At 70.4% G+C, this 57569-nt stretch carries 48 protein-coding genes (1 of these 48 running past the window's edge); 31 read left to right on the top strand and 17 right to left on the bottom strand.

From position 1 onward, the window contains the following. Positions 1 to 155: 155 nt before the first annotated feature. Genes ACGFSA_RS18205 through ACGFSA_RS18195 form a run of 3 tightly spaced genes read right to left on the bottom strand, consistent with a single transcriptional unit; the run spans position 156 to position 3656 of the window. Positions 156 to 767: a TetR/AcrR family transcriptional regulator gene (locus tag ACGFSA_RS18205; protein WP_366135024.1), complete on the bottom strand. Its 612-nt coding sequence runs from the start codon at positions 765 to 767 to the stop codon at positions 156 to 158. 29 nt (positions 768 to 796) lie between these two features. Next, entirely contained in the window at positions 797 to 2884 is a 2088-nt protein-coding gene (locus ACGFSA_RS18200; RefSeq protein WP_393305309.1) for a YhgE/Pip family protein, read from the bottom strand. After that, positions 2856 to 3656: an ATP-binding cassette domain-containing protein gene (locus tag ACGFSA_RS18195; protein WP_393305307.1), complete on the bottom strand. Its 801-nt coding sequence runs from the start codon at positions 3654 to 3656 to the stop codon at positions 2856 to 2858. The genes ACGFSA_RS18200 and ACGFSA_RS18195 overlap by 29 nt, the downstream gene beginning before the upstream one ends. A 164-nt stretch (positions 3657 to 3820) precedes the next feature. Between ACGFSA_RS18195 and ACGFSA_RS18190 the strand changes: the two genes are divergently transcribed. From ACGFSA_RS18190 to ACGFSA_RS18180, 3 genes are all read left to right on the top strand, one after another. Continuing rightward, positions 3821 to 4375: an SAV_6107 family HEPN domain-containing protein gene (locus ACGFSA_RS18190; protein ID WP_393305305.1), complete on the top strand. Its 555-nt coding sequence runs from the start codon at positions 3821 to 3823 to the stop codon at positions 4373 to 4375. Positions 4376 to 4477: 102 nt separating this feature from the next. After that, positions 4478 to 5236, top strand: a complete 759-nt coding sequence (locus tag ACGFSA_RS18185; protein WP_393305302.1) for a class I SAM-dependent methyltransferase — start codon at positions 4478 to 4480, stop codon at positions 5234 to 5236. A 271-nt stretch (positions 5237 to 5507) separates the two neighbouring features. Next, complete coding sequence (locus tag ACGFSA_RS18180; protein ID WP_393305300.1) at positions 5508 to 5903, top strand: DUF3040 domain-containing protein; 396 nt, start codon at positions 5508 to 5510, stop codon at positions 5901 to 5903. Positions 5904 to 6516: 613 nt separating this feature from the next. Here the strand turns inward: ACGFSA_RS18180 and ACGFSA_RS18175 are convergent. From ACGFSA_RS18175 to ACGFSA_RS18160, 4 genes are all read right to left on the bottom strand, one after another. Continuing rightward, positions 6517 to 8928 (bottom strand): DUF3488 and DUF4129 domain-containing transglutaminase family protein, encoded by a 2412-nt coding sequence (locus ACGFSA_RS18175; protein ID WP_393305298.1) that lies wholly within the window; start codon positions 8926 to 8928, stop codon positions 6517 to 6519. 10 nt (positions 8929 to 8938) lie between these two features. Next, on the bottom strand, positions 8939 to 10321 hold the full coding sequence (locus tag ACGFSA_RS18170; protein WP_393305296.1) for a DUF58 domain-containing protein: 1383 nt from the start codon (positions 10319 to 10321) through the stop codon (positions 8939 to 8941). Beyond that, entirely contained in the window at positions 10321 to 11373 is a 1053-nt protein-coding gene (locus ACGFSA_RS18165) for an AAA family ATPase (RefSeq protein ID WP_393305294.1), read from the bottom strand. The genes ACGFSA_RS18170 and ACGFSA_RS18165 overlap by 1 nt, the downstream gene beginning before the upstream one ends. A 240-nt stretch (positions 11374 to 11613) precedes the next feature. After that, positions 11614 to 12177 (bottom strand): beta-class carbonic anhydrase, encoded by a 564-nt coding sequence (locus ACGFSA_RS18160; RefSeq protein WP_393305292.1) that lies wholly within the window; start codon positions 12175 to 12177, stop codon positions 11614 to 11616. A 381-nt stretch (positions 12178 to 12558) separates the two neighbouring features. Between ACGFSA_RS18160 and rsmH the strand changes: the two genes are divergently transcribed. From rsmH to ACGFSA_RS18080, 16 genes are all read left to right on the top strand, one after another. Next, positions 12559 to 13524 (top strand): 16S rRNA (cytosine(1402)-N(4))-methyltransferase RsmH, encoded by a 966-nt coding sequence (gene rsmH, locus ACGFSA_RS18155; RefSeq protein WP_358858034.1) that lies wholly within the window; start codon positions 12559 to 12561, stop codon positions 13522 to 13524. Positions 13525 to 13573: 49 nt separating this feature from the next. Then, complete coding sequence (locus ACGFSA_RS18150; RefSeq protein ID WP_393305289.1) at positions 13574 to 14173, top strand: septum formation initiator; 600 nt, start codon at positions 13574 to 13576, stop codon at positions 14171 to 14173. Between the two features lie 4 nt (positions 14174 to 14177). Next, the gene (locus ACGFSA_RS18145; RefSeq protein WP_393305287.1) at positions 14178 to 16178 is read left to right on the top strand and encodes a peptidoglycan D,D-transpeptidase FtsI family protein; all 2001 of its coding nucleotides are present in this window, start codon (positions 14178 to 14180) and stop codon (positions 16176 to 16178) included. Between the two features lie 18 nt (positions 16179 to 16196). Next, complete coding sequence (locus ACGFSA_RS18140) at positions 16197 to 17912, top strand: UDP-N-acetylmuramoyl-L-alanyl-D-glutamate--2,6-diaminopimelate ligase (protein WP_393305285.1); 1716 nt, start codon at positions 16197 to 16199, stop codon at positions 17910 to 17912. Between the two features lie 4 nt (positions 17913 to 17916). Further along, on the top strand, positions 17917 to 19323 hold the full coding sequence (gene murF, locus ACGFSA_RS18135) for a UDP-N-acetylmuramoyl-tripeptide--D-alanyl-D-alanine ligase (protein WP_393305283.1): 1407 nt from the start codon (positions 17917 to 17919) through the stop codon (positions 19321 to 19323). Continuing rightward, entirely contained in the window at positions 19320 to 20390 is a 1071-nt protein-coding gene (mraY, locus tag ACGFSA_RS18130; protein WP_037697086.1) for a phospho-N-acetylmuramoyl-pentapeptide-transferase, read from the top strand. The genes murF and mraY overlap by 4 nt, the downstream gene beginning before the upstream one ends. Beyond that, positions 20387 to 21805: a UDP-N-acetylmuramoyl-L-alanine--D-glutamate ligase gene (murD, locus tag ACGFSA_RS18125; protein WP_393305280.1), complete on the top strand. Its 1419-nt coding sequence runs from the start codon at positions 20387 to 20389 to the stop codon at positions 21803 to 21805. The genes mraY and murD overlap by 4 nt, the downstream gene beginning before the upstream one ends. A gap of 113 nt (positions 21806 to 21918) precedes the next feature. Then, positions 21919 to 23364: a putative lipid II flippase FtsW gene (gene ftsW / locus ACGFSA_RS18120; protein ID WP_393305278.1), complete on the top strand. Its 1446-nt coding sequence runs from the start codon at positions 21919 to 21921 to the stop codon at positions 23362 to 23364. Between the two features lie 6 nt (positions 23365 to 23370). Next, positions 23371 to 24465 carry an undecaprenyldiphospho-muramoylpentapeptide beta-N-acetylglucosaminyltransferase gene (gene murG, locus ACGFSA_RS18115; protein WP_393305276.1) on the top strand — a complete coding sequence of 365 codons (1095 nt, stop codon included), beginning with the start codon at positions 23371 to 23373 and terminating at the stop codon, positions 24463 to 24465. A 50-nt stretch (positions 24466 to 24515) separates the two neighbouring features. Beyond that, the gene (locus ACGFSA_RS18110; protein WP_393305274.1) at positions 24516 to 25304 is read left to right on the top strand and encodes a cell division protein FtsQ/DivIB; all 789 of its coding nucleotides are present in this window, start codon (positions 24516 to 24518) and stop codon (positions 25302 to 25304) included. A gap of 275 nt (positions 25305 to 25579) precedes the next feature. Further along, positions 25580 to 26794 (top strand): cell division protein FtsZ, encoded by a 1215-nt coding sequence (ftsZ, locus tag ACGFSA_RS18105; RefSeq protein ID WP_393305272.1) that lies wholly within the window; start codon positions 25580 to 25582, stop codon positions 26792 to 26794. Further along, positions 26791 to 27540 (top strand): peptidoglycan editing factor PgeF, encoded by a 750-nt coding sequence (gene pgeF / locus ACGFSA_RS18100; protein WP_393305270.1) that lies wholly within the window; start codon positions 26791 to 26793, stop codon positions 27538 to 27540. Before ftsZ ends, pgeF begins: the two co-directional genes overlap by 4 nt. Positions 27541 to 27546: 6 nt before the next feature. Next, a complete protein-coding gene (locus ACGFSA_RS18095; protein WP_393305268.1) occupies positions 27547 to 28266 on the top strand; it encodes a YggS family pyridoxal phosphate-dependent enzyme in 720 nt (239 codons plus the stop codon). A 125-nt stretch (positions 28267 to 28391) separates the two neighbouring features. Next, positions 28392 to 29009 (top strand): cell division protein SepF, encoded by a 618-nt coding sequence (locus ACGFSA_RS18090; protein WP_393305266.1) that lies wholly within the window; start codon positions 28392 to 28394, stop codon positions 29007 to 29009. A gap of 70 nt (positions 29010 to 29079) precedes the next feature. Continuing rightward, positions 29080 to 29364, top strand: a complete 285-nt coding sequence (locus tag ACGFSA_RS18085; RefSeq protein ID WP_037697102.1) for a YggT family protein — start codon at positions 29080 to 29082, stop codon at positions 29362 to 29364. Positions 29365 to 29413: 49 nt separating this feature from the next. After that, on the top strand, positions 29414 to 30556 hold the full coding sequence (locus ACGFSA_RS18080) for a DivIVA domain-containing protein (protein WP_393305263.1): 1143 nt from the start codon (positions 29414 to 29416) through the stop codon (positions 30554 to 30556). 258 nt (positions 30557 to 30814) lie between these two features. Here ACGFSA_RS18080 and ileS read toward each other — a convergent pair whose 3' ends face one another. After that, positions 30815 to 33973 (bottom strand): isoleucine--tRNA ligase, encoded by a 3159-nt coding sequence (gene ileS / locus ACGFSA_RS18075; RefSeq protein ID WP_393305261.1) that lies wholly within the window; start codon positions 33971 to 33973, stop codon positions 30815 to 30817. Positions 33974 to 34511: 538 nt separating this feature from the next. Here ileS and ACGFSA_RS18070 point away from each other — a divergent pair. The 6 genes from ACGFSA_RS18070 to ACGFSA_RS18045 all read left to right on the top strand — a co-directional run bounded on the left by ACGFSA_RS18070 (position 34512) and on the right by ACGFSA_RS18045 (position 40247). Next, on the top strand, positions 34512 to 35372 hold the full coding sequence (locus ACGFSA_RS18070; protein WP_393305259.1) for a TraR/DksA family transcriptional regulator: 861 nt from the start codon (positions 34512 to 34514) through the stop codon (positions 35370 to 35372). Positions 35373 to 35430: 58 nt separating this feature from the next. Further along, on the top strand, positions 35431 to 36045 hold the full coding sequence (gene lspA / locus ACGFSA_RS18065; protein WP_393305257.1) for a signal peptidase II: 615 nt from the start codon (positions 35431 to 35433) through the stop codon (positions 36043 to 36045). 23 nt (positions 36046 to 36068) lie between these two features. Then, entirely contained in the window at positions 36069 to 37010 is a 942-nt protein-coding gene (locus tag ACGFSA_RS18060) for an RluA family pseudouridine synthase (RefSeq protein ID WP_376335811.1), read from the top strand. Next, the gene (locus ACGFSA_RS18055) at positions 37007 to 37486 is read left to right on the top strand and encodes a GNAT family N-acetyltransferase (RefSeq protein WP_393305255.1); all 480 of its coding nucleotides are present in this window, start codon (positions 37007 to 37009) and stop codon (positions 37484 to 37486) included. The genes ACGFSA_RS18060 and ACGFSA_RS18055 overlap by 4 nt, the downstream gene beginning before the upstream one ends. 350 nt (positions 37487 to 37836) lie before the next feature. Next, positions 37837 to 39423, top strand: a complete 1587-nt coding sequence (locus ACGFSA_RS18050; protein ID WP_393305253.1) for a Na+/H+ antiporter — start codon at positions 37837 to 37839, stop codon at positions 39421 to 39423. A gap of 245 nt (positions 39424 to 39668) precedes the next feature. Beyond that, the gene (locus ACGFSA_RS18045; protein WP_393305324.1) at positions 39669 to 40247 is read left to right on the top strand and encodes a dienelactone hydrolase family protein; all 579 of its coding nucleotides are present in this window, start codon (positions 39669 to 39671) and stop codon (positions 40245 to 40247) included. A 58-nt stretch (positions 40248 to 40305) separates the two neighbouring features. On the opposite strand, the gene ACGFSA_RS18040 is transcribed toward ACGFSA_RS18045, so the two are convergent. The 4 genes from ACGFSA_RS18040 to ACGFSA_RS18025 all read right to left on the bottom strand — a co-directional run bounded on the left by ACGFSA_RS18040 (position 40306) and on the right by ACGFSA_RS18025 (position 44799). Further along, positions 40306 to 41289: a zinc metalloprotease gene (locus tag ACGFSA_RS18040; protein ID WP_393305251.1), complete on the bottom strand. Its 984-nt coding sequence runs from the start codon at positions 41287 to 41289 to the stop codon at positions 40306 to 40308. Between the two features lie 520 nt (positions 41290 to 41809). After that, a complete protein-coding gene (locus ACGFSA_RS18035) occupies positions 41810 to 42631 on the bottom strand; it encodes a DsbA family protein (protein WP_393305249.1) in 822 nt (273 codons plus the stop codon). A 44-nt stretch (positions 42632 to 42675) separates the two neighbouring features. After that, the gene (locus ACGFSA_RS18030; protein ID WP_393305247.1) at positions 42676 to 43407 is read right to left on the bottom strand and encodes a hypothetical protein; all 732 of its coding nucleotides are present in this window, start codon (positions 43405 to 43407) and stop codon (positions 42676 to 42678) included. A 66-nt stretch (positions 43408 to 43473) separates the two neighbouring features. Next, positions 43474 to 44799, bottom strand: a complete 1326-nt coding sequence (locus ACGFSA_RS18025) for a DUF2252 domain-containing protein (RefSeq protein ID WP_393305245.1) — start codon at positions 44797 to 44799, stop codon at positions 43474 to 43476. Between the two features lie 170 nt (positions 44800 to 44969). Between ACGFSA_RS18025 and dnaE the strand changes: the two genes are divergently transcribed. Next, positions 44970 to 48506, top strand: a complete 3537-nt coding sequence (gene dnaE / locus ACGFSA_RS18020; protein WP_393305243.1) for a DNA polymerase III subunit alpha — start codon at positions 44970 to 44972, stop codon at positions 48504 to 48506. Between the two features lie 89 nt (positions 48507 to 48595). Here dnaE and ACGFSA_RS18015 read toward each other — a convergent pair whose 3' ends face one another. Then, positions 48596 to 48775, bottom strand: coding sequence for a hypothetical protein (locus ACGFSA_RS18015; RefSeq protein WP_393305241.1), 180 nt, complete (start codon positions 48773 to 48775; stop codon positions 48596 to 48598). Between the two features lie 223 nt (positions 48776 to 48998). Between ACGFSA_RS18015 and ACGFSA_RS18010 the strand changes: the two genes are divergently transcribed. From ACGFSA_RS18010 to ACGFSA_RS17995, 4 genes are all read left to right on the top strand, one after another. After that, positions 48999 to 50264, top strand: a complete 1266-nt coding sequence (locus tag ACGFSA_RS18010; protein ID WP_393305239.1) for an NYN domain-containing protein — start codon at positions 48999 to 49001, stop codon at positions 50262 to 50264. 93 nt (positions 50265 to 50357) lie between these two features. After that, positions 50358 to 51332, top strand: a complete 975-nt coding sequence (locus ACGFSA_RS18005) for an ABC transporter ATP-binding protein (protein ID WP_393305322.1) — start codon at positions 50358 to 50360, stop codon at positions 51330 to 51332. A 184-nt stretch (positions 51333 to 51516) separates the two neighbouring features. Then, positions 51517 to 52245 (top strand): ABC transporter permease, encoded by a 729-nt coding sequence (locus ACGFSA_RS18000; RefSeq protein WP_393305320.1) that lies wholly within the window; start codon positions 51517 to 51519, stop codon positions 52243 to 52245. Positions 52246 to 52279: 34 nt separating this feature from the next. Beyond that, entirely contained in the window at positions 52280 to 53005 is a 726-nt protein-coding gene (locus ACGFSA_RS17995; protein ID WP_393305237.1) for an ABC transporter permease, read from the top strand. 22 nt (positions 53006 to 53027) lie between these two features. Here the strand turns inward: ACGFSA_RS17995 and ybaK are convergent, their stop codons facing one another. The 4 genes from ybaK to ACGFSA_RS17975 form a co-directional block, all read right to left on the bottom strand. Beyond that, on the bottom strand, positions 53028 to 53537 hold the full coding sequence (ybaK, locus tag ACGFSA_RS17990; RefSeq protein ID WP_393305235.1) for a Cys-tRNA(Pro) deacylase: 510 nt from the start codon (positions 53535 to 53537) through the stop codon (positions 53028 to 53030). Positions 53538 to 53554: 17 nt separating this feature from the next. Then, complete coding sequence (locus ACGFSA_RS17985) at positions 53555 to 54304, bottom strand: LON peptidase substrate-binding domain-containing protein (RefSeq protein WP_393305233.1); 750 nt, start codon at positions 54302 to 54304, stop codon at positions 53555 to 53557. Between the two features lie 5 nt (positions 54305 to 54309). Beyond that, a complete protein-coding gene (locus tag ACGFSA_RS17980) occupies positions 54310 to 55347 on the bottom strand; it encodes a hypothetical protein (RefSeq protein ID WP_393305231.1) in 1038 nt (345 codons plus the stop codon). 232 nt (positions 55348 to 55579) lie between these two features. Then, positions 55580 to 57181, bottom strand: coding sequence for an oxidoreductase (locus tag ACGFSA_RS17975; protein WP_393305229.1), 1602 nt, complete (start codon positions 57179 to 57181; stop codon positions 55580 to 55582). 169 nt (positions 57182 to 57350) lie between these two features. Here ACGFSA_RS17975 and hisD point away from each other — a divergent pair, with 169 nt between their 5' ends. Continuing rightward, positions 57351 to 57569, top strand: the beginning of a protein-coding gene (hisD, locus tag ACGFSA_RS17970; protein WP_393305228.1) for a histidinol dehydrogenase. It continues 1158 nt past the right edge of the window; only the first 219 of its 1377 coding nucleotides appear in the window; its start codon is at positions 57351 to 57353; the stop codon falls past the right edge of the window.

Raw genomic sequence — 57569 nt, 5'->3', positions numbered from 1 at the left:
GGGGGGGGCGGCGGGGGGGGGCATGGGGGGGGGGGTGTGGGGGGGGTATGGTGTTTGCGTAATCCCCGAACCGGGGGGGGGGGCGTGGGGGGGGGGATCGAGCCTCGCCCGACCGACGTTTCCGCGTGTGCGGACATCACCCCGGGGAAGGTGTGTCAGTGCCCGCTGACCCGGCCGTGCAGCAGCAGCGACAGTGCCGAGTGCACATCGTCCATGGGCCGCTCCGGCTGGAACGCCTTCCAGTCCAGGGCCGCCACCAGGACCATGCCGACCAGCGCGGCCGCCGTCAGGGGGATGTCGATCTCCTGGCTGAGCTCACCGTTGCCGACACCCTCGCGCAGCACGTCCTCGACCACGGCGACCGCCTCCTGACGTACCACCAGGAGGGTTGCCTGCCAGGCACGGTTGGTGCGCCACAACTCGGCGACGTACAGCTGGGTGAAGGCCGGATAGCGGTCGATGAAGGTCAGACCGGCCCTGATCATCGCGTCCAGGGCATCGACCCGGGTACCGCCGCGCTCCGCCGTCTCCTCGGCCGCTGACCGCAGCGAAGCGGTCAGCAGCCCGACGCCGTGCCGCAGCAGCTCCTCGAAGAGCTCGGTCTTGCTCTTGAAGTTGTAGTAGACCGTGCCCTTGGCGACCCCGGCGCGCTCGGCGATCTCGTCGACCGTGGTCGCCGAGAAGCCCTTCTCGGCGATGAGAGTGACGGCCGCCTCGTAGAGCTTCTGCCGGGTGGCCTGGCGGCGCGTGCTGCTACTGCTTTCCATGCGCTCGATTCTCACAGGTCCGGGCGCGCTCACAGGCTCAGCTCCGGATGCAGCCGGTCCAGCGTCCACACCTGCTTGCGCCGGGCGGACACCGCGGTCAGGGCCAGCGCCCCCGCAGTGAACGCCAGCAGCACTACGCAGTCCTGCCAGACCGGGCCCAGCCCGCCGCCCGTGATCAGCCGGCGCAGGCTCTCGACGATGTAACTCATCGGCAGGAACGGGTGGATCGCACCGAAGAAGCCGGGGCTGGTCTGGACGGGGTACGTGCCCCCGGCCGAGGTCAGCTGCAGCATCAGCACCGCGAGCACGAGGATCCGTCCCGCCGCACCGAACCGGGCGTTCAGCCACTGCACGATCGCACCGAAGCAGCAGGTCACGAGGGCGAGGAAGCCGATCGTCCCGGCGGCATGGGCCATCTGCAGCCCCAGCCCCCAGTGCAGTACGGACATCAGGGCGGCCACCTGCAGCAGACCGATCGCGGCCACCGGCAGCCACCCGGCGAAGGCAATACGCCAGGCGGAGGCCCCCGCGGCGAGCGCCCGCCGGTTGAGCGGCTGGATCAGCATGTACGCCACCATCGCGCCGACCCAGAGGGAGAGCGGAATGAAGTAGGGCGCGAATCCGGTGCCGTAGGTGGCGGCCTGGTGCATCGACTGGGAGGCGAGCTTGACCGGATCGGCCATGACGTCGGTGCGCCGGTCGCGGTCCTGCTTGTCGTAGTCCGGGATCTTGCCGACGCCGTCGTTCAGCCCCTGGGCGAGCGTGGCGGAACCGTCGCTCAGCCGGATCAGCCCGCCGTCCAGGTCGGTTGCGCCCGTCTTCAGCCTGCCGACGGCGGTGTTCAGATCGGCGGATCCCGTCTTGGCCGTGGCGAGACCCGTGTGCAGTTCGTCCGCGCCGCCGGCGACCTTGTGGGCGCCGGTGTTGAGCGCGTTGATCTTCGCGACGGCGGACTTCAGGTCCTCGTCCAGGTGCGGGGAGCGCTCGGCGAGGGCGTCGGCCTGCTTCTGCAGAGTGGTGAGCTGCCCACGCAGCTTCGTCACGTCCCCGTTCTGGTCCTTCACCAGGACGTTCACATCGTCGGCGACCTTCGCGACATCGGCGGCCGCGGTCGTGGCGCGCTTCAGCGGGGGACAGACGGTGGGGTCGGAGGGCAGCTGTTCCGTGCAGCTGGTGCGGTAGACGTCGGCCAGATCGTCGGAGGCATTGTGGGCGGTGGTCGCCGCGGTGGGCGCCGCCTTCACCAGCACGTCGAGGTTGTCCCGTACGGTCTGCGAGGATTCGGCGACCAGCCGGGCGGTGTCACCGATCGACTTGCCGTTGTCCTTCAGGAACGGACGGACGTCGGCGGCCACGCCGTTGACCTTGTCGGCGAGGAGCTGGGTGCCGTCGGCGACCTGCTGGGAGCCGGTTTTGAGGTCTCCCGCGCCCTTGTTCAGCTTGACGATCCCGCTCTCCAGGTGCCCGCTGCCCGCCTTGGCGTCCTTCAGCCCGTCCGCGAGGTCCTTCGAGCCCTTCTTGGCCTTGCTGATCCCGCCCTTCAGATCGTCGGCACCCTTGGCCGCCTCGGCCGTCGCGTCGTGGAGGTCGGAGAAGGAGATGAAGATCCGGTCCAGGAAGCCACGCGAGGCGTTGGTCGAGGCGGCGGTGCGGACCTCGGAGAACACCGTCCGGGAGATCTGCCCGACGATGTAGTTGTTGGCGTCGTTCGTCCGGACCTGGAGAGCACCGGTCTCGGGGGAGTCGCCCGAACTGGACGCGATCCGCTTGCTGAAATCCGACGGCATGGTCAGCGAGAGGTAGTACGTACCGTCCTCGACGCCCCGGCCGGCCTCGGCGGAGCTCACCTCGTGCCACTCGAAGACCTTGGAGTCGAGCAGCTTGGCGGTGATCTCGTCCCCCGCCTCGACGCGCTTGCCGGCCGCGGTGGCGCCCTTGTCGTTGTTGACCAGCGCGACGGGGATCTTGTCGAGGCGGCTGTACGGGTCCCAGAAGGACCACAGGTACAGGGCGCCGTAGAGCAGGGGCAGCAGCACGAGCGCGACGAGTGCGGCGCGGGGCAGCTTCCCCCTGCCGAAACGCTTCAGCTCAAGCGCGGCAAGTCTCGGCGATCGCATCGGCCGTCCCCTCCTCGGTCGTCGTCGCCTCAGGGGCGTCGGTGGTCTCTGCGGTGTCGGTGGTGTCCGTGGCCCCGGCGCTGTCCATACGCACGGTGATCGCGCCCTCGGGGGCCTGGCTGCAGACGGCGATCACGGTCGTCCCGCCGGCGGCGACGGAGCGCAGCATCTCCCAGGCCTCGGCGCGTTCGGCGTCGGAGAGCTTGAGATCGGTGTCGTCCACGGCGAGCAGCCGCGGGTGGCCGATCAGCGCGAGGGCGACGGACAGCCGCAGCGCCTCCAGCCGTTCGAGATCGCGTACGGAGGTCCGCTCGGCCTTGGGCAGGGTCGTGGGGTCCAGTCCGGCGGCGTCCAGCGCGGCGTCGATCCGGGCCCGGGCCGTGGCGGCGCGCTCGGCACGCGGGCGGAGCAGGGCACGCAGCGAGCCGTCGAAGCGGCGCTGCAGGAGGGCCCGCTCGCGCAGGTGCTCGGAGACGGTGAGGGCCGGGTCGAGCTCGCTGACCCCGGGGACCGGGCCGAGGGCGCTGATTCTGCGTACGGCGGCCATCTGACGCGGCAGGCCCAGGCCGCCGATCTCCGCACGGCCCTCGGAGGGACGCATCCGGCCGGTGAGGGCGAGCAGCAGACAGGTGCGGCCGGAGCCGGACGGGCCCTCGATCGCGACCAGTGCGCCGGGCCCGGCGTCGATCCGCACGCTCCGGAAGGCCCAGCCGCGCGGTCCTTTGAGCCCGAAGTCCTCGGCGGTGACAGCTGCCCCGTGCGGGCTGTCCACAGACTCTCCTTTTTTAGACTGACCAGTCAGTGCAAAAAAATAGCCCGAACTCGCGATCGAAGCAAAAGCGCAGGTCAGGGGTCGATCGGGCCGATTGTCAGTGGTGCCCCCCACGATGGATACATACGGCCACGGAGCCGTCACACGACGACAGGAGGTTCGTCATGGCCAACTCGTCCGCAGCAGCCGCCTCTCGGCGCCGCGCAGGCGGCCCTGCCCCCTCACCGACCGGCCCCGCCCCGTCCTCCCCATCGAGTGGTCCGGCGAACGACGTCCACCCCGTGCTGCGCCGCGCCACGGCGCCGCCCGCAGCCCTCGACCTGCTCGCCCAGGCCCGCATCGGCCTCGACGAGGCCGCCGTGCTCACCGTGCCGAACGAGCGCTATGCCACCGCCCACCTCGCGGCCCTGCGCACCGCCGCCGCCGTGCTTGCCGCACGGGGACGGCCCGAGACAACCAGGCGGCGGCGGGAAAGGATCCGCAGCGCCTGGGATGTCCTCCCGGAGATCGCCCCGGAGCTCACCGAATGGAGCGCCCTGTTCGCCTCCGGGGCCCGCCGCCGGGCCCGCGCGGAAGCGGGCATACCGGGGGCGGCCAGCAGCCGTGACGCCGACGATCTGCTGCGCGACGCGGCCATGTTCCTGCGCCTCGTCGAGCGGCTGCTGGTGCTCCAGCCGACACTCCCACAGGCCCGGAAGGAGCGGCCCGACGCGGGATGACGGCGGTGGTGGCCCGAGGCAATAGGGTGGACAGCACCTGCATCACCTGCACTGTTCACGCTCCGCCGTCAGCGGCGGCACCGTGCCGAGGAGTCATCTGCCGTGTCGGACCAGCTGCGCCCCCGCGCCTCCCTCCGTACCGCCGTGGTCTGGGAGGTCCTGAAGGATGCCCTCGACCGCCAGGTCAAGGCGACCGGCCGGGACGCCCTGGACGTCCTGGACACCGGCGGCGGCACCGGCAACTTCGCCGTGCCGGTCGCCCGGCTCGGCCACAAGGTCACCGTCGTCGACCCCAGCCCCAACGCGCTCTTCGCGCTGGAGCGCCGCGCCGCCGAGGCCGGGGTCGCCGACCGTGTCCGCGGCGTCCAGGGCGACATCCTCGGTCTGTTCGAGGTGGTCGAGCGCGGCGGGTACGACGCGGTGCTCTGCCACGGAGTCCTGGAGTACGTCGACGACCCCGCCGAGGGCGTACGGAACGCGGTCGACGCGCTCCGCCCGTCCGGTGAACTCAGCCTGCTCGCCGCCGGACTCGGCGGCGCCGTCCTGGCCCGGGCGCTCGCCGGGCACTTCACCGAGGCTCGGCGGGCGCTCACCGACCCCGCGGGCCGCTGGGGCAACGGCGACCCGGTGCCCCGGCGGTACACCGCGGAGCAGCTCACCGAGCTGGTCTCCGCAGCGGGCGTCGAGGTCGGCGCGGTCCACGGTGTACGGGTCTTCGCCGACCTCGTACCGGGCGCCCTGGTGGACACCGAGCCCGGGGCGATGGATGCACTGCTCAAGCTGGAGAGCGCCGTCGCGGAACTGCCGGCCTTCCAGTCGGTCGCGACCCAGCTGCACGTTCTGGGCACCAAGGGCGCCTGAGGGCGGCCGCAGCGCGGCTGATCAGCAACGCAGCCGCAGACGGAGTACGCCCCAGGACGCCCGATCGGGGGCCGCGCCACGTATGATCGGGGGACACCATCCGGCATGACGGATCGGAGGTTGGGGAATCTACGCCTCAGCAGCTGAGCCGTCGTGGCGGCCCGGACTGGCTGATTGGCGATGCGGGCGGGTTTCACGGGGGTGATTCCCTGCCTATCCTGGAAGGGCCGCATACCGGCCGCCCCCCGCGGCCGACGACGAGGAGGACTCCGTGCCGCTCTCGGAGCACGAGCAGCGAATGCTCGAGCAGATGGAGCGAGCGCTGTACGCCGAAGATCCCAAGTTCGCGACAGCGCTCGAGGGAAGCAGGCTGCGTACGTACACCCGACGACGGGTCTACCAGGCGGTCGCAGGCTTCCTGGTGGGTATCGCGCTCCTCATGGCCGGAATGGTCGCCCAGCAGATCTGGATCAGCGTGGTGGGATTCCTCGTCATGCTGGGCTGCGCGGTCCTTGCGGTCACTGGTTGGCGCAAGGCGCCCAAGCCCGGCGAGCAACAGGCAGCCGCCGGCGGCGGGAGCGAGCGCCGACAGCCCAAGCAACGCCGATCGGTGATGAACCGGATCGAGCAGCGGTGGCAGCGACGCCGCGACGAGCAGGGCCAGTAACGCTTCGGAATACCGATGGGTGAGGGGGCGGCCGCATCTCTGCGGCCGCCCCCTCAGAGCCTGTCGGGTGACCTCTGATCGGGCGGCCACGCCCTGGCACGCACGCTTCCCGCGTTGCCGAAATGCCCTAGTAGCTCCGCTACGAGGACCTTCCAGCGCCTTGGAATCGCACGCACCAGACCGCGTCCGCTTTCCGATCGAAGGTCACCCGACAGGCTCTCACCCGTGTCCGCACCAGTGCGGTGACCGCTCACGGGGTGTCCTCGAACGCCGGACGGCCCGCGGCCGCCGGACGGGCTTGGACCGACCGGCACATGGGAGGCGGCTTCGCGGGGCTGGGCACGCACATCTGCGGCGTTGTCGTCAGTCAACAACTCCCCCAGCCCTGAGGGCATGGGGGACCCCCTTCGCGTTGCCTCCCTCCTCCGCCTTGCAGCTGCACGCACCCAGCCCCGCTCCTTCTCCCACCCCCCAATTACCGGCTCCCACCCCCAAGCGCCGGTCGGTCTTACGCAATCGAGCCCGTCGAAGCGATCCCCCTCATGCCCGTGAGGCCCTTGAGGCTATGGGGGGGCTCCAGGACACGGCGCAGCCGGAGGCCGCGCGCCATGCCTCAGCTCTGCTGCCGGGACGGCCACCGCGGCCAACCGCCCCACCGCGCAGCCCACCTGCCGGCGACAGCCGACCGGCGTTCCGAGAGCGCATCCATCACCCGAATGGCCGATCGCGGTGCCACGACCGCCCGGATCCGGGTGAAGCGGTCGGCGGAGATCCGCAAGCTGTTCCGCACCGTCTCCACGTCCTCGGCGAACCCGGCGCCCGCCCGGGGCTGCGGGGCGTAGAGCACCTGCTCCACAGCCCCCGCCACCCGGTGCACCGCGGCCGCCGCCTCCGTGTCGAGCTGCCCCAGCCGGACCACCCGGGCCGCCGTCTTCCGCGGGGTCTGTGAGTCGTCCGGCTCGACGCCGTGGTCCCACGCCGAATCGATGATCTCCAGCCAGGCCGCCAGCGTTCTGGCCGTCACATCGGCCGGCGTGCGCCCGGTGGACGACGCCAGCCTCCGCTTACGCACCCGTACCCGCCACAGCATCGGCAGCAACAGCAGCGTGACGACCACCAGCGCGGCCAGAGCCACCCGGACAACGGTGCTCGTCGGGGTCCCCGAGTCCGTGGGACCCGAGGCGGCCGGCGCCACCGCGTTACCGCAATCGCCCTGCTTGCGCATCTGCGCCGGGCAGCTCTCCGACGCGGACGGTGCCGCGGACGGCGCCGCCGAGGCGCCCCGCTCCGGCAGACCCGGGTCGGCAGCGCCGCCCGCCGGGGCGTCCGGCCGGGTATAGCCGGGCGCGTTGCCACGCGTCGGGGTCGGCTCGAACCGGGTCCATCCGACGCCCTCGAAATACAGCTCGGGCCAGGCGTGCGCATCGCGCAGCCCCACCGACACCGCACCGTTCGCCTGCACCGTGCCGGGAGTGAAGCCCACCGCCACGCGGGCCGGAATGCCCAGCGTCCGCGCCATCGCGGCCATCGTGAACGAGAAGTGGACGCAGAAGCCCCTCTTGTCCCTCAGGAACCGGCCGATCGCGGCCGAGCCGGTGCCGGAGGTCACCGTGGTGTCGTAGCTGAAGCCGCCCTCCGAGGCGAAGTAGTTCTGCAGCTTCACCGCTCGCTCGTAGTCGTTGGCGGCGCCCTTTGTCAGCCGGTCCGCCGTCTTCTTGACCACCTCCGGCAGCGAGCCCGGCACCTTGGTGTACTCCCGCAGCACCTCGGAGGGTGCGTCGGGAGCCGCGGCGAGCTGGTCCGCGGTCGGTTGCACGACCAGGCTCGACACCTCGTAGCGCGCACCGCCGGTCGTCTGACCGCGGTCGCCGATGAGGGTGCGCCCCGCGGGTTCGTACCGCCAGCGCCCGCCGATCTTCACCTCGGTCGCGGGGTAGGGGAGCGGCAGATAGCTCTGCTGGTAGGAGCGGGAGGAGGAGATGTTCGACCGGATCTCCGTGACAGCGACATCCGGATTCAGGCCGTCCGGCCCCGGGATCCGCTTCGGCACGTCCTTCAGGCTGCGCCGGGAGGCCCGCCACTCGCTCCCGTTGAACTGGTCCAGGGCCAGGATCCGCAGATAGAAGTCCTGCGGGTTCCGGGAATTGGTGCGGTACGACATCACCTCCCGGTTCTCCGGCTGGTTCAGATTGTTCTGCAGCGAGACCAGCGGGTTCACCGCGGAGATCGTGCCGCCGCCACCGCCCTTGCCGCTCCCGCTGCCGGTCCCCGCGAGGAACCCGCCGTCGAGAGCGGGCAGGGCCGCCGGTACGGCCAGTGCGATGCCCAGCGCCAGCGCACCGATCCGCCGCCCGGTGCGGACCGGGGCGAGCGCCCGGCCGCCCGACACGTCGAGGCCGGCCGCCGCACCGCTCGGTGACCGTCCCGCGCCGCCGAAGACCCGCCCCCACTGGGAGATCCGGTCCCGGCCCTCGGCCAGCAGGAGCAGCAGATAGCCGCAGGCGGCGAGCAGGAACCAGAGCCAGCCCGCGCCGCCGCCGCCGGACAGTCCCGCGGCGACCGAGTAGAGCGCCAGGAGCGGCAGCCCGGCCGGGGCCGCGCTGCGAAACGTCACCGCGAGGGTGTCCACGGCCAGACCGATCAGCAGTACACCGCCGACCAGCATCAGCCGGATGCCCGCCGTCGCGGGCGCCGGGATGGCGTACTGCCCCACATCGTCCGCGCCCGCCCGCAGCAGGTCCGCCAGGTGCCGAACGGCCTCGGGGCCCGGCAGGAAGCCGACCACGGCCTGCTCCCGTGCGAACACCGCGGTCAGCAGTACCAGGGTGACCAGGAACTGTGCCGTGACGATCAGCAGCCGCGGCAGCGGCACCCGGCGGGCGAGCGCGCCCACCCCGCTCTGGATCGCCAGCAGGACCGCGGCCTGCAGGATCCATCCGGTCGGGTCGACCAGCGGCAGCATCGAACCCGCCGCCAACAGCGTCGCCGCAAAGGCGCACAGCGCCAGCCGACCGCGACCGCTCATGACCGTCCCCTCATGACCATCCACCGGTGAAACCTGTCGTGCCGCCCGGTGCGCCGCCCGACAGCGCGGACTGCGTCACGGAGCTCTGCTGTCCCGCCTGCTGCCACAGCCGGGCAAGATCCGCCCCCGGCCCCACCGCGACCGCTGTCCAGCCCGACTCGCGCAGCAGTCGCAGGCGCTCCTCGGACGCCGCGGGCTCCGCGTCGGACGCGCTGCCGTGCACCCAGGCGGCACTGTCCAGGACGAACGCGATGGCGCCGCCGCTGCGCTGCCGCATTCGGGCAGCCACCGCCGTCTGCTCGTCGTCCAGATCGCCGAGGAACGCGACCAGCAGCCCCTCGTTGCCGCCGCGCAGTACGTCGTACGCGCGCGACAGACCGCCTCCGTCGGAGTGGTCGACAACCGCGAGGGTGTCCATCATCAGTCCCGCGGAGTCGGCGGACTCCTGGGTCGATCCGGCGAAGCCGCCCTCGCCCGGCACCGGACTGCCGTCGTCGGTCAGCAGCCGCACCGCGAAGCCCCGCTCCAGCATGTGCACCAGCGCGGACGCCGCCCCCGACACCGCCCACTCGAAGGGCGAGTCGGGCCCGGTCCCCTGATAGGCGATCCGCCGGGTGTCCAGCAGCACCGTGCACCTGGCCCGTTGGGGCTGCTCCTCGCGGCGCACCATCAGCTCGCCGTAGCGCGCGGTGGAGCGCCAGTGGACCCGGCGCAGGTCGTCGCCGTGCCGGTAGCCGCGCGGAATCACGTCGTCCTCGCCGGCCAGGGCGAGTGAGCGCTGCCGCCCCTCGCCGTACCCGGACGCCTCGCCCGACAGCCGCACCGGAGGCAGCGGCTGGGTCCGCGGGACGACGACCAGGGTGTCGTACGCGCTGAACGGACGGGTCAGCTCGCACATCCCGAACGGATCGCTCAGCCGCAGCTGCAGCGGCCCGAGCGGATACCGCCCGCGCAGATCCGACCGGACCCGGTAGGACACCTCGCGCCGGCCGCCCGCCTCCACCCGGTCCAGGACGAACCGGGGGCGCGGCCCGAGCACATAGGGCACCCGGTCCTGCAGCATCAGCAGCCCGGTGGGCAGCCGGGACACGTTCTCCATCCGCAGATGCACCCGTGCCTCGGTGCCCGCGGGCACCCGGGACGGGGAGAGCCGCCGGGTGCCCGCGACCCGGTAGCGGGTGCGGAGGAGCACCGTCGCACAGACCAGCGGGAGCACGGTGAGCAGCAGCCCGACCCGCAGCAGATCACCCTGGCCCAGCACATACGCACAGATCGCGGCCGCGATTCCGGCAGCGAGGAAGGACCGCCCACGCGTCGTCAGCCCACCCAGCGCGGCTCGCAGACCGCCTTTGCCGTCGCCGTCCTCCATCGAGGCGGACCCCCCGGCCGTCATCACGCCCGCCGTGCGCCGGGCGTCTGCTGCCGGCCGTACACCGGCCGGCCCGGCTGGTGCTGCGGCGACGGGACCGACGTACCGCCGGCCGCGGTCGGCACCGGCGTCTGCTGGAGGATCTCCAGCACGACCTGCTCCGCGGTGCGGCGGTTCAGCTGGGCCTGCGCGGTGGGCAGCAACCGGTGCGCGAGCACCGGGACGGCCAGCGCCTGCACGTCGTCCGGCAGACAGTAGTCCCGCCCGGTCAGCGCCGCGGACGCCTTGGCGGCTCGCAGCAGATGCAGGGTGGCGCGCGGCGAGGCGCCGAGTCTGAGCTCCGGGTGACTGCGGGTCGCGCTGACCAGCTCCACCGCGTACCGCCGCACCGACTCGGCCACATGGACCGTCCGCACGGCCTCGATCAGCTTCACGATGTCGTGGGCGTGCGCCACCGGCTGCAGATCGTCGAGGGGCGAGATCCCGCCGTGCACATCGAGCATCTGCAGTTCGGCCTCCGCGCTGGGGTAGCCGATCGACACCCGGGCCATGAACCGGTCGCGCTGGGCCTCGGGCAGCGGATAGGTGCCCTCCATCTCGACCGGGTTCTGGGTGGCCACCACCATGAACGGGTCCGGCAGTTCGTAACTGTGCCCGTCGATGGTGACCTGGCGCTCCTCCATCGATTCCAGCAGAGCGGACTGGGTCTTCGGCGAGGCGCGGTTGATCTCGTCGCCGATCACGATCTGGGCGAAGATCGCGCCCGGCTTGAATTCGAAGTCGCGCCGCTGCTGGTCGAAGATCGACACGCCGGTGATGTCCGAAGGCAGCAGGTCCGGCGTGAACTGGATGCGCCGCACCGAGCAGTCGATCGACCGCGCGAGCGCCTTGGCCAGCATCGTCTTGCCGACCCCGGGGACGTCCTCGATGAGGAGATGCCCCTCCGCGAGCAGCACGGTCAGCGAAAGCCGTACGACCTCAGGCTTGCCTTCGATCACACTCTCCACCGACCTGCGCACCCGCTCCGCTGTGGCGGTCAGATCTGTGAGGCTCGTTCGATCGTCATAGGTCGTCACCCGGCCCTCCTCGGCCCTGCCCCGCGCTCTCAAGGAGCAGGGGGTACCCCATTCACGGGCCGATGCGCTGTAGTTGGCCCGGCCCACCCCGATGTCCGGACACCCTCCGGACAGGTCCGGTGGGTGTCACACCCGCATTCTTGTTGCCGTTACCGCTTCGTGTCACTCGCCTGTGGACAAGTGGATGCGAAATGTCGGGGTCCAGGTCCTTTTCGGTACCCGCCGGACGTGCAATCAGGGTCAGGCGACGGGAAGGATCTCGCGGAGCAAGCCGCTGGTCACGTCGAAGACGAAGCCGCGGACGTCGTCGGTGTGCAGCAGGAACGGCGAGGTGCGGACGCGCTGCATGGACTGCCGTACGTCCTGATCTGCGTCCTTGTAGGCCTCCACGGCCCAGACCGGGCGCTGGCCGACCTCCGCTTCCAGTTCCTGCCGGAACTCCTCGGTGATCGATTCGAGGCCGCAGTTGGTGTGGTGGATGAGTATGACGCTGCGGGTGCCGAGGGCTCGCTGGCTGATGGTGAGCGAGCGGATCACGTCGTCGGTGACCACGCCGCCCGCGTTGCGGATGGTGTGGCAGTCGCCGAGCGCCAGGCCGAGCGCGTCGTGCAGGTCGAGCCGGGCGTCCATGCAGGCGACCACGGCGACCTGCAGCACCGGCCGCGCGTCCATGCCGGGGTCGTCGAACTCGGCCGCGTAACGGATGTTCGCCTCGACCAGGCGGTCGGTGACGGTCCCGCGGGTACGGGCCTGACCGGCAGCGGATGCGGAGAGCTCGGCGTGGGGGTGCGCGGGAGTCGACATGGATATGACGTTAGCTCGCACAGTTCGCTCTGGCGTGCTGTGAGAGCGGACAAAGAACGTCAACGAGACTTGTTGTGAGGTAACCCACAAGCCTCACAACGAATCGCTCGACGGGGTGGTAGGGAGGGCGGGGCGACGCGCTGCCCCGTTGATTGATCGGGAATCGATCGAATGGCAGGGTGGACTAAAGTGAGCGGAAGATACCGACACCCTGCACATTCCGAAGATTTCCCCTGTGTGCGCGGCGTACGTACGGCCCGGCCCTCTCCCGCTCGCCGGTCGGCTGACGCCACTTTCCCGGCGCCGGTGGACCTCCCCTTCCGAGCGGGCGGGGACCAGGCCGTACGTGGAGCCACACGGGACCTGAGCCTGAGAGGGCGCATGAGCCAGACCCGACACGTCCCGGTGATGCTCCAGCGATGCCTGGACCTGTTGGCCCCGGCTCTGGAAGCGCCGGGCCCGCAGCAGCCCGTGGTCGTCGACTGCACCCTCGGCCTCGGTGGCCACAGCGAGGCGCTGCTCGCCGCCTTCCCGTCCGCCCGGCTGATCGCGCTGGACCGGGACAAGGAAGCGCTGCGGCTCTCCGGCGAGCGGCTCGCGCCGTACGGCGACCGGGCCACACTGGTGCACGCCGTCTACGACGAACTGCCCGAGGTGCTCGCCCGGCTCGGCATCCCCAAGGTTCAGGGCATCCTGTTCGACCTCGGTGTCTCCTCCATGCAGCTGGACGAGGCCGACCGCGGATTCGCGTACGCCCAGGACGCCCCGCTCGACATGCGGATGGACCAGACGACCGGCATCGGCGCGGCCGAGGTGCTCAACACCTATCCGCCCGGCGAACTCGTCCGGATCCTGCGCGCCTACGGCGAGGAGAAGCAGGCCAAGCGGATCGTCTCCGCGATCGTGCGCGAGCGCGAGAAGGAGCCGTTCAGCAACAGCGCCCGGCTCGTCGAACTGATCCGGGACTCGCTGCCGCAGGCCGCCAAGCGCACCGGCGGCAACCCGGCCAAGCGCACCTTCCAGGCGCTGCGCATCGAGGTCAACGGCGAGCTCGCCGTCCTGGAGCGGGCGATCCCGGCCGCGGTGCAGTCCCTCGCCGTCGGTGGCCGGATCGCCGTTCTCTCCTACCACTCGCTGGAGGACCGCCTGGTCAAGCAGGTGTTCGCGGCGGGAGCCGCCAACACGGCGCCGCCCGGTCTGCCCGTCGTCCCCGAGCGTTACCAGCCCCGGCTCAAGCTGCTGACCCGCGGCGCGGAACTGCCCACGGAGGAGGAGGTCGCCGAGAACCGGCGAGCCGCCCCCGCCCGGCTGCGCGGCGCCCAGCGGATCCGCGAGGAGGAGCGGTGAGTGCGGCCGCTCCGGCCGGCACGGCACCGGGAAAGCCCGAGGTGGCGCGGTGAGCGGACCGGCCGGACAGCTGAAGGGGCGGGCCGCGCGCCTCGCCCGGCTGATGCCCTCCAGGCCCAGCAACGCGGCACGTACGCCCTTCGTCCTGCTGGTCGTGCTGCTCCTCGGCGGCGGACTGATCACCCTGCTGCTGCTGAACTCCGCGCTCAACGAAGGTTCGTTCAGGCTGAGCGAACTGAAGAAGCGGACCACCGAGCTCACCGACGAGCAGCAGGCGCTCCAGCACGACGTCGACGGGTACTCGAAGCCCGACGCACTGGAGCGCCGCGCCCGCGAACTGGGCATGGTGCCCGGCGGCGGCCCCGCCTTCCTCGAACCCGACGGTACGGTCCGCGGTGTTCCCTCCGAGGCCACCGCCCCGCCGACCCCCGCAGCCCCCCGGCAGACCCAGCAGGCGGCACCCCTCCCGGACCGGTCCGCCGCCTCATCCACGTCCGCGGCGCCGGTCACCGGCTCGCCGTCGGCGCCACCTGTGACGAAGTCCAGCACCGCGGCAGCCCCGCCCGCGACGAAGCCCAGCACCTCCGCAGCCCCGCCCGCGCAGCCGCGCACCCCGGCAAACCAGTCCTCGACGAGCCCCGGCAGGTGACGCAGTGCCCTCCAAGGAACCACCGCGCCGCCGGGTCCCCGGCCCCGCGCGCCCCCGCAGCGCCGCAGCCGACTCCGGCCGCCCCCGGCCCGCCGCCCGCCGCCCGTCGTCCGCCGCGGCCGCGCCCCGCGCAAGGGGTCGCCGCGCTCCGCGCAAGGGATCGGCGCGCCCGCTGCGGCTGGGCAGCCCGCGCCCCCGGCTCCGCCTGGTCAGCCTGGCGCTGACGCTCGTCATGCTGGCGTTCGTCGTGCGGCTCCTGCAGGTGCAGGCCGTCGATGCCAGTGCGTACGCGGCCAAGGCCGACAAGAACCGCTACCTCGAGTACACGGTCGCCGCCGAGCGCGGTGAGATCACCGACCGCAGCGGGATCGCCCTGGCCACCAGCGTCGACGCGTACAACGTCACCGCCGACCCCAAGATGTTCACACCCGAGGACAGCCAGGTCCCGGACGCACCGGAGCAGGCCGCGGCCCTCCTCGCGCCCATCCTCGGCGTCGAGGCGGAGGAGCTGGCGAAGAAGCTGTCGAAGCCGAAGAGCCGGTACGTGGTGCTGGCCCGCCGCCAGACTCCGCAGGTCTGGAAGCAGATCAAGGACCTCAAGTCCGTTTTCGCCGAGAAGGCGCAGAAGGACAGGGCGAACGGCGGCACCGGGGCCAATGTGCTGGCCGGTGTCTTCCAGGAGACGACCACCAAGCGGGTCTACCCCAATGGCGCGCTGGCCGCCGGGATACTGGGTTACGTCAATGCCGAGGGCAAGGGTGCGGGCGGCCTCGAGTCACAGCTGGACAAGGAACTCGCGGGCGAGGACGGCAAGATCAAGTACGCCCAGTCCGGCGGCCGCCGGGTGCCCACGGCGGGCACCAGCGAGGTCCCGGCGGTCGCGGGTTCCGACATCGAGCTGACCATCGACCGGGACATCCAGTGGGCCGCGCAGAAGGCCATCTCGGATCAGGTGAAGAAGTCCAGGGCGGACCGCGGCTATGTGATCGTGCATAACGCGAAGACCGGCGAGGTCCTCGCCATGGCCAACGCCCCGGGATTCGACCCCAACGACCTCTCGCAGGCCGACGCGGCGTCGCTGGGCAACGCGGCGCTGCAGGACGCGTACGAACCGGGCTCCACCAGCAAGGTCATGTCCATGGCCGCCGTGCTGGAGGAGGGGGTGGCCACCCCCGGCACCCATGTCACCGTCCCCAATCGGCTGCACCGCGGAGACCGGCTCTTCAAGGACGACATCGACCACGCCACCTGGTACCTGACGCTCAACGGCGTACTCGCCAAGTCCAGCAACATCGGCACCATCCTGGCCACCGGGCAGCTCGGCAGGACCCAGCCGCAGGCCAACAAGGTCCTCTACTCGTATCTGCGCAAATTCGGCATCGGCCGCCCGACCGGGCTGAACTACCCGGGCGAGACCCCCGGCATCCTCGCCAAGCCGCAGGACTGGTCGACCTCGCAGCAGTACACGATCCCGTTCGGCCAGGGACTCTCGCTCAGCGCGATGCAGGCCGCCTCCGTCTACTCGACGATCGCCAACGGCGGCGTCCGGGTCCAGCCCACCCTGATCCGCGGAACCAAGGGCGCGGACGGCCGCTTCACCCCCGCTGCCGCCCCCGAACAGACCCGGGTGATCAGCAAGAAGACCGCGAAATCACTCGCGGGCATGCTGGAGTCGGTGGTCGGTGACGAGGAGGGCACCGGCACCAAGGCCCGCATCCCCGGATACCGGGTCGCGGGCAAGACCGGCACGGCCAACCGGGTCGACCCGGTCCGCGGCGGCTACCACGGCTACACGGCGTCCTTTGCGGGCTTCGCGCCCGCCGACGACCCGCAGATCACCGTCTACTGCGCGATCCAGAACCCCACCAAGGGAAGCTACTTCGGCGGTCAGATCTGCGGTCCCATCTACAAGCAGGTCATGGAGTTCGCGCTGAAGACGCTCCAGACCCCACCGTCCGGCAGCGAGTCGGCCCGGCTGCCCGTGTCCTTCAGTCCCGGCGAGTGAACTCGGGGAAACCAGCCAGTGACAACCATCACCCCCGAACCCGGGAACCACCTGGGCCCTGCCCCCTCACTTAGCGAGACGCCGGGTGCGCCCGGTACGCTCACCGCCGTGCCCCACGCTGAACAGTCCCAAACCACCCCGAAGGACGCCCCTGTGACCTACCCGGGAGCGCCCCGCCCGGATCGGCTGCGGCCGACCCCCCTCGGTGAACTGGCAGCCCGGCTGGGAGTCGAGCCGCCGAGATCCGGTGAGGTCACCGGCATCACCCACGACTCGCGGGCGGTACGGCCCGGCGATGTGTACGCGGCGCTGCCCGGCGCCCGGCTGCATGGCGCCGACTTCGTCGCCCAGGCGGCCGGCCTCGGCGCGGCAGCGGTTCTCACCGACCCGGCGGGCGCCGAGCGCGCCGCCGCGACCGGGCTGCCGGTGCTGGTGACCGAGAACCCGCGCGGCCGGATGGGCGAACTCGCCGCCGAGATCTACGGGCGGCCCGGCGCCGACCTCCTCCAGATCGGGATCACCGGTACGTCCGGGAAGACCACCACCGCGTACCTCGTCGAGGGCGGCTTCCGTGGCGCCGGACGCAGCACCGGCCTGATCGGCACCGTCGAGACGCGGATCGGCGACGAGCGCATCAAGTCCGAGCGCACCACCCCCGAAGCCACCGATCTCCAGGCCCTTTTCGCCGTCATGCGCGAGCGCGGCGTCGACGCGGTCACCATGGAGGTCTCCAGCCACGCCCTGGTACTCGGCCGCGTCGACGGCTGCGTCTTCGACGTTGCCGTCTTCAACAACCTCAGCCCGGAGCACATGGAGTTCCACTCCGGCATGGAGGACTACTTCCAGGCCAAGGCGAAGCTGTTCACCCCGCAGCGGAGCCGGCAGGGCGTCGTCAACTTCGACGACGAGTACGGCCGCAGGCTGGTCATGGAGGCAACCGTCCCGGTCGTCACCTTCTCCGCCGAGGGCCACCCGGACGCCGACTGGCGCGCCGAGGACGTCGAGGTCGGACCGCTGGGCTCCGCCTTCACGGCCGTCGGTCCCCAGGGCGAACGGATCACGGCCAGGGCCCCGTTGCCCGGTCCGTTCAACGTCGCCAACACCCTCGCCGCGATCGTCACCCTCGCCGTCGCGGGCGTTGACCCCCAGACCGCGGCCGACGGCGTCGCCGCTGTCCCCGGCGTCCCGGGCCGACTGGAGCGTGTGGACGCCGGCCAGCCGTACCTGGCGGTCGTCGACTACGCGCACAAGACCGACGCCGTCGAGTCGGTCCTGCGCTCGCTGCGCAAGGTGACCGAGGGCAAGCTGCATATCGTGCTCGGCTGCGGTGGCGACCGCGACACGACGAAACGCGGACCGATGGGCGCCGCCGCGGCCCGCCTCGCCGACACCGCCGTACTGACCTCCGACAACCCCCGCTCCGAGGACCCCCTGGCCATCCTCGCCGCGATGCTCTCGGGCGCCGCCGAGGTGCCCGCACACGAGCGCGGTGACGTCCTCGTCGACGCCGACCGGGCCGCCGCCGTGGCTGCCGCGGTCGCCCGCGCCCGTCCCGGCGACACCGTGCTGATCGCCGGCAAGGGGCACGAACAGGGCCAGGACATCCACGGAGTGGTACGCCCCTTCGACGACCGTACGGTGCTGCGCGCGGCCATCGCACGGTCCCTGGGGCACGGGAGCGCCGAGAGCGCCCCGGAGCTCGCCCACACCCACGAGAACAACAGTCAGGGATGACCAAGTGATCGCCCTTACCCTCGCCGAGATCGCCGAAATCGTCGGCGGGCAGTTGCACGACATACCGGATCCGGCAGTGACCGTCAGCGGGCCCGTCGTCATCGACTCCCGAGAAGTGCAGCAAGGCAGCCTGTTCGTCGCCTTCGCCGGCGAGCGGGTCGACGGCCACGACTACGCCCAGCGCGCCGTCGAGGCGGGCGCGGCAGCCGTAGTCGCCGCCCGCCCCATCGGTATTCCGGCGATCGTCGTCGACGACGTCATGGCCGCGCTCGGCACCCTCGCCCGGACCGTCGTCGAACGCCTCGGCACCACTGTCGTCGCCCTCACCGGCTCCGCGGGCAAGACCTCCACCAAGGACCTGATCGCCCAGCTCCTGGAGCGCAAGGGCCCCACGGTCTTCCCCGCGGGCAACCTCAACAACGAGATCGGCCTGCCGCTCACCGCCCTGCGCGCCACCGAGAAGACCGAGCACCTGGTCCTCGAAATGGGTGCCCGCTACATCGGCGACATCCGCTACCTCACCGGCCTGGTCCCGCCGCGGATCGGCCTCGTCCTCAACGTCGGCACCGCGCACATCGGTGAGTTCGGCGGCCGCGAGCAGATCGCGATCGCCAAGGGCGAGATGGTCGAGGCGCTCCCGGAGGACGGAGTCGCCGTCCTCAACGCCGACGACCCGCTCGTCCTCGCCATGTCCTCCCGTACGAAGGCCCGTGTTCTGCTCTTCGGTGAAGCCGCGGATGCGGACGTACGGGGAGAGAAGGTCCGTCTCACCGAGGACGGCCGCCCCGCTTTCACGCTCCACACACCCACCGGGTGCAGCGATGTGACCATGCGCCTGTACGGTGAGCATCACGTGTCGAACGCGCTCGCCGCGGCCGCCGTCGCCCATGAGTTGGGCCTGTCCGTAGACGAGATCGCCCTTGCGCTCTCCGAGGCGGGCACCCTCTCCCGCTGGCGTATGGAGGTCACCGAGCGTCCGGACGGCGTGACGTTCGTCAATGACGCCTACAACGCGAACCCCGAATCCATGCGAGCAGCGCTGCGCGCGCTGGCCGCCATGGGGAAGGGGCGGCGTACGTGGGCGGTGCTCGGCCCCATGGCCGAGCTCGGCGACGCCTCGCTCGCCGAGCACGACGCGGTCGGACGGCTCGCCGTCCGGCTCAACGTCAGCAAGCTCGTCGCGGTCGGGGGCAGAGAAGCCTCCTGGCTGCAACTGGGCGCATACAACGAGGGTTCGTGGGGTGAGGAGTCGGTGCACGTGTCCGACGCACAGGCGGCCGTCGACCTGTTGCGCAGTGAACTGCGCGCGGGAGACGTCGTGCTGGTGAAGGCGTCCCGGTCGGCCGGCCTGGAACGGGTCGCCCAGGCACTGCTGGAGAACTCGACCGAGGGCGAGGTCACCGGCCGATGAGGCAGATCCTCTTCGCGGGGGCCATCGGGCTCTTCCTGACCCTGGTCGGTACCCCGCTGCTCATCAAGCTCCTGGCCCGCAAGGGATACGGGCAGTTCATCCGTGACGACGGCCCGCGCAGCCACGGCAGCAAGAAGGGCACGCCCACCATGGGCGGCATCGCCTTCATCCTGGCCACGCTGATGGCGTACTTCCTGGCGAAGGTGATCACCGGCGAGGAGATGCGCTTCTCCGGTCTGCTGGTCCTCTTCCTGATGACCGGGATGGGCCTCGTCGGGTTCCTCGACGACTACATCAAGATCGTCAAGCAGCGTTCGCTCGGTCTGCGGGCCAAGGCGAAGATGGCCGGCCAGCTGATCGTCGGTATCGCCTTCGCGGTGCTGTCGCTCCAGTTCGCCGACGGCCGCGGTAACACCCCGGCCTCCACCAGGCTGTCGTTCGTCACGGACTTCGGCTGGTCGATCGGCCCGGTGCTGTTCGTCGTCTGGGCGCTGTTCATGATTCTCGCCATGTCCAACGGCGTGAACCTGACGGACGGTCTGGACGGCCTGGCCACCGGCGCGTCGGTGATGGTCTTCGGCGCGTACACGTTCATCGGGCTGTGGCAGTTCCAGGAGTCCTGCGCCAACGCGGTCTCCTTGACCAACCCCAATGCCTGCTTCGAGGTACGCGACCCGCTCGACCTCGCGGTCGTCGCCTCCGCGCTGATGGGCGCCTGCTTCGGCTTCCTGTGGTGGAACACCTCGCCCGCCAAGATCTTCATGGGCGACACCGGTTCGCTGGCGCTCGGCGGTGCGCTCGCCGGTCTCGCGATCTGCTCCCGCACCGAGTTCCTGATGGCCATCCTCGGCGGCCTCTTCGTGATGATCACCATGTCTGTGGTCATCCAGGTCGGCTCCTTCAAGATGACCGGCAAGCGGGTCTTCCGGATGGCACCGCTCCAGCACCACTTCGAACTCAAGGGCTGGTCCGAAGTCCTTGTCGTGGTCCGCTTCTGGATCATCCAGGGCATGTGCGTGATCGTCGGACTCGGTCTCTTCTACGCAGGGTGGGCAGCCGCCAAGTGAGCAACCAGGACTGGCAGGGCAAGCACGTCACCGTCGCCGGACTCGGTGTCAGCGGGATCCCCGCTGCCCGTGTCCTGCACGGCCTCGGCGCCGTTGTCACGGTGGTCAACGACGGGGACGACGAGCGTTCCCGTGCGCAGGCCGCGGAGCTGGAGGCGCAAGGGATCACCGTGCGCCTCGGCGACGGGGCGACCCTGCCCGAGTCCACCGAGCTCATCGTCACCACCCCCGGCTGGAAGCCGGACAAGCCGCTCTTCGCAGCAGCCGCCGAGGCGGGCGTCCCGGTCTGGGGCGACGTCGAGCTCGCCTGGCGGCTGCGCGGTCCCGATGCGGCGCCCTGGCTCGCGGTCACCGGCACCAACGGCAAGACCACGACCGTCCGGATGCTCGCCTCGATCCTGGAGGCGGCCGGGCTCCGCACCGCCGCCGTCGGCAACATCGGCGTCTCCCTGCTCGACGCCGTCCTCGGCGAGGAGACCTACGACGTACTCGCCGTCGAGCTCTCCAGCTACCAGCTGCACTGGGCGCCCTCGCTGCGCGCCCACTCCGCGGCCGTTCTCAACCTGGCCCCGGACCACCTCGACTGGCACGGCTCCATGGAGGCGTACGTCGCGGACAAGGGCCGGATCTACGAGGGCAACCGGATCGCCTGCGTCTACAACGCGGCCGACCCGGCCACCGAGGACCTGGTCCGCGGGGCGGACGTCGAGGAGGGCTGCCGCGCCATCGGCTTCACCCTCGGCACCCCGGGCCCGTCCCAGCTGGGCGTCGTCGACGGCATCCTCGTCGACCGCGCCTTCGTGGCCAACCGGCAGAAACAGGCCCAGGAGCTCGCCGAGGTCGCGGACGTCAACCCGCCCGCCCCGCACAACATCGCCAACGCCCTGGCGGCCGCGGCACTGGCCCGCGCCTTCGGCGTCGAACCCAGGGCGGTACGGGACGGCCTGCGGGCCTTCCGCCCTGACGCGCACCGCATCGAACACGTCGCGGACGTCGCATCGGTGGCGTACATCGACGACTCCAAGGCCACCAACACCCATGCCGCGGAGGCCTCACTCGCGGCCTATGACCCGATCGTCTGGATCGCCGGCGGCCTCGCCAAGGGCGCCACCTTCGACGAGCTGGTGACCGGCGCCGCCAAGCGGCTGCGGGGCGTCGTACTGATCGGCAGCGACCGGGCGCTGATCCGCGAAGCCCTCGCGCGACACGCCCCCGAGGTCCCGGTCGTCGACCTCGACCGGACCGACACTGGAGCGATGTCCGAGGCGGTCCGCGAGGCGGCACGGCTCGCCCGGCCGGGAGACACCGTACTGATGGCCCCGGCCTGCGCTTCGATGGACATGTTCGCCAATTACAACAAGCGGGGCGAGGCATTCGCGGACGCGGTCCGCGCCCTCGCCGACGAGAGCGCCTGACGGGCCCGGCCGCCGCGCCGTACTGTCCCGGACAACCGGGTTCGGGCGGCTCCGCCGCACGCCCTGGCCCTCGGCAGCAGCTTCGGGCACGAGCAGTGGAGGGGACAGCGACAATGCCGGCCGACGAGAGCTCCGCCGCGCACGGCAAGGGCCGCCCACGGGGGGCCGCGGGGACCAGCCGGGTGCTCGCCCCACCCTTCCTGGACGGTCCCCTGGCGCCCGGGGGCCTCGCCCTGCGCGGGAGGCTGGCGGGCACCCGGCAGCCCGCCGTACCGCGCTCCAGGGGCCGCAGCAGCGGCTCCGGCCGCCCCCGCGCCCCCCGTGGCGGCGGTGTGCGGCGGCTGTACGAGCAGGCGCGCCGGGCCTGGGACCGCCCGCTGACCGCGTACTACCTGATCCTCGGCGCCGGGCTGCTGATCACCGTGCTCGGGCTGGTGATGGTCTACTCCGCCTCGATGATCAAGGCGCTCGAGCTGTCGAAACCCGGCACGTACTTCTTCCGCAAGCAGTTCCTCGCCGCCCTCATCGGCTCCGGACTGCTGATCACGGCTTCCCGGATGCCCGTCAAGCTCCACCGGGCGCTCGCCTACCCGCTGCTCATGGGCACGGTCTTCCTGATGGTGCTGGTCCAGGTGCCGGGGATAGGGATGTCGGTCAACGGAAACCAGAACTGGCTCTACCTGGGCGGCCCCTTCCAGCTCCAGCCCAGCGAGTTCGGCAAGCTCGCCCTGATCCTCTGGGGCGCCGACCTGCTCGCCCGCAAACAGGACAAGCGGCTGCTGACGCAGTGGAAACACATGCTGGTGCCGCTCGTCCCGGTCGCCTTCATGCTTCTCGGGCTGATCATGCTCGGCGGCGACATGGGAACTGCGATCATTCTCACCGCAATCCTGTTCGGCCTGCTCTGGCTGGCCGGGGCGCCCACCCGGCTGTTCGGCGCGGTGCTCGCCGTCGCGGGCGTGCTGGCCTTCCTGCTGATCAAGACCAGTCCGAACCGGATGTCCCGGCTCAGTTGCATGGGCGTGAGCGAACCCGGACCCGACGGCTCGTGCTGGCAGGCCGTGCACGGCATCTATGCTCTGGCATCCGGCGGATGGTTCGGATCCGGGCTGGGCGCGAGTGTGGAAAAATGGGGCCAACTGCCTGAACCGCACACCGACTTCATCTTCGCCATCACCGGGGAGGAACTGGGGTTGGCGGGGACGCTGTCGGTGCTCGCCCTCTTCGCGGCTCTAGGCTATGCGGGTATCCGCGTGGCCGGACGCACGGAGGACCCCTTCGTGAGGTACGCCGCGGGAGGTGTGACCACCTGGATCACGGTTCAGGCCGTGATCAACATCGGTGCGGTGCTCGGCCTGCTGCCGATCGCCGGGGTCCCGCTCCCGCTGTTCTCCTACGGGGGATCGGCCCTGCTGCCGACCATGTTCGCGGTGGGGCTCCTGATCGCGTTCGCGCGTGAGGAGCCTGCTGCGAAGGCGGCCCTGGCCATGCGGAGGCCCGGGGTGAGATGGAAGACGATGAGACGGCGCGGCAAGAAGCGTCCGTCCGGAGAGCGGTGAATTTCGGTGCATGTCGTACTCGCCGGCGGGGGGACCGCCGGCCACATCGAGCCCGCGCTTGCCCTCGCGGATGCCCTGCGCAGGCAGGACCCGAGCGTGGGAATCACTGCCCTCGGCACGGAGCGCGGACTCGAGACCAGGCTCGTACCCGAGCGGGGGTACGAACTGGCGCTGATCCCGGCCGTGCCGCTGCCCCGTAAACCCACCCCCGAACTGATCACCGTCCCGGGACGGCTGCGCGGCACCATCAAGGCCGCCGAGCAGATCCTGGAACGCACCCATGCGGACTGCGTGGTCGGCTTCGGCGGGTATGTCGCCCTGCCCGGCTACCTCGCCGCCAAGCGGGCCGGGGTGCCGATCGTGGTCCACGAGGCCAACGCGCGGCCGGGACTGGCCAACAAGATCGGTTCGCGGTACGCGCACGGGGTCGCCGTCTCCACCCCCGACAGCAAGCTGCGCGGTGCCCGCTACATCGGCATCCCCCTGCGCCGCACCATCGCCACCCTGGACCGGGCCCGGGTCCGCCCGGAGGCGCGCGACGCCTTCGGTCTCGACCCCAACCTGCCCACGCTGCTGGTCTCCGGCGGCTCGCAGGGCGCCCGCCATCTCAACGAGGTGGTCCAGCGGGTCGCCCCGCTGCTGCAGCGTTCCGGGATCCAGATCCTGCATGTGGTCGGCCCGAAGAACGAATTGCCGCGCATCGACAACATGCCCGGGATGCCGCCCTACATCCCGGTACCGTACGTGGACCGGATGGATCTCGCGTACGCCGCCGCCGACATGATGCTCTGCCGCGCGGGCGCGATGACCGTCGCCGAACTCTCCGCCGTCGGGCTCCCCGCCGCCTACGTGCCGCTGCCCATCGGCAACGGCGAACAGCGGCTCAACGCCCAGCCGGTGGTCAACGCCGGCGGCGGTCTACTGGTGGACGACGCGGCGCTCACCCCCGAGTGGGTGCAGGGCAACGTCCTGCCGGTGCTTGCGGATCCGCACCGGTTGTACGAGATGTCCCGTGCCGCGGCCGAGTTCGGCCGCCGGGACGCCGACGATCTGCTCGTCGGCATGGTGTACGAGGCGATTGCCGCACGCCGCAACGCGTGAGGCGGACGGGTCCGGGGGCGGTGCCCCTGGACCCGGCATAAGGAGCGAGCGTGGCCGGACCGACGACCGCCCAGCGCGGTGCAGGGCAGCAGACGGGCAACCCGGCCCGCCTGCCGCGCCCCACCGGGCGCAGACGGCCCAGCCGCAGACTGCTGCTCGTGATCGCCGTCGCAGTCCTGCTGCTCGCCTCGGGCGTCGTCTGGGCGCTCTACGGGTCGTCCTGGTTCCGGGTGGAACAGGTCAGGACCACCGGTGTCGACGTGCTGACCCCCACGGAGGTGGAGTCCGCCGCGGCGGTGCCGATCGGCGCCCCGCTGATCTCGGTGGACACGGACGCCATGGCAGCCCGGTTGCGCCAGAAGTTGCCTCGTATCGACTCGGTGGATGTCGTACGGTCATGGCCGCACGAAATCGGACTTAAAGTGACCGAACGACAGCCGGTCCTGTTGGTAAAAAAGGGCGCAAAGTTCATTGAAGTGGACGCAAAAGGTGTCCGCTTCGCCACGGTGGACAAAGCGCCGGGGCGGGTACCACTGCTGGAACTGACGCCCGATCAGTCAGCCAGCCTGCGCCGCTTCGGCAGTGGCCGGCTGGTGCGGGAGGCGGTCCGGGTCGCGGGCGGACTTCCCCGCGCAGTCACCAAGGACACCCAGGTCGTACGGGTCACCTCGTACGACTCGATCTCCCTGCAGCTGACCGGGGGCCGTACGGTGGTCTGGGGCAGCGGCGAGGAGGGGGCGGTGAAGGCAAGAGTTCTCACCGCTCTCATGAAAGCGGCTCCCAAAGCGGGACACTTCGACGTGAGTGCACCCACCGCTCCCGCCGTCTCGGGTGGTTGACGCACATTTGGCCTGGCCAGCACCCTGGTTGGTCAGCGCTACGGGTGATCACATAGGGTGAAAAGAAAAACGGGAGGTTCGGCGTGTTCGTTGAACGTGCGCCACTTGTCGACTTAGTGTCCTGTTCGGAAGAGTCCAAGAAGCAGACACACTGGTAACCCTAAACTTCAACGTTAGGGTTTGGGTCGGCGTCGGACCGTCCCAATCGGCATCCGTCGTCGCGGCGGGACTACCGCGAAGCGACGACACGTAAATCGAGGCGAGAGGCCTTCGACGTGGCAGCACCGCAGAACTACCTCGCAGTCATCAAGGTCATCGGTGTCGGCGGCGGTGGTGTCAATGCCATCAACCGAATGATCGAGGTCGGTCTCAAGGGCGTCGAGTTCATCGCGATCAACACTGATGCGCAAGCCCTGTTGATGAGCGACGCCGACGTCAAGCTCGACGTCGGCCGTGAACTCACCCGTGGCCTCGGCGCCGGGGCGAACCCGGCCGTCGGTCGCAAGGCGGCAGAGGACCACCGTGAGGAGATCGAGGAGGTCCTCAAGGGGGCCGACATGGTCTTCGTCACCGCCGGAGAAGGCGGCGGTACCGGCACCGGCGGCGCACCCGTCGTCGCCAACATCGCGCGCTCGCTCGGCGCCCTGACGATCGGCGTGGTCACCCGCCCGTTCACCTTCGAGGGCCGACGTCGCGCGAACCAGGCGGAGGACGGCATCGCCGAGCTCCGCGAAGAGGTCGACACCCTCATCGTCATTCCCAACGACCGACTGCTGTCCATCTCGGACCGCCAGGTCAGCGTGCTCGACGCGTTCAAGTCGGCCGACCAGGTACTGCTCTCGGGTGTCCAGGGCATCACCGACCTCATCACCACCCCGGGTCTGATCAACCTCGACTTCGCCGACGTCAAGTCAGTCATGTCCGAGGCCGGATCGGCGCTCATGGGCATCGGCTCGGCCCGCGGCGACGACCGCGCGGTGGCCGCCGCGGAGATGGCGATCTCCTCGCCGCTCCTGGAGGCGTCCATCGACGGCGCCCGCGGTGTCCTGCTCTCCATCTCCGGCGGCAGCGACCTCGGCCTCTTCGAGATCAACGAGGCGGCCCAGCTGGTGAGCGAGGCGGCACACCCCGAGGCGAACATCATCTTCGGTGCGGTCATCGACGACGCACTGGGAGACGAGGTCCGGGTCACCGTGATCGCCGCGGGCTTCGACGGCGGGCAGCCGCCCGCCCGTCGCGAGAACGTCCTGGGTGCGGGTACCGGGAAGCGCGAGGAGTCGGCTCCGCCGGTCCGGGCCGCCGAGCCGGTGCGCCAGACGGGCGGGCTCGGTTCCGTCACGCCGCGCGAGGAGACCCAGGCCCCGGCCGAGTCCGTACCGGTGGCGAACGAGACCCCGATGTCGCCGGTCTCGACGCCGCACATCCCGCCGGCCCGTCCCTACCAGGACTCCCAGGCCGAAGAGCTGGATGTCCCGGACTTCTTGAAGTGATAACTCAGCACCACGCAGTGACCCCGGAGTCATCCGGGTATCGCGCTCACTTCGCCTTCACCGACAGGTGGGGCGGGGTGAGCGCCGCTCCGTACGGGGAACTCAACCTCGGCGGCGCGGTCGGCGACGAACCCGCAGCCGTTCTCGCCAACCGGGAGGCGGCCGCCAGGGGGCTCGGTCTCGATCCGGCGCAGGTCGTCTGGATGAACCAGGTGCACGGGCGGGACGTGGCCGTCGTCGACGGACCCTGGGGAGAGCGTGCGCAGGCCCCCGCGGTGGACGCCGTGGTGACCGCGCGACGCGGACTCCCGCTCGCCGTTCTCACCGCAGACTGCACCCCCGTACTTCTCGCCGATCCGGTCGCCGGGATCGCGGCGGCGGCACACGCGGGCCGCCCCGGCCTGGTCGCCGGAGTCGTCCCCGCCGTCGTCGAGGCCATGGTCGGGCTCGGCGCGGACACTTCCCGGATCACCGCGCACACCGGACCGGCCGTCTGCGGACGGTGTTACGAAGTCCCGGCGGAGATGCGGTCCGATGTCGCCGGAGCCGTTCCCGCATCGTGGTCCGAGACGAGCTGGGGGACACCGGCCGTGGACGTCACCGCGGGAGTCCACGCCCAACTCGAGGCCCTGGGGGTGCGCGACCGGCACACGTCGCCGGTCTGCACCATCGAATCGGGCGACCACTTCTCGTACCGCCGCGACCGCACCACCGGGCGGCTCGCCGGATATGTCTGGTTGGACTGATAGGGCATGACGGATCGTAGGACTCAACTCGCCGAAAATCTCGCACAGGTGGAGGAACGTATTGCCTCCGCCTGCATCGCCGCCGGTCGCACAAGGGAAGAAGTGACCCTCATCGTGGTCACGAAGACCTACCCTGCGAGCGATGTGCGGATCCTGCATGAACTCGGCGTGCGTCATGTCGCGGAGAATCGTGACCAGGACGCCGCACCCAAGGCAGCCGCTTGTGCGGATCTGTCGCTCACATGGCACTTTGTCGGACAACTGCAGACGAATAAGGTTCGTTCTGTTGCGAGTTATGCCGATGTCGTGCAGTCCGTGGACCGGGCCAAATTGGTCACGGCTCTGTCGGCCGCCGCGGTGCGCGAAGGGCGCGAACTCGGCTGCCTCATCCAGGTCGCACTCGACGCGGAGAGCGGCGAGCGCGGGGACCGGGGCGGCGTCGCGCCGGACGGGATCGAGGAGTTGGCCGCCGCGGTGGAAGCGGCGCCGGGGCTCCGGCTCGACGGTCTGATGACCGTGGCGCCGCTCTCCGGACCGTACGCGGGACGGCAACAGGCGGCATTCGACCGGCTGATGGAATTCGCATCCCGCCTGCGCGGGAGCCATCCGGCTGCGAACATGGTCTCTGCGGGAATGAGCGCGGACCTGGAGGAAGCGATTGCGGCCGGAGCGACACATGTGCGCGTCGGTACTGCGGTACTCGGAGTCCGACCCGGGCTCCGGTAACGTCGCCAAGCAAGTCGGACCACAGCAGAAAATATGGTCATTCCCGCCGATGGCGGGCAGGCCTGAGTGGATCGCGGGCACTTGGTGACAGATGCCGATCCACCACAGAGCGGAGGACTCAGAGCATGGCCGGCGCGATGCGCAAGATGGCGGTCTACCTCGGCCTCGTGGAGGACGATGGGTACGACGGTCCGGGGTTCGACCCCGACGACGAATTCGAACCCGAGCCGGAGCCGGAGCGCGACCGGCGGAGGCACCAGCCCGCGCATCAGGTGGAGCGGGACCGTGAGCGGGACGAATCGGTACGAGTGGTGCAGCCGCCCGCACAGCGGGAGCCGCTTCAGATCCCGGCGGAGAGCGTGCGACCCGCCCGGATCGCACCCGTGGCATCCATCACACCTGAACGTCCGAACATGGAGAAGAACGCACCGGTGATCATGCCCAAGGTTGTGTCCGAGCGGGAGCCCTACCGCATCACCACGTTGCACCCCCGGACCTACAACGAGGCCCGTACCATCGGGGAACACTTCCGTGAGGGCACTCCGGTGATCATGAATCTCACGGAGATGGACGATACGGACGCGAAGCGACTTGTCGACTTTGCCGCAGGACTCGTCTTCGGTCTCCATGGCAGCATTGAACGGGTGACGCAGAAGGTGTTCCTGTTGTCGCCTGCTAACGTCGATGTCACGGCGGAGGACAAGGCCCGCATCGCTGAGGGCGGATTCTTCAACCAGAGCTGAGAACACGACACCGGGAACGACCCGGCCGCAAGGCCGGAGCTACGAGAGCCAGGGGAGAGGGAAGCGCGAAATGGGCGTCGCACTGCAGGTTGTCTATATCGCGCTGATGTGTTTCCTCATCGTGCTGATCTTCCGGCTGGTCATGGACTACGTCTTCCAGTTCGCACGTTCATGGCAGCCAGGCAAGCCGATGGTGGTGCTTCTCGAGGCCACCTACACTGTCACCGATCCACCGCTCAAGCTTCTGCGGCGGTTCATTCCGCCGCTGCGTCTCGGGGGCGTGGCACTCGACCTGTCCTTCTTCGTTCTGATGATCATCGTTTACATCCTGATCTCGATCGTGACCAGGCTGTGAGCGATACGGTCTTGCCGACTGCCGACGACTACGTAGAGGTGAAGAAGAGATGCCGCTGACCCCCGAGGACGTGCGGAACAAGCAGTTCACGACCGTCCGCCTCCGAGAAGGCTATGACGAGGACGAGGTCGATGCCTTCCTCGACGAGGTCGAGTCCGAGCTGACCCGCCTGCTCCGTGAGAACGAGGACCTGCGCGCCAAGCTGGCCGCCGCCACGCGTGCCGCCGCGCAGAACCAGCAGCAGCAGGGTATGCGCAAGCCGGAGCCGCAGGACCGTCCCGGCGCACCGGTGCCCGCCGCCATATCTGGTCCGCCGGTCCAGCAGCAGCCCCCGCAGATGGGTCCGCCCCAGCTGCCCGGTGGTGCTCCGCAGCTGCCCGCCGGTCCCAGTGGTCACGGCCCCCAGCAGCACGGCCCCGGCCCGCAGGGCCAGCACGGCCCCGGCCCGATGCAGGGCGGTCCCATGGGTGGCCCGATGGGCGGTCCCATGGGTCACGCGCCGCAGCAGATGCAGCAGATGCAGCAGCCGCAGATGCAGCAGATGCAGCAGCCGCAGATGCAGCAGCCCGGTCAGGGTCCCGGTGGCGACAGTGCCGCCCGTGTCCTCTCGCTCGCGCAGCAGACCGCCGACCAGGCGATCGCGGAGGCCCGTTCCGAGGCCAACAAGATCGTCGGCGAGGCGCGCAGCCGTGCCGAGGGCCTGGAGCGCGACGCGCGTGCCAAGGCGGACGCGCTGGAGCGGGACGCGCAGGAGAAGCACCGCGTGGCGATGGGCTCGCTGGAGTCGGCCCGCGCGACGCTGGAGCGCAAGGTCGAGGACCTGCGTGGCTTCGAGCGCGAGTACCGGACCCGGCTGAAGTCGTACCTGGAGAGCCAGCTGCGTCAGCTGGAGACCCAGGCCGACGACTCGCTGGCCCCGCCGCGGACTCCGGCGGCCCCTTCGCTGCCGCCGTCGCCCTCGCTGGCTCCGGCCGGTGCGGGTGCCATGGGTCACACCATGGGCGGCAACCACGGCGGCCCGCAGATGGGCGGCAACCCGTCCATGGGCGGTGGGCCCTCCTACGGCGGTCAGCAGCAGATGTCGCCGGCGATGACTCAGCCGATGGCGCCGGTGCGACCGCAGGCGCCGCAGCCGATGCAGCAGGCGCCGTCGCCGATGCGTGGGTTCCTGATCGACGAGGACGACAACTGAGCGGGTTGCGCGCGCAGAGCGCGTAGCCGTCGGCAGGCTGAGGGCCGGGCCCCGGGGTTTTCCCCGGGGCCCGGCCCTTTGCCGTGGGCGGGGGTGGGGGAGCCTGCGGCGGGCCCGAACCGGTGCTCCGCCCCGGACCCCGCGCCTCAGACGTCGGGTAGGGGGGCGAGGCGGGCCCCCGGCTTCGGGAAGGGACGGCCAGGGGAACAGCGAGAGGCCCGGCCGGAACGTGTCCGGCCGGGCCTCTCGTGGCGTGGGTTACCGCTCCATCTTGCGGAGGCGGAACGTCAGCGCCAGCCCCTCGTCCTCGAACGGAGTGCCGTACGCCCCGTCCGCCTCGCCCTGCGCGTAGTCCAGCGCCAGCACCTCGTCCGCGATGAGCGGCGCGTGCTCGGTCAGAGCCTCGACCGTCGCGGGGGACGTGGATGTCCAGCGGACGGCGATGCGGTCCGCCACGTCCAGGCCACTGTTCTTGCGGGCCTCCTGGATCAACCGGATCGCGTCACGGGCCAGGCCCGCACGCCGCAGCTCCGGGGTGATCTCCAGGTCGAGCGCGACCGTCGCGCCCGAGTCGGACGCCACCGACCAGCCCTCGCGCGGCGTCTCGGTGATGATCACCTCGTCGGGGGCGAGGGTGACCGTCTCGCCGTCGACCTCGACCGACGCCGTGCCCTCGCGCAGGGCCAGGGAGAGCGCCGCCGCATCGGCGTTCGCGACCGCCTTCGCCACCGCCTGGACGCCCTTGCCGAAGCGCTTGCCCAGTGCCCGGAAGTTCGCCTTCGCCGTCGTGTCGACCAGCGAGCCGCCGACCTCCGAGAGGGAGGCGAGCGAGGAGACGTTCAGCTCCTCCGTGATCTGGGCGCGCAGCTCGGGGGAGAGCGACTCGAAGCCCGACGCCGCGACCAGGGCGCGGGACAGCGGCTGGCGGGTCTTGACGCCCGATTCGGCGCGCGTGGCGCGGCCGAGCTCGACCAGGCGGCGCACCAGCGCCATCTGCGTGGAGAGCGCCGGGTCGATCGCGGCCAGGTCCGCCTTCGGCCAGGAGGACAGGTGCACCGACTCCGGGGAGTCCGTGGTCACCGGGACGACAAGGTCCTGCCAGACCCGCTCGGTGATGAACGGGGTCAGCGGGGCCATCAGACGCGTGACCGTCTCGACGACCTCGTGCAGCGTGCGCAGCGCCGCCTTGTCGCCCTGCCAGAAGCGGCGGCGGGAGCGGCGCACGTACCAGTTGGACAGGTCGTCCACGAACGCGGACAGGAGCTTGCCGGCGCGCTGGGTGTCGTACCCCTCCAGTGCCTGCGTGACCTGGTCCACCAGCGCGTTCAGCTCGCTGAGCAGCCAGCGGTCAAGGACTGTGCGGTCCGCCGGGGCCGGGTCGGCCGCGGACGGCGCCCAGTTCGACGTGCGCGCGTACAGCGCCTGGAAGGCGACCGTGTTCCAGTACGTGAGGAGGGTCTTGCGCACGACCTCCTGGATCGTGCCGTGGCCCACGCGCCGCGCCGCCCACGGGGAGCCGCCCGCCGCCATGAACCAGCGGACCGCGTCCGCGCCGTGCTGGTCCATGAGCGGGACCGGCTGGAGGATGTTGCCCAGGTGCTTGGACATCTTCCGGCCGTCCTCGGCGAGGATGTGGCCCAGGCAGACCACGTTCTCGTACGAGGACTTGTCGAAGACCAGCGTGCCGACGGCCATCAGCGTGTAGAACCAGCCGCGGGTCTGGTCGATCGCCTCGGAGATGAACTGCGCCGGGTAGCGGCTCTCGAACAGTTCCTTGTTCTTGTACGGGTAGCCCCACTGCGCGAACGGCATCGAGCCCGAGTCGTACCAGGCGTCGATGACCTCCGGGACGCGGTACGCCTCCAGCTGGCAGTTCTCGTGCGAGCAGGTGAACGTGATCGCGTCGATGAACGGACGGTGCGGGTCCAGGTCCGACTGGTCGGTTCCGGTGAGCTCGGTGAGCTCGGCACGGGAGCCGACGCAGGTGAGGTGGTTGTCCTCGCAGCGCCAGATCGGCAGCGGGGTGCCCCAGTAGCGGTTGCGGGACAGCGCCCAGTCGACGTTGTTGTTCAGCCAGTCGCCGAAGCGGCCGTTCTTGACCGAGTCGGGGAACCAGTTGGTCTTCTCGTTCTCTTCGAGGAGCCGGTCCTTGATGGCGGTCGTACGGATGTACCAGGACGGCTGCGCGTAGTAGAGCAGCGCGGTGTGGCAGCGCCAGCAGTGCGGGTAGCTGTGCTCGTAGGGGACGTGGCGGAAGAGCCTGCCGCGGGCGGCCAGGTCCTCGGTGAGCGCCTCGTCGGCCTTCTTGAAGAAGAGGCCGCCGACCAGCGGCAGGTTCTGCTCGAAGGTGCCGTCGGGGCGGACCGGGTTCACGACCGGCAGGCCATAGGCGCGGCAGACCTTGAGGTCGTCCTCACCGAAGGCGGGGGACTGGTGGACCAGACCCGTACCGTCCTCGGTCGTCACGTACTCGGCGTTGACGACGTAGTGCGCCGGGGCGCTGTCGCTCGGGAAGTCGACGAGGGCGAACGGGCGCTCGTACGTCCAGCGCTCCATCTCGCGGCCGGTGAAGGACTGGCCGGTGAGCTCCCAGCCCTCGCCGAGTGCCTTCTCCAGGAGGGGCCGGGCGACGACGAGCTTCTCCTCGCCGTTGCTCGCGACGACGTACGTGACGTCGGGGTGCGCGGCGACGGCGGTGTTGGAGACCAGGGTCCACGGGGTGGTCGTCCAGACCAGCAGCGCGGCCTCGCCGGCCAGCGGGCCGGAGGTGAGCGGGAAGCGTACGAAGACCGAGGGGTCGACGACCGTTTCGTAACCCTGGGCCAGCTCGTGGTCCGAGAGGCCGGTGCCGCAGCGCGGACACCACGGTGCGACGCGGTGGTCCTGGACCAGCAGGTCCTTGTTGAAGATCTCCTTCAGGGACCACCAGACGGAGTCGACGTACGACGGGTCCATCGTGCGGTACGCGTCGTCCAGGTCGACCCAGTAGCCCATCCGGGTCGTGAGCTCGGTGAACGCGTCGGTGTGGCGGGTCACGGACTCTCGGCACTTGGCGTTGAACTCGGCGATGCCGTACGCCTCGATGTCCTTCTTGCCGTTGAAGCCCAGCTCCTTCTCGACCGCGAGCTCGACCGGCAGTCCGTGGCAGTCCCAGCCGGCCTTGCGGCCCACGTGGTAGCCCTGCATGGTGCGGAAGCGGGGGAAGACGTCCTTGAAGACGCGGGCTTCGATGTGGTGGGCGCCGGGCATGCCGTTGGCGGTCGGCGGGCCCTCGTAGAAGACCCACTCGGGGCGGCCCTCGGACTGTTCGAGGCTCTTGGCGAAGACCTTGCTCTCGCGCCAGAAGTCGAGCACGGCGTGCTCCAGCGCGGGAAGGTCGACCTGGGCGGGTACCTGGCGGTACTGCGGCGATGTCATGGGCGAGATTCCTCCGGCGGACGTTTTCCACTTCCGTCGGAGGGACGAGAACCGTGCGGCTCCCGCGGTACCACCCTCCTTGGCCCCGGGTGTGCGCCCGTGGCCCCCTCATTGGGGTCGCGATGCCGGTTCTACTTGCCTTGCGGCGTTCTTCCGACGGCTCCGGGTGATCTTCACGACGCGCTCGCCCCCGGGCTTCCACCGTCCCCGGGTCGCTCCTGGCTGCGTACGACGCTACTCGTCCCATCCACGCCTCTCGCTGGGCCCAGTGTACGGGCCCGTACGGGCGACGGCCGACCGGTTTATCCGGGGGGTGCGGGCGTGACCCGAATGGCGAGACGGGGCGTGCGGAGTCCCGGCGGGGGAGCGGAGGGCGGATTACCGGGCGGAGAGCTGGGAACAACGGTTTCAGGCGCGCGCTGATCCGGCACGGGGAGAGGCGATTCGGCGGCGTGCCCCGTTGCAGCGGGGCTGGGGTCGATTTATCGTCCCAGCACGATTCGCGTGCAAGATCACAATATGTGAAGGGGCCGCGGCCATGGTGGCGAAGAAGACCGCCGTACAGAAGTCGGCGTCAGCGAGATCCACGGGCGCGGCGGCCGAGGATACGAACGGAGACACGGGCACGGAGACCGTCCTGGCGCCGGTTCCGGCGAAGGCCGCGGCGAGGAAGTCCGCGGCGAGGAAGGCTGCGGTGAGGAAGATCGCGGCGAAGAAGACCGCGGCACCGAAGACGGCCGCGCACGGCGCGGACGGGGAGCGGACGGCCGACGGTGACACCGGCGGCGGGCACGCGGCACCTGGCACGAAGGCCGCTGCGAGGAAGAACGCGGTCAAGAAGGCTTCGAAGAAGGCCGCTGCGGCGGCCACGGGGGCGGCCGAGGCCGCCGAACAGACGGGAGCCCACACGGTGGTAGCCAAGAAGAGCGCAGCCCGGACCCGCATGTCAGGCAAGGACGCGGCGCCGGTGCCGCCCGCCCGGGTCGCCGCCGCGACGGCGCCCGGGGATCTGGCCGTACGGCCGGGCGAGAACCCCTGGACGCCGGAGGAGGTTGCCGCGGCGCGGGCCGAGCTGACCAGCGAGGTCATGCGGCTCCGCAGCGAGCTGGAGGCGTCGGGTGCGGCGCTCGCCGGGCTGATGCGCGACTCCGGTGACGGGGCCGGTGACGACGAGGCGGACACCGGCACGAAGAACATCACCCGTGAGCACGAGATGGCGCTCGCCGCCAACGCCACGGAGATGCTGGAGCAGACCGAGCGGGCGCTGGCCCGACTCGACGCGGGGACCTACGGGCTGTGCGAGATCTGCGGCGATCCGATCGGCAAGGCGCGGATGCAGGCGTTCCCCCGGGCGACGCTCTGTGTCGAGGACAAACAGAAGCAGGAGCGTCGCGGCTGATTCAGGGAGGTGTGTCGTACCCTCGTCTTCGGTCAGGAACCTAGCTTGAGGGACTCACGTGGCAGAGGCGGAGCGCATCATCGGTACGCCGGACATCCCTGATGCTGAGGGGACCGGGGGCCCCGAGGACGAGGTCCGGGGTGAGCCCGGGGGCACGGACACGGGCCGGGCCGAGATCCCCGGCAAGGGCAAGCGGAAGATCATGGTGCTCTTCGCCGTGGCCGCCTTCGCCTATCTGCTCGACCTGATCAGCAAGATGATCGTGGTCGCGAAGCTGGAGCACCACCAGCCCATCGAGATCTTCGGCCAGTGGCTGCGCTTCGACGCGATCCGGAACGCGGGCGCCGCCTTCGGCATCGGCGAGGCGTTCACGGTGATCTTCACCGTCATCGCGGCGACGGTGATCGTGGTCATCGCCCGCCTCGCCCGCAAGCTCTACAGCCTGCCGTGGGCGATCGCGCTCGGTCTGCTGCTCGGCGGTGCGCTCGGCAACCTCACCGACCGGATCTTCCGCTCGCCCGGCCTCTTCGAGGGCGCGGTGGTGGACTTCATCGCCCCCGCGCACTTCGCCGTCTTCAACCTCGCGGACTCCGCCATCGTCTGCGGCGGCATCCTGATCGTGATCCTTTCCTTCAGGGGCCTGGACCCCGACGGCACCGTGCACAAGGACTAGCAGCGGCAAGGCATACTCGACTGGTGAGTACGTATCCCGAGGTCCGCACCCTGCCCGTTCCCGACGGTCTGGAAGGCGAGCGTGTCGACGCCGCCATTTCCCGCATGTTCGGCTTCTCCCGCACCAAGGCCGCCGAGCTGGCCGCTGCCGGGAAGGTGCAGGTGGACGGCGCCGTGGTCGGGAAGTCCGAGCGGGTGCAGGGCGGTGCCTGGCTGGAAGTGGAGATGCCGCAGGCACCCGCTCCGGTGCAGATCGTCGCCGAGCCCGTCGAGGGCATGGAGATCGTGCACGACGACGACGACATCGTCGTGATCGTGAAGCCGGTCGGGGTCGCAGCCCACCCGAGCCCCGGCTGGACCGGCACGACGGTCATCGGCGGTCTCGCCGCGGCCGGTTACCGGATCTCGACCTCGGGCGCCGCCGAGCGCCAGGGCATCGTCCACCGCCTCGACGTCGGCACCTCGGGCCTGATGGTCGTCGCCAAGTCCGAGCGGGCCTACACGCTACTGAAGGGCCAGTTCCGAGACCGGGTCGTCGAGAAGAAGTACCACGCGCTGGTCCAGGGCCACCCGGACCCGATGAGCGGCACCATCGACGCCCCCATCGGGCGCCACCCCACGCACGACTACAAGTGGGCGGTCACGGCCGAGGGCAAGCCCTCCGTGACGCACTACGACCTGATCGAGGCGTACCGGTCCGCGAGCCTCCTCGACATCAAGCTGGAGACGGGCCGTACGCACCAGATCCGGGTGCACATGTCCGCCCACCGCCACCCCTGCGTCGGCGACCTGACGTACGGCGCCGACCCGACGGTGGCCAAGCGCCTCGGGCTGACACGGCAGTGGCTGCACGCGGTCCGGCTCGGCTTCGAGCACCCGTCGGACGGCAACTGGGTGGAGTTCGCCAGCAGCTACCCGGACGACCTGCAGCAGGCCCTCGACAGGATCGCGGCGGAGAGTCAGTGACCACCGGAACCCCGGCCCTGTACACCACGCGCACAGCCGTCGACGAGAGCGACCTCGCGGCCTGTTTCCAGGTCCGCAAGGAGGTCTTCGTCGGCGAGCAGAACGTACCCGAGGAGATCGAGTACGACGCCTACGACGCGGACGCGCTGCATGTGATCGCCGTCGCGGCAGACGGTGCGGCGCTCGGCACGGGACGGTTGCTGCACGGCGTGGGCGTGGCCGCCAAGACCGGTGGCGACCTCACCGTCGGCTCGCTCGGAAGGCTCGCGGTGACCAGCCGGGCGCGCGGTCTCGGGGTCGGCGCGGCGCTGGTCCGGGCCATCGAGGAAGCGGCCCGCGGTCTCGGTCTGGCCGCCGTGGATCTGCACGCCCAGACCCATGCGCTCGGCTTCTACGAGCGGCTCGGGTACGTGGCGTACGGCCCCGAGTTCCCGGATGCGGGGATCCCCCACCGGGCGATGCGCCGCAGCCTGTAGATCAGCAACGCGCCGCCCCCCGCGAGCAACGGCTGCCCGACGAAGCCGTCGCCGACCCGGGGGGCGGGGCCGGGCGTGCAGTCCGCCGGTCTGCCGCTGCTGCGGGTGGTCGCGGCGCGCAGCCACTGGAAGGACCGGGCCGCGGATGCCTCGCCGGGGGTGGGCCGGGTGAAGATTCCCGCCCGGTGGAGGTGGCGGAAGCGGGTTGATCGAAGAAACATCGGATCCATGGATGGTCAAGAAGGCGAGCGGAAGGGGGCGTTGTCCGCTTTGCGGGCATTGCGTGGCACGCTGGAACCACTGATCGACCGACCATCGGGCTCCGCTCGGCACGCTCCGGAAGGCACATCGTGGACCAACTGGCACTGCTCCTCCTGCTGTTGCTCGGAGCCGTGGTCACGGTGCCACTGGGGGAACGTCTCGGGTTGCCCGCGCCGGTGCTGATGACGCTCGCCGGAGTCGGCATGGCGTTCCTCAGCTTCGTACCGAATGTGGACATCCCGCCGGAGATCATTCTCCCCGCGCTGCTGCCGCCGCTGCTCTACGCCTCCGTGCAGCGCACCTCCTGGCGGCAGTTCGCCGCCAATAAACGACCGATCTTTCTGCTGGCCGTGGCACTGGTCTTCGTGACGACGGCAGCCGTCGCCGCCGTCGCCAACGCGATCGTCCCCGGCCTGCCCCTCGCCGCCGCCGTGGCCCTCGGCGCGCTCGTCGCCCCGCCCGACCCGGTCGCCGCGACCGCCGTCGCGGGATCGCTCGGGCTGCCGCGCAGGCTCGTCTCCATCCTGGAGGGCGAGGGACTGTTCAACGACGTGACCGCGATCGTGCTCTACCACGTGGCGATCGCCGCCGCGGTGAGTGGCACCTTCTCGCTGCCGGAGGCCTTCGGGCTGCTGATCCTCTCCGCCGTGGTCGCCGTGGCGGTCGGTCTCGCGGTGGGCTGGCTGACCATCAAACTCATGAGCCTGCTCGGCGATGCGACGCTCCAGGTCGGGCTGACGCTGCTGGTGCCGTTCGTGAGCTATGTGCTCGCGGAGGAGCTCATGGGGTCGGGCGTGCTCGCCGTGCTCACCACCGCCCTGTTCCTCGCCGAGCACACCGCCGACGCGGACGACGTGCTGGGCCGGCTCGCCGGCCGCAGCTTCTGGGAGATCGTCGACACCCTCGTCACCGGCGTCGCCTTCGGCCTGATCGGTCTCGAACTGCACAACGTCTTCGGCACGTCGCACGGGCGAGCCTGGCAGATGGCCGGCTGGGGCCTGGTGGTGGTCGTGGTCGTCGTCGGCGTACGGCTGCTGTGGCTGCTGCCCGCCACCTGGCTGGCCAAGCGGCTGCACACCCGCCGCGACTACAGCGAGGAGATCCCCACCAGTTGGCGTGAGACCGTCGTGATGTGGTGGGCCGGGATGCGCGGGGTGGCCTCCGTCGCCCTGGCCCTCGCGATCCCGCTGGAGACGGACGACGGGAAACCGTTCCCGGGCCGCGACGAGATCGTTTTCATCGCCTTCGTCGTGATCATGGCGACCCTGGTCGTCCAGGGACTCACCCTGCCGTGGCTGGTACGGAAGCTCGGCGTCCGCGCCGACACGGACGCGGAGGCCGCGCTGGAACGGGACCTCGCGTTCCGCGCCGCGAAGGCTGCGAGGCACCGGCTCAAGGAGATCCAGGAGGTCGAGGAGTTCACGGAGGAGGTTGTGGAGCGGCTGCATCGGCTGGCGTACGACGTGGGGGCGCGGATCAGCCCCGACATGGTCGACGAGGACCGGCGGGAGGCGTACGCGAAGCGCGCCGAGCGGTTCCGGGCGGTCAACCGGGTGCAGCGCGAGATGATGTCCGCCGCCCGGCACGCCGTGCTGTCCGCGCGCAGCGAGTCGGGGACGGACCCGGAGGTGGTCGACCGGGTGCTGCGGCAGCTGGACGTACGCAGCCTGCGCTGACCCGGACGCCCCCGCGGCCTGTGTTTCCGGCCGGCGCTCCGCGCCCGCGTCCCTCAGCAGCGTCCGGTCCGGGGCGACACCTCGTGCGTAACACTGCCGGGCGTCGGCGCGCCGGAGCAGCACGTCGCCCCCCAGCCCACCAGCGGCGTGAGCACCACCGAGCCACCGAGCCACCGACCGTGACCAGCGGACGCAGTACGTTCTCCATCCCGTCGTTCTCCATGCCGTCGACCGCAGCTGGCACCATTGCTCCCATGAACATCATGCTTTTCCACTCGACGTACGGTCTGCGCCCCGCGGTGCACGCGGCCGCCGCCCGGCTGCGCGGCGCAGGGCACGAGGTGCACGTGCCCGATCTCTTCGACGGGCACACGTTCGAGACCGCCGAGGAAGGCATGGCCTTCAAGGACGAGTTGGGCAAGGACGAGTTGCTCAGGCGCGCCGTGCTGGCCGCAGCCCCCTATTCCGAGCGCGGTCTCGTCTACGCCGGCTTCTCCTTCGGCGCAGCCACCGCTCAGACCCTGGCGCTCGGTGACGAGAAGGCGCGCGGGCTGCTGCTCCTCCACGGCACGTCGGACATCGCGGAGAACGCGGAGGTCGACGAGCTGCCCGTGCAGCTGCATGTCGCCGACCCCGACCCCTTCGAGACGCACGACTGGCTGAACTCCTGGTATCTGCAGATGCAGCGGACCGGCGCCGATGTGGAGATCTACCGGTACCCCGGTGCGGGCCACCTCTTCACGGACCCGGACCTGCCGGACTACGACGCGACGTCGGCCGATCTGACGTGGAAGGTCGCCCTCGGCTTCCTCGCCACTCTGTAGACGGCCGGGGCCCCGCACACCATGACGGTGTGCGGGGCCCCTCGTCCGTGCGCCAGGATCAGGCGCGGTACGCGGTCCAGCTGTCGCTCATCCGCTGCACCTGGCCCGCGGTGAACTGGTACATGCACGAGTCGTAGGTGTAGTCCATGAAGTTGTGGATCGGGTCGACCCCGGTCTTGTTGGTGCAGGTGTCGCGTCCGGTCGGGCACGCGTACGCGGGGCTCTGCTCGGCCGGCGTGTCGGAGACGTAGTCGCCGTTGCCGTTACAGCCGCCCTGGAACGTGTGGTAGAGCCCCATCCAGTGGCCGACCTCGTGGGTGGCGGTGTCGCCCTCGTTGTAGTTGGTGGCCGAGCCGCCCGGCAGCGAGGTGTCGAGGATGACCACGCCGTCCATGCTCGGGCTGGACTTGTACGAACTGGGGAAGGTCGCCCAGCCGAGCAGCCCGCCGCCGAGGTTGGCGGTGTAGACGTTGAGCGCGTTCTGGCCGCCCTTGCGCAGCGCCGTCTTCATGGCCTTCTCGGCGGAGGAGCCCGAGGAGAGGTTGTACCAGGTGGCGTTGTCCGTGTAGTCGGTGCCGGCCAGCGAGAACTGGAAGCCGGAGTTGGTGTTGCCGGTGCCCTGGCCGCCGTATGCCGCGTTCAGCACGTTCATCTGGCTGCTGATGTCGCCGGAGGTGAGCTTGCCGGTGGTGCCGGAGTGGATGACGTGGAAGTAGACCGGGATGGTCGCTCCGGCGGCGAGCGTGGCGCCGCTGGCCCGGCGGTCCGCGAGTCTCGCCTTGAGCTGGGTGTCCATGGCCTTGGCCTGGGCCGCGGTGAGTTCGTTGGGGTCGGAGGCGTGCTTGGTGCCCGAAGGGCGGGCCTGGCGCGCGGTGGCGTCGGTGCTCGCGCACTTCTCCGCCGAGGCGGAGGCGGTGGACACCTTGGCGGCGGCTGCGCCGGAGGGAGCGGAGAGCGGTGCCAGGGCCAGGGTTCCGGCCAGGACGGCGATGCCGATCGCACGGTGACGTATACGCGGCGATATACGGGCAAGAGTGCGCACGAGTACTCCTCGCTGAAGCGTGGGGGAGGGATTTCCTCACCCGCCGCCGGGAGATTACGTGCGCATGTCACACCTTGAGGAGCACTGATCAGGCCCAATCAATCGTGGGGCAAACCGGGGAAATGGGAAGAAATAATTCTGTCCGTTCCAGGGTTTGAGACACGGACGTAACGTCGCGCGTTACCCCGACGGGTGGTGTGTCCCCATTGGATCCAGGGAACACGCCACCCGCCGTAGCGACGTCATGCACCGTCAACATGGTCCGCCGTGGCCGAAACCAGACGTTTCAGCGCACCGGGCGGTCCACCCGCTCGACCTTCTGGGTGCCGCTGAACGTCCGGTACGAGCGCGTCCAGGCGGAACTCGCGTCCCGCTTCGCCTTGTCGGAGACCACGTCGGGGCGAGAGGGGGCGGAGAATGGTGCCGACTGGTCACGGAGGGAAACCCTGCCGACCGGTATGGCGAACGGGCGGGCGAACCACGGAAGTTCGCCCGCCCGTAAGGAAACCGCTGCCGGTTGTCAGCCCTTCAGTGCCTTGTCGATCGCGGTGTTGAAGTCGGCCACCGTCATCGGGGCGTTGTCGCTGCCCTCGCTGGTGAGCGTCTTGCCGTCCATCTTCAGCGTCGGGGTGCCCTTCACGCCGCTCTTTTCGAACGCCGCGGACATCTTCATCGCCCAGTTGTCGTACGTGCCGTCGTTGACGTCCTTCTGGAACGCCTTGTTGTCCTTCAGCTCGTTCACCGTGTTCGCGACCTTGATCAGGTACGAGTCCTTGGCGAACTTGTCGTCGGTCTCCTCCGGGTGGTACTTCGCGGAGTAGAGCGCGAACTTGTAGTCGAGGAATGCCTGCGGGCTGACATTGAGTGCGGCGCCGAGTGCGCTCAGCGCGTTCTTGGAACCCACGCCGTTCATGGAGTTGTCGCCGTCGATGAACGTGGCGCCGATGTACTTGACCTTGTACTTGCCGGCGTCGACGTCCTTGTGGATCGTCTCGCCGACGGTCTGCTCGAACTGGCCGCAGATCGGGCAGCGCGAGTCCTCGTACAGTTCGAGGGTCTTCTTGGCGGTCGGCTTGCCTATGACGACGGTCGTGCCGTCGGTGCCCGACGTGTTCTTCGGCGCGGTGACGTTCTTCGCGTCCGCCGCCGCCTCCCAGTGACCGGGCTTGTTCAGCTGCATCACGGCGTAGCTGACGCCGCCGACGATCGCCAGCACGGCGACCACCGAGACGCCGACGATCACCTGCTTGCGGATCTTGTCCTTCTTGGCCTGGCGCTCGCGCTCCGCGCGCAGCCGCTCACGGGCGGCTGCCTTGTTGGCCTGGCTGTTGCGCTTGCTCATGGCTGTTTCTCCGTGGTGTGTGGGTTGTCAGGAACTGTCCGGGCTCAGGCGGTGGCGCAGGCCGAGCGAGGCGGTCCCCTCCGTCCCACGGAGTGCACGAGGAGTCGGGCGTGCGCGAGCAGGTGCGAGCGGTACGGGGCGGGCCGGGCGGCACGCCGTACGGAGCGGCGGACCGTACCCGCAACGGCAACCGCGATCAGCAGCGGCCGGAACGCCGTGGCGGCGACCGCCCGCAGCAGACCGGCGAGCGCGGACTCGCCGCGCCGCAGCCACGCCGCGGCCAGCAGACCGACCGACACATGGGCGGCCAGCAGCAGCCACGGCACAGCGGGACCGGGAGAGGCCAGCAGGGCGGCGACACCATGTCCGGCACCGGTCACGGAGGCGAGCGGGGTGCCGGCCGCGCCGACCCCGCCGAGCTGCGCCCCACCGGTACCGACCTCGCCGCCGCCGCACAGGACATCGACGCCGACCGAACGCAGCGGACCCGCGATCGGGCCGCCCGCCGCTCCGTAACAGAGGTGCTGGCCGGTGGTGAAGACCGTGTCCGCGGCCAGCTCCAGCGGCACCAGCAGCCCGGCGATCGCGCCGAAACCGCGCTCCCGGCCGGCCAGCGCGTACGCCGCGGCGAAGACCAGACCGGCCAGCCCGCCGACCACGGTCAGCGGCAGTGGAACCTGGGAGAGCACCACATGGGACGCAGCGGAGAGCGTCACGACAAGCGCTGTGAAGAGCGCCGCGCGCACGACTCTGAGCTGCGTCCCGGATATGTCCATCGCCCGAGAGTGTGCCATGTGAACCTGTCAGCGCCGCCTAAAGGGGGTGTGGCACCGCGAGGGGACCTACAGCCCCGGGATGCGGCCGTTGCGGAAAAGATCCACAAAGATCTGGTGGTCGACGCGGGCCCGGGCGCCGTAGCTGTGGGCGAAGTCCACCAGCAGGTCGGCGAAGCCCTCCTCGTCCGCCGCGATCGCCGCGTCGATCGCCCGCTCCGTGGAGAACGGCACCAGCGAGTGGCCGCTCTCGTCGTCCGCGGCGGAGTGCATCGTCGCCGTCGCCCGGCCGAGGTCGGCGACGACCGCCGCGATCTCGTCGGGCTCGTCGATGTCGGACCAGTCCAGATCGACCGCGTACGGAGACACCTCGGCGACCAGCTGTCCGGCCCCGTCCAGCTCGGTCCAGCCGAGCCACGGGTCGGCGTGCGCCTGCAGGGCGCGCTGGGAGATGACCGTGCGGTGCCCCTCGTGCTGGAAGTAGTCGCGCACGGCCGCGTCGGTGATGTGCCGGGAGACCGCCGGGGTCTGCGCCTGCTTGAGATAGATCACCACATCGTTCTCCAGGGCGTCGCTGTTGCCCTCCAGAAGGATGTTGTACGAGGGCAGCCCGGCCGAGCCGATACCGATGCCGCGACGGCCGACGACGTCCTTCACCCGGTACGAGTCGGGGCGGGTCAGGCTCGACTCGGGCAGCGTCTCCAGATAGCCGTCGAACGCCGCCAGCACCTTGTAGCGCGTCGCCGCGTCCAGATCGATCGCGCCGCCGCCGTCCGCGAACCGGCGCTCGAAGTCCCGGATCTCCGTCATCGAGTCGAGCAGCGAGAACCGGGTCAGCGACCGGGCGTCGCGCAGCGCGGCCAGCAGCGGCCCCTCGGCGGTGTCCAGCGTGAACGGGGGCACCTCGTCGTTCTTCGCGCCTGTTGCGAGCGCGTGGATCCGCTCGCGGTAGGCCGCCGCGTAGACCCGGACGAGCTCACTGATCTGGTCGTCGCCCAGCGCCTTCGCGTAGCCGATCAGGGCGACGGAGGCGGCGAACCGCTTGAGGTCCCAGGTGAACGGGCCGATGTACGCCTCATCGAAGTCGTTCACATTGAAGATCAGCCGGCCGTTCGCATCCATGTACGTGCCGAAGTTCTCCGCGTGCAGATCGCCGTGGATCCATACCCGGCCGGTCTGGTCGTCCAGGTACGGCCCGCCGTGCCGCTCCCGCCCCAGGTCGTTGTAGAACAGGCACGCCGTGCCCCGGTAGAAGGCGAACGCCGAGCCTGCCATCCTGCGGAACTTGACCCGGAAGGCGGCCGGATCGGCGGTCAGGAGCTGGCCGAAGGCGGTGTCGAAAACCTCGAGAATCTGCTCCCCGCGCTGCGCTGCGCCGGTCTGCGCTTCCGACATGTCTGGGTGCCTCCTGGTACCTGGCGTGCATGGACAAATGGGACGGGCGTCTCCGTCCCCTCAACGCGCGACGCTACCCGGGAGTGCCCCTCGGTTGTCAGACCGGAGACGTAGACTTCCACGCTGTCCCCCCAGTCCGTCATTGCCTGTTTCCCCGGAGGCCCGGCGCCGTGACCAAGCCGCCTTTTACGCACCTTCACGTCCACACCCAGTACTCGCTGCTGGACGGTGCCGCGCGGCTCAAGGACATGTTCGCTGCCTGCAATGAAATGGGCATGTCGCACATCGCGATGACGGACCACGGCAACCTGCACGGGGCGTACGACTTCTTCCACCAGGCGAAGAAGGCCGAGGTGACGCCGATCATCGGCATCGAGGCCTACGTCGCCCCGGAGTCGCGCAAGCACAAGCGGAAGATCCAGTGGGGCCAGCCCCACCAGAAGCGCGACGACGTCTCGGGTTCGGGTGGCTACACCCACAAGACGATCTGGGCGGCGAACAATACCGGTCTGCACAACCTCTTCCGGCTCTCCTCGGACGCGTACGCCGAGGGCTGGCTGCAGAAGTGGCCGCGCATGGACAAGGAGACCATCGCCCAGTGGTCCGAGGGGCTGATCGCGTCCACCGGCTGTCCGTCCGGCGAGGTGCAGACGCGGCTGCGGCTCGGCCAGTTCGACGAGGCGGTCCAGGCGGCCTCCGACTACAAGGACATCTTCGGCGAGGGCAAGTACTTCCTGGAGTTGATGGACCACGGCATCGAGATCGAGCGCCGGGTCCGTGACGGACTCCTCGAAATCGGCAGGAAGCTCGACATCCCGCCGCTCGTGACGAACGACTCGCACTACACGTACGCCAGCGAGGCCACCGCGCACGACGCGCTGCTCTGCATCCAGACCGGCAAGAACCTCTCCGACCCCGACCGTTTCCGGTTCGACGGCACGGGCTACTACCTCAAGACGACGGACGAGATGTACGCCGTCGACTCCTCCGACGCCTGGCAGCAGGGGTGCGCCAACACCCTGCTGGTCGCCGAGCAGATCGACACCAGCGGGATGTTCGAGAAGCGCGACCTGATGCCGAAGTTCGACATCCCGGACGGCTTCACCGAGGTCACCTGGTTCCAGGAGGAGGTCCGGGTCGGCATGAACCGGCGCTTCCCCGGCGGCGTCCCCGAGGACCGGCAGAAGCAGGCCGAGTACGAGATGGACGTCATCATCCAGATGGGGTTCCCGGGATACTTCCTCGTTGTCGCCGACTTCATCATGTGGGCCAAGAACAACGGCATCGCGGTGGGCCCCGGGCGTGGCTCCGCGGCCGGTTCGATCGTCGCGTACGCGATGGGCATCACCGACCTCGACCCGATCGAGCACGGACTGATCTTCGAGCGGTTCCTCAACCCCGAGCGTGTCTCCATGCCCGATGTCGACATCGACTTCGACGAGCGTCGGCGCGTCGAAGTGATCAGGTACGTGACGGAGAAGTACGGCGCCGACAAGGTCGCCATGATCGGTACGTACGGCAAGATCAAGGCCAAGAACGCGATCAAGGACTCCGCCCGCGTCCTCGGCTATCCGTACGCGATGGGCGACCGGCTCACCAAGGCCATGCCCGCCGACGTCCTCGGCAAGGGCATCGACCTCTCCGGAATCACCGACCCCAAGCACCCGCGGTACAGCGAGGCGGGCGAGATCCGGGGGATGTACGAGAACGAGCCGGACGTCAAGAAGGTCATCGACACCGCCAAGGGTGTCGAGGGGCTGGTCCGGCAGATGGGTGTGCACGCCGCCGGCGTGATCATGTCCAGTGAGCCCATCGTCGACCACGCCCCGGTCTGGGTGCGGCACACCGACGGCGTCACCATCACGCAGTGGGACTACCCGCAGTGCGAGTCGCTCGGCCTGCTGAAGATGGACTTCCTCGGCCTGCGCAACCTCACGATCATGGACGACGCCATCAAGATGGTGAAGGCCAACAAGGGCATCGACCTGGAGATGCTCGCCCTTCCGCTGGACGACCCCAAGACGTACGAGCTGCTCTGCCGCGGTGACACCCTCGGCGTCTTCCAGTTCGACGGCGGTCCGATGCGTTCGCTGTTGCGCCAGATGCAGCCCGACAACTTCGAGGACATTTCCGCCGTCTCGGCCCTGTACCGGCCGGGCCCGATGGGCATGAACTCGCACACGAACTACGCCGAGCGCAAGAACGGCCGCCAGGAGATCACCCCGATCCACCCGGAGCTGGAGGAGCCGCTCAAGGAGACCCTCGGCCTGACCTACGGCCTGATCGTCTACCAGGAGCAGGTGCAGAAGGCCGCCCAGATCATCGCCGGGTACTCGCTCGGCGAGGCCGACATCCTGCGCCGCGTGATGGGCAAGAAGAAGCCCGACGAGCTGGCGAAGAACTTCGTGCTCTTCCAGGCGGGCGCCAAGAAGAACGGCTTCTCCGACGCGGCGATCCAGGCGCTGTGGGACGTACTGGTCCCGTTCGCCGGGTACGCGTTCAACAAGGCGCACTCCTCCGCGTACGGACTGGTCACGTACTGGACCGCGTACCTCAAGGCGAACTACCCCGCCGAGTACATGGCGGCGCTGCTGACCTCGGTCAAGGACGACAAGGACAAGTCCGCGGTCTACCTCAACGAGTGCCGCCGCATGGGCATCAAGGTGCTCCCGCCGAACGTCAACGAGTCCGAGTCGAACTTCGCCGCCCAGGGCGACGACGTCATCCTCTTCGGGCTGACGGCCATCCGTAACGTCGGACAGAACGTCGTCGACTCGATCATCCGGTGCCGCAAGGCGAAGGGGAAGTACAGCAGCTTCCCCGACTTCCTCGACAAGGTCGAGGCGGTGGTCTGCAACAAGCGGACCGTCGAATCACTGATCAAGGCCGGCGCCTTCGACGAGATGGGTCACACCCGCAAGGGCCTCGTCGCCCACCACGAGCCGATGATCGACAACGTGGTGCAGGTCAAGCGCAAGGAGGCCGAGGGGCAGTTCGACCTCTTCGGCGGCGGCGAGGAGGACAGCGACGAGCCGGGCTTCGGGCTCGACGTCGAGTTCTCCGACATCGAGTGGGAGAAGTCGTACCTGCTGGCCCAGGAGCGCGAAATGCTCGGGCTGTACGTCTCCGACCACCCGCTCTTCGGTATCGAGCACGTGCTGACCGACAAGTCCGACGCGGCGATCTCCCAGCTCACCGGCGGCGAACACGCCGACGGGGCGATCGTCACCATCGGCGGCATCATCTCCGGACTCCAGCGGAAGATGACCAAGCAGGGCAACGCCTGGGCCATCGCCACCGTCGAGGACCTGGCCGGTTCCATCGAGTGCATGTTCTTCCCGGCCACGTACCAGCTGGTCTCCACCCAGCTCGTCGAGGACACCGTCGTCTTCGTCAAGGGACGGCTCGACAAGCGCGAGGACATTCCGCGGCTGGTCGCCATGGAGATGCAGGTCCCCGACCTCTCGTCGGCCGGGACCAACGCACCGGTGGTGCTCACCATCCCGACGGTCAGGGTCACCCCGCCGATGGTCGCCCGCCTCGGCGAGGTGCTCAGCAACCACCGTGGCAACACCGAGGTACGGATCAAGCTCCAGAGCCCCCACAAGACCACCGTCCTCCGGCTCGACCGGCACCGGGTCCAGCCCGACCCGGCGCTCTTCGGTGACCTGAAGGTGCTGCTCGGCCCGTCCTGCCTGGCCGGCTGAGCGGCCGCCGCAACACACGAGAGAGGCGCCCCGCGATGCGGGAGCGCCTCTCTCGGCTACCGGCCTGTGGCCGGACCGGAGTTGACCGGTCAGTTGTGGCCGAAGCGCCGCTGATGTTTTCGGGCAACATCAGCAGGGCTGCCCTGGGCTTGCGACTGGGACTGGGTCTGCGACTCGTAAGCCGTCGACTTCGTCTCCTCCGCGCCACGCTCCGGTATGGACGCGCGGTTCTGCTGGCTGCCCTGCTTGCGGTTCTTGTTCTTGGCCATGGTGTTCCTCCTGTGCGGAATCTCGGGGCCAGGACCGCTGTCAGATTCACATACCGGCATATACAGCGCATGTTGGATCATTACCGTGCGTAGCGAGGGGGTATCATGCGCCGTTTTCCGCTTCCGCCACGCCGATGATCGAGTTCCGGCCGTCAACCCTCGCGCCGTCGGGCAGACTTCGAGGAAACCCTGAGCAGAACCCATTCCCGAATTCTGGAAGAGGGTGGAACGCGTGGACCGTTGCGTCGTCCTGGTGGACGCCGGCTACTTGCTGGGCGCAGCCGCGAGTCTGCTGGCGGGAGAGCCCGCCCGTTCCCGCATCACCGTCGACCATGCGGCGCTGATTCAGGGCCTGCGCGAGCGAGCCGAAGCCGATACGGATCAGCCGCTGCTGCGGATCTACTGGTTCGACGGCGCCCCCGACCGCGTACCGCAGCCCGAACACCGCAGACTGCGCGTCATGCCCAGGGTGACCGTGAGGCTCGGTGCGCTCACACGCAGTGACGGGCGTTGGGCGCAGAAGGGCGTCGACGCCGCCATGCACGCCGAACTCACCGAACTGGCCCGGAACCGCGCCTGCTCCGATGTCGTCCTGGTGACCGGCGACGGCGATCTGCTGCCGGGACTGATGTCCGCGAAGGAACACGGCGTGGCTGTCCATCTCTGGGCCGTGCAGGCCGCCGACGGCGACTACAACCAGTCCGAGGACCTGGTCGCCGAGGCCGACGAACGCCGGGTGCTCGACCGGGCCTGGATCACCCAGGCCGTGCGGGCCAAGGACAACGGCGGCAGCTGCGCCCCGCCCCCCGCACCCCGCCCCGAGATCGCCGCGATCCTCTCCGCGCCGCTGCCCGAGGCGGCGCTCGCCGCCTCCGCCGAACGCGCCTCGGAGGCCCAGGCGGCCGCCGCCCGCAGCGGCGCGGCGGCGCCCACCGGCGAGGACGCCGCGCAGGCCCCGGCCGCGCACGGCGGCAAGGGCGTCCCCACCCCCAAGGATCTGGCGGGCACTCTGCGCGGCCCCGGCACCCCGATCGCCGCCGCGCAGCCCGCGGCGCAGCCCCCGGCGACCGCGACCCTGCGCTGGTCCTCCGACAAGGGCTGGATGGAGCGCGGCGGACCGCTCGGCGAACCCGCCGAGACCGCCTCGCTGCCCACTCTCGCCCAGCTCACCTCAGCCGAGCAGCGCTGGGCGGACCGTGAGGAGGACATCACCACGGTCGGCGGTGACCCGTTCGAGGTGGGTCAGGTCTTCGCCCGGCGCTGGATGGAACGGCTGCCGGAGACCGTCCATCTGCAGAAGCTGTCCACCATGTACCCGCGGATCCCACACCGCATCGACGGCGAGCTGCTGCGGTACGCGGCGCGGTTCGGTCTGCTCGCCCACAAGGACGACCAGATCGACGAACACGACCGATACGCGATCCGGGCGGGTTTCTGGCGCGAGATCGACGTACGCGCGGCGGCCGAACACGCTCCCGCCGTGGAGTAGTCCGGCAGCCCGGGCGCAATAAGAGATGTCGACCCCGTACCCTCTTACCTCGTGAGTACGGGCACAGCACAGGCGCAGACGGCGACCGGGACCGTGTGCGCGGTGCGTGATCTGGTCAAGACCTATCCCGCCGCCCGCGGCCGCCGCGGCACACCCGCCACCCCCGAGGTGCGCGCGACCGACGGGATCAGCCTCGACGTCCGACGCGGTGAGATCTTCGGACTTCTCGGGCCCAACGGTGCGGGCAAGTCCACCCTCGTGCGCCAGCTCACCGGGTTGATGCGGCCTGACTCCGGCAGCGTCGAGATGCTCGGACACGACCTCGTGCGCCACCCCGAGCGGGCCTCCCGGCTGATCGGCTACCTCGGGCAGGAGTCCACGGCCCTCGACGAGCTGACCGTTTCGCTCGCCGCCGAGACCACCGGGCGTCTGCGCGGACTCGCGGTACGGGAGGCCCGCGCCGGGCGCGACGCCGTACTCGAAGAACTCGGCCTCACCGACATCGCGGCGCGCCCCCTGAAGAAGCTCTCCGGCGGGCAGCGGCGGCTCGCCTGCTTTGCCGCCACCCTGGTCGGGGAGCGGCCGGTCCTCATCCTGGACGAGCCGACGACCGGGATGGACCCCGTCGCCCGGCGCGCCGTCTGGGCCGCCGTCGACCGGCGCCGCGCCGAGCACGGTACGACGGTGCTGCTGGTCACCCACAACGTCATCGAGGCCGAGACCGTCCTCGACCGGGTCGCCGTCCTCGAACGCGGCAAGGTCATCGCCTGCGACACGCCCACCGGCCTCAAGGAGCGGGTGGCGGGCGAGGTCCGGGTCGAGCTGGTGTGGCGCGACCGCGCGCCGCTGGACGTTCCCGAGGTGGCCGCGCTGCGGGAGTCCGCGCAGAAGTCGGGGCGCCGCTGGGTGCTGCGGCTCGGGCCGGACGAGGCGCGGGCGGCGGTCGCCGCGGTGACCGGCGGGGCCGCGTTCGCCGCACTGGACGACTTCACTCTGGCGACGCCGAGTCTGGAGGACGTCTACCTGGCGCTCGGCGGGGACGCTACGCAGGGGCTGGTGAAAGCATGACCGCGGCGATCGGGTACGGATGTACGGCCGGGCAGGGACCGAACGGGAGCAGCACCAGGTGACGAGCATTGTTCCTGCGGACGCGGCCGGTGCTCGAACGACGGCGGGAAGCGGTTCTCCCGCCGAGGCCGGGACCGAGGACCGCCTCGGTGGCGTTGTCGCGCCGCTCGCGCCGCGGGCGCGGCTGTTTCCCTCGCTCGCGGCCGTCTACCGCGCCCAGCTGTCCCGGGCCAGAGTCGCCCGGATCCCGCTGCTCTTCGTGGCGACCTTCCAGTCCGTCGGGATCATGATCCTGATGCGCGGGGTCGTCGACGGCGGCTCCGAGGCACGGGCTGTCGTCGCCGGATCCAGCGTTCTCGTCGTCGCCTTCGTCGCGCTCAATCTGCTCGCCCAGTACTTCGGGCAGCTACGGGCCGGCGGCGGGCTCGACCACTACGCCACCCTGCCGGTGCCGCCCGCCGCGGTGGTGCTCGGTGCGGCGGGGGCGTACGCCTCCTTCACGGTGCCCGGCACGATCGTCACCGCGGTCACCGGGAGCGTGCTCTTCCAGCTGCCGATGGCCCATCTGTGGGTGCTCGTCGCCGTCATTCCGCTCGCCGGGGCAGCGCTGTCCGGGCTGGGCGCCGCGCTCGGACTGCTCGCGCCCCGGCAGGAGCTCGCCACACTGCTCGGACAGCTCGGCATGTCGGCGGCGCTGCTGCTGGGGGTGCTGCCGGCCGGCCGGATGCCCGCGCCGATCGGCTGGGCGCGCGATCTGCTGCCCTCGACGTACGGCGTCGAGGCCCTGTCGCGGTCGTTCGACGCCCATCCCGACTGGGCGGCCGTCGTCCTCGATCTCGCCGTCTGCGCCGTCGTCGGTGTCCTTTCACTGGCCGTGGCGACCTGGGCGTACCGCAGGGCAGCGGTCCGGTGAGGCGCGGCACAGGGGCGCCTGGCACGATGGCACGGTGACCGCACCTCTGACACCGCCCGAGCAGCCCTCGCCCAATGACCACTGGCAGACGCCGCCGAAGGACGGTGGCTCCGGTCCCGGGACCCTCCTGGGGTCTCAGGAGGAGCGCGATCCGCGGGCGGATCTGCGGCGGGCGGCCGTGGTCGCCGTCCTGCTGACGGTGGCCGGCCTCGGACTCGGACTGCTGTGGCTGTGGCTGTCGCCGCGGGTCCCGCTGATCTCCGACAGCCATGCGGTCTTCCTCAAGGACAGCGAGGGCGAGGAGGCGATCGGGAGCGACGGGACGTTCGTGCTGCTCGCGCTCGCGTTCGGGGCGGTGTCCGCGGCGCTGACCTTCTGGTTCCACCGACGTGGCGGGATCGCGCTGGTGGTGGGGCTCGCCCTGGGTGGGCTGCTCGGGTCGCTGGTGGCCTGGGGGGTGGGCGTCTGGCTCGGACCGGAGCGTGATGTGGTCGCCCATGCGCGGGAGGTCGGCAAGGGTGTGGTGTTCGATGCGCCGCTCGACCTGCATGCGAAGGGTGCGTTGCTGGCCTGGTCGGTGGCGGCGATGGTCGTTCATCTGGCGCTGACCGCGGCGTTCGGGCCGCGGGATCCGGAGCCGGAGTGGGGAGTCTGGGGGGTGCCGGGGGCTGGGCCGGGGGGTGCGGGCTCGGCGGGGCCGTCGTCTCCGCCTCCGTCCTCGCCTTCGTCCTCGCCTCCGACTGAGCCGCCCCTGGGCTGAGAGTGCCCCGGGGCCGCGTGCGTTACGCCCGGCCGATGGCCGCGAACACCGCCCCCGTCAGCGAAGCCAGATCCGTCGGGGCCAGTTCCACCTCCAGGCCGCGGCGGCCCGCCGATACGCAGATCGTCTCGTGGGACTGTGCCGACTCGTCCAGCACCGTCGGCAGCCGCTTCCGCTGGCCCAGGGGGGAGATGCCGCCCCGTACATAGCCCGTCGTGCGTTCCGCCGCCGCCGGGTCCGCCATCGCGGCCCGCTTGCCGCCGACCGCCGCTGCCAGGGCCTTCAGGTCCAGGGAGCCGGCCACCGGGACGACCGCCACGGTCAGGGTGCCGTCCACGTCGGCCACCAGAGTTTTGAAGACCCGGTCGGGGGAGACGCCCAGCGCTTCCGCCGCCTCCTCACCGTACGAGGGGGAGGCCGGGTCGTGCTCGTAGGCGTGGGTCGTGAAGGGGGTGCCCGCCGCAGTCAGGGCGACTGTCGCCGGAGTGCCGCCGGAGCCGGACTGCTGGTGCTTCTTCGGCTTCTTTGCCACGGGGCAGGGTCCTCGCATCAGTTGGGGTGGGTCGGCGCCCTGGTCAGGTCGACTGCGGGCAGGGACGGCAGGTGCCGGAGGACGGCCGTCTCGGAGCGCAGGAGCATCAGTTCCTCGCGCAGGCGGGTCGCCGTGTCCGGGGCCTGCAGCAGTCGCTGCTTCGACGGGATGTCGAGGACCGCGGCGGCGGCCACCAGGTACGAGACGACCGACGGGTCGTCCGGCAGTTCCGCGCCCGTCGTCAGGGAACGCTCGCTCGCTCCGGCCAGTCGCTTCTGGTAGCTGCGGAACGCCCGCAGCACGCCCTCGGCGAGCGCGCCCGCCTCGTCGCCGGCGTCCTCGTCGAGCTCTTCGACCTCGGCTGTCAGGTACGGGCCGCTCGCGTCGACCGAGAGCAGCTTGACCCGGGTGGTGCCGGTCACCAGGGCCTCGAAGCTGCCGTCCGCGCGTTCCCGGATCTTTGCCGCGTCCGCGACACAGCCGACCCGGTGGAACGTCTGGATCGGGTCGGGGCCGAAGCCGTCCGCGGGACCGCGCTCGGCGGTGGAGGGCACCGTGGTGGCGTCCGGCATTCCGGCGCCGGTGGGAGCGATCTCGCGGCCGTCGCGGATCGCCACGACGACGAAGCGGCGCGGTTCGTCCTCATCGGTCTTCAGCAACTCGCGCATCATGGCGCGATACCGCTCCTCGAAGACGTTGAGCGGCAGCACGAGGCCGGGGAACAGCACCGCGTTCAGCGGGAAGAGGGGCAGACGAGCGGTGGTCACAACGGTCAAGCGTAATGGCCGCGCGACCCGCCGTGGTCGGCCCGGTACCGCAAAGGCATCCCGGATGCCACCCGGAGGCGTACCCCGTCCCGCGCGTCCAGGAACCGGCCGAGCGGATCGTCGGAGACCGGCGACCACGGGAACGACGTCGCATGGGGTCCGATCAGCCGGAACTGTTCCAGCGCCTCGTCCCAGCGACCCCGGACGATCAGTACGTACGCCAGCAGATTGCGGACCTCGGCCGGCCACGGATCACCCGGCTCGTACGTGGCGGACAGCGCGATCGCCAGATCCGCGGCCGCGTCGATCCGCTCCTCCAGCACCGATGTGGTCCGTGCCCCGGGGCCGGCGCTCAGCAGCGCGAACGCGGCCCGCACCGGCAGCGCCTGCACCAGCGAGTTGGGCAGCGAGTCCTCGGCGGCCTGTTCGGCGAAGTCGAAGCACTCGCGGTGTGAGCCGTACCAGGCGGCGGAGAGGTACTGCAGCGCCGCGACATGGCAGCCGTAGTGGTGCGAGGAGCGCCGGACGGCCTGTTCCCACAGCGCCTCGAAGACGGTGTGCGGGGCATGCGTGCCGCGGGCGTGGTCGAGCGCGAGCCGCCAGGGCACCGGGTCGCGCGGATCGCTCTCGGCCGCCGCGGTGATCAGTGGTGCCACGTCGCGCAGCTGCTCGGCGCGGGTCGGCGACTCCCAGGCCCGCCGGACCGCCAGTTCGGCCTTGACGAGCAGTGCGTCCGGGTCGTGCGGGGCGGCGTCGAACCAGTCGGTCAGCCAGCCGTCGCGGTGGCGGGCGAAGGTGGCGAGCCGGCCGAGGTAACGGTCGCGGTTCTCCCATTCGGCGGCGTCCCGGGTGGTGGCGAGGAGCTTGGCGGCCGGCTCGTACTCCCCGAGGGCGGCGGCGACGAGCGCGGGGGAGAGCCGTTCGTCGGGGGCGTCGAGCAGCACCGCATCGTCCGCAGGCAGTCCGGCGGACAGCTGTGGCGCGTGCCGGATCATGCGCGCGGTACGGAGCAGGGCGCGAAGGAATGACATGGTGCAGATCATTGAAAAGCGCTGGTCGAGGCGGCGCCAGTGGGGCACTGTGAAGCTTTGGTGCCGAGTGCATGGGTTGCCCTGGGCAGGGTCAATGAAGAGTAAAGGATGGGGTTGAATCCGGTTTGATTATTTTGCTCCGGTGGTTGGTGTCCGTGCCGGTCGGCCGGGGGAGACCGGTCGTCGGAGTGTCCGCCGGGCCCTTGTCCGCGGACCGAGGGCGGCCCGTCCCGGCCGTGCCCGGTCAGCCGCGGCGCAGCAGCCGGGACGCGCCCGCCGCCACCGTCGTGGCCAATATCCACCCCAGCAGCACCAGCGCGGCCGCCGCCCACTGCCAGCCGCCCTCCATCCGCCAGTACCCGTCCTGCCCGAGGTTGATCACGGGCACCAGCAGATCCAGCGCGTACAGCGCCGCGTTCCACTCCGGGTGCTCGTCCCGCTTGATCGCCGTCGGCTCGTACTGCGAGAAGGCCACTGTCCCGGCCGCCCACAGCACCGCCATCCACACCGCCGCCCGCCCGGGCCGGTAGCCGTACGCCACCGTCCAGTCCTGCAGGATCCCCCACAGCTTCGCGGCGGGCGGCAGCGTCTCGCGCCGGCGCCGCTGCTTGGCGAGCAGCACCTCGCGGGCGTCCGCGTCCTCCCCGCAGTTGCGCAGCACCGTCGCCAGCCGTTCGTACGGCTCCGGTACGTACTCGGGGGTCGACGCCGCCAGCCACTCCAGGCGGCGGGAGAGCGGGAAGTGCCCGTACGGGACGAGGTTCTCGTAGACGAAACCGCCCATCGCGAGCCCGCCCGGCCCCGGCCAACTGGTCGACACGTCGATCAGCGTGACGACCTTCGCGCCGTTGAGTACGACCCGGCCCTCCTCCGGGCGCTCCGCGTTGAACCGCAGCTCCGGGGCGACGATCCGGCGCAGCGACAGTTCCTCGCCGGGCGCCAGCACGAACCTGGCCTTGTGCAGGTCGACCGCGTCACCGAACCGCCCGTCGTCCAGCCGCACCCCGCCGCGGCATTCGAAGACCTGCGCCCGGGTGCCGTGCGCCGGGGCCTGGGTCATGACGATGCCGTACGGGGGAGTGGCGCCCAGGTTTCCCGTGTCGACGCTGACCCACGCCTCGGTCATGTACAACGTCCGCTCCACCGTCAGCTGCGGGGCGTTCAGTGCGCGCCGGCCACGCCCCGCCCGCAGCCGGCTGCCGCGAAGACTCAGCGAACCGCCGACCTTCGCACCGCGCAGACTCAGCTCGCCACGTGTCTCGACCATCTCCGCCTGCAGGTCCTGCGCGACCGTCAGACCGTCCCCGGCGAGCGCCCGGCCCTGCCGGTCGGCCCCGAGCTCGATCTGGTTGAGCAGCAGGTCGGTGCCGATGTGGGCGTCGGTGAGCCGGATCCCGCGCTCGATCCGGCAGCGCGGCAGATGCAGATCGCCCTCGGTGCGCAGCCGTGCCGCCTCCAGCCGCGGCACCGCGCAGCCGACCATCCGCAACGTCGTGAAGTGACACTCCGGCAGAACCACCTCCTCCTCGAAGCGGCAGCCCGTCAGCTCCACGTACGGAGCGACACGTCCGCCCGCGAGATCGAGTGTCCCGGTGATCCGTACGCCCCGGAGCTTCAGTGCGGCGACCCGTCCCGGCCGGGCGGGCGGCCCGCTCAGCAGGAGCCGGGCGACGACACGGGCGTCCACACTGCGCTCGGCGCCCCAGACCGTCGGCGCGAACGGGTCGTCCCGCATCGGGGCGCGGGCGCGCAGATCGTAGGTGCTGCCGTTCCGGAACGCCCGCCACATGCCCAGTTCCGCCGCGCCGAGGCTGTCCGGGATCTCGCTGTCCTGCGGTTCGGTCACCGGGGCCCCTTCCGCTTGCAGCTGTTATTCCCTCTGTGTTCCCTCTGGGTGACGGCGTGAACGCCCGCGGTCAGTAGTGGCCGGGAGTAGTCGGCCGTGACGGCCGGGTCAGGTATCAGCCAGTGATACGGGCGAACTGCCGCCGGAGGCGGTCTGAGAGAATTGGGGTGTGATCTCTCGAATCGATCTGCGCGGCAATGCCCTCCCCGAGGGCGGCGACCTGCGCGACCTGCTGCCCCGAGCCGAGTTCGACGTGGAAGCCGCACTGGAGACGGTGCGCCCCATCTGCGAGGACGTACGCCATCGTGGCTCAGCGGCAGTGATCGAGTGGGGGGAGAAATTCGACGGCGTACGGGTCGACTCGATCCGGGTCCCGGCCGCGGCCCTC

The organism is Streptomyces sp. NPDC048496, assembly GCF_043200055.1.
In the GTDB taxonomy this organism is placed as follows: domain Bacteria; phylum Actinomycetota; class Actinomycetes; order Streptomycetales; family Streptomycetaceae; genus Streptomyces.
Note: the sequence above shows the minus strand (reverse complement) of the source record. Positions and strands in the feature narration are given on the sequence as shown.

Coding starts and splice junctions, on each gene's coding strand:
- ACGFSA_RS18205 (WP_366135024.1), bottom strand. CDS start 767: ATGGAAAGCAGTAGCAGCACGCGCCGCCAGGCCACCCGGCAGAAGCTC.
- ACGFSA_RS18200 (WP_393305309.1), bottom strand. CDS start 2,884: ATGCGATCGCCGAGACTTGCCGCGCTTGAGCTGAAGCGTTTCGGCAGG.
- ACGFSA_RS18190 (WP_393305305.1), top strand. CDS start 3,821: ATGGCCAACTCGTCCGCAGCAGCCGCCTCTCGGCGCCGCGCAGGCGGC.
- ACGFSA_RS18175 (WP_393305298.1), bottom strand. CDS start 8,928: ATGAGCGGTCGCGGTCGGCTGGCGCTGTGCGCCTTTGCGGCGACGCTG.
- ACGFSA_RS18170 (WP_393305296.1), bottom strand. CDS start 10,321: ATGACGGCCGGGGGGTCCGCCTCGATGGAGGACGGCGACGGCAAAGGC.
- ACGFSA_RS18160 (WP_393305292.1), bottom strand. CDS start 12,177: ATGTCGACTCCCGCGCACCCCCACGCCGAGCTCTCCGCATCCGCTGCC.
- rsmH (WP_358858034.1), top strand. CDS start 12,559: ATGAGCCAGACCCGACACGTCCCGGTGATGCTCCAGCGATGCCTGGAC.
- mraY (WP_037697086.1), top strand. CDS start 19,320: ATGAGGCAGATCCTCTTCGCGGGGGCCATCGGGCTCTTCCTGACCCTG.
- ftsW (WP_393305278.1), top strand. CDS start 21,919: ATGCCGGCCGACGAGAGCTCCGCCGCGCACGGCAAGGGCCGCCCACGG.
- ACGFSA_RS18095 (WP_393305268.1), top strand. CDS start 27,547: ATGACGGATCGTAGGACTCAACTCGCCGAAAATCTCGCACAGGTGGAG.
- ACGFSA_RS18090 (WP_393305266.1), top strand. CDS start 28,392: ATGGCCGGCGCGATGCGCAAGATGGCGGTCTACCTCGGCCTCGTGGAG.
- ACGFSA_RS18085 (WP_037697102.1), top strand. CDS start 29,080: ATGGGCGTCGCACTGCAGGTTGTCTATATCGCGCTGATGTGTTTCCTC.
- ACGFSA_RS18080 (WP_393305263.1), top strand. CDS start 29,414: ATGCCGCTGACCCCCGAGGACGTGCGGAACAAGCAGTTCACGACCGTC.
- ileS (WP_393305261.1), bottom strand. CDS start 33,973: ATGACATCGCCGCAGTACCGCCAGGTACCCGCCCAGGTCGACCTTCCC.
- ACGFSA_RS18070 (WP_393305259.1), top strand. CDS start 34,512: ATGGTGGCGAAGAAGACCGCCGTACAGAAGTCGGCGTCAGCGAGATCC.
- ACGFSA_RS18035 (WP_393305249.1), bottom strand. CDS start 42,631: ATGAGCAAGCGCAACAGCCAGGCCAACAAGGCAGCCGCCCGTGAGCGG.
- ACGFSA_RS18030 (WP_393305247.1), bottom strand. CDS start 43,407: ATGGACATATCCGGGACGCAGCTCAGAGTCGTGCGCGCGGCGCTCTTC.
- ACGFSA_RS18025 (WP_393305245.1), bottom strand. CDS start 44,799: ATGTCGGAAGCGCAGACCGGCGCAGCGCAGCGCGGGGAGCAGATTCTC.
- ACGFSA_RS18015 (WP_393305241.1), bottom strand. CDS start 48,775: ATGGCCAAGAACAAGAACCGCAAGCAGGGCAGCCAGCAGAACCGCGCG.
- ACGFSA_RS17980 (WP_393305231.1), bottom strand. CDS start 55,347: ATGATCTGCACCATGTCATTCCTTCGCGCCCTGCTCCGTACCGCGCGC.